This window comes from Pseudoalteromonas sp. P1-9, assembly GCF_001399975.1.
Classification (GTDB): domain Bacteria; phylum Pseudomonadota; class Gammaproteobacteria; order Enterobacterales; family Alteromonadaceae; genus Pseudoalteromonas.
In genome coordinates, this window is sequence record NZ_LKBD01000003.1 from 173015 (window position 1) to 230685 (window position 57671).

Below are 57671 nucleotides of genomic sequence, written 5' to 3' on the forward strand. Positions count from 1 at the left end.
TTAACAATTGCGGTTGCTAAGTATAAACCAACCCACTATGCCCTTGGTTGGTTTGTGATTAATGGCTTAATGATAACGATTAACTATTGGGTGTATTAAAAAGTTTCCTAACACAAGAATAACATTTTGAAATGGAAGCTAGATTCAGTCACCAGTTAATTTCACAAGGATCTAAGTGTGGTTGATCACTAAGCGCTATTGCTTGGTGGATAATATAGGTATTTGTTTCGACTTCACTGCTATTTTTTAAATATTCAAAATAGGCAAGAGCTTGTTGTTTATTTCGTAACACTAGTTGTGAAGCTTTGGCTCCTTGCTGAAGCTGCAAATTAAACTCTTGCGACTTTTCTTTTAAAAAACTAAGTGCATTTTCATCACCTAATTTTTCATAGATATTTCTTTGCAAACCGATGCCAATTGCAGCAGAAATAAGTGTACTTTGGCTTTGCTCAAGTTGTTTACCTAGATTAATACAGGCATCAATTAATTTAATGTCGTTTGACTGTGCATCCTGACAAATTTTATTAATTACTTGAAAACTAGGAAGGGGGAATGCTGAAGAAATAGGTATGGCAAGGATAGGAGAGTAATCAGTATTAATTCCTAATTGATTAAAGGTTTCTTCAACTAGGGTAAAGCTTTCTGACCAATATTCTGTGTAAGTTGGTGCATTAGCTGCATTTATGAGTGCATTAATTGTGTCTTCAGGTGAAGTTTCATTGTGAATTAGATTCGCGTACGCGAGCCAGCTCGCACCATTATGTCTGTCAGTATAAAGTGCGTTTGTAATAAGTTTTTCATCACATTTTTGATTTTTGCACGCAACTAACACGTGATAAGCAATTAGTTTGTTATTAGGGAAAGCTTGATGCAGGGAAAGTAACGGACCAGTTAATTTAGGGTTTCTAGCTAAAGAATAGAGCGCTTCAGTGGTTTTACTTTCTAATGTTACAGCATTGTCTTTAAGTAACTTGCTAAAATAATTTTCATCGAAGATATTAATCTCTGCTTTGTACTTTGTTGCAAAATACCAATATATATCGAAGTTGGGCTCTTTGTCACATGTAGCAATCTTATGATCTTTTGTATGAGATTCTTTTTTAGCTTCAGTGCGGGAATTTATTAATTCTTTCTTGGGGAATTGGGAAACATTCTGATCATTATTTTGAAAGAATCTATTTTCAGTGTTTTTTTTACTTTTTGACACTATCTGTATTGAAAATTCGGGTTGCGCTTCATTAGCGCCAAATAAAATATAAAAAATACATAAGGCGAAAACAGAAGCTATTGTGAATACAATTTTTTTCACTCTGATTCCTTTCATTATTATTTTCAGCAGGCATAAAAAGCCAGCAAATGCTGGCTTAGTTTATAACAGAATCAAATTGTTAAGCAATGCTTAAGCAGCTTTTACCTTTTTAACAGAGTGGGCTGCTTTGCCTGCCAGTAAGTCAGCAGGGTCAAAATCATCTACATTGATAACTTGTAAACGGCCAACTTCAGCAGCTTTTAATTGCTCAGCTTCATCACTTGTAATTGCACCAAGTTCAAGTCCCATCTCTGCCACTTTATCAAGGGCAAAGAATGGTAGCTTATCGCCTTTGGCGCGACATACTTTGTCGAAGATAGGTTCTACAGCCAGAATGTCTTTAAGTGTTTGTTCTTGACGACCAATTAAGTTTAGTGGCTCGTCAGTAACATAAATATTATGTGCTAAACGGTCGCGCGTTTCGCTTGGTGTTTGCAGTAAACGTGCTACTTTTTGCTCTAATTCGTCTGTTGGTTTACGAATTGGACGACCCCAAGGGAACAGTACTAGCTTTAAGAAACCACGAAGCGGTGCAAACGGCATGTTGTTGATAAGATCAGCAAGTGCGCGCTGGCAAAGGTATAAGTGATCTTGACAGCTCCACTGAACAAGTGCGAAGTCTTCTTTACGACGACCTTCATCGTTGTAACGTTTAAGTGTTGCTGACACTAGATATAGGTAGCTTAGTAAGTCACCTAAACGTGCTGAAATACGCTCTTTACGCTTCAGTGAACCACCAAATACCGCCATACAAATATCAGACATTAGCGCAAGCGATGCACTGTAACGTGTTGCAGTACGGTAAAATAATGCCGTTTCATCATCGTATGGTGTTTTAGTAAAGCGTGCGCCTGTTAGGGCAAGCCACGCAGTACGAGCAAAGTTCGAAATGGTAAAGCCAATGTGGCCCATAAGTGATTTATCAAACTGTGCAAGTGCTGCTTCTTTGTCTTCAATGTTACATGCTTCAAGCTCAGATAACACAAACGGATGACAACGAATAGCGCCTTGACCATAGATAATCATATTACGCGTTAGAATGTTCGCACCTTCTACAGTAATGGCAATTGGTGCACCTTGATAACCACGACCTAGGTAGTTATTTGGACCTAAACAAATGCCTTTACCGCCGTGAATATCCATAGCGTGTTTGGTTGAATCACGCATTTGCTCTGTTAGGTGATATTTTAAAATAGCAGAGATTACTGATGGTTTTTCACCTAAATCAACTGCACCTGTCGACATAGAAACCGCAGCATCTGAGCTGTAAGCATAACCACCAAGTTTTGCTAATGGCTCTTCGATACCCTCCATTTTACCAATTGGTAAACGGAACTGACGACGAATACGGCTGTAAGCACCACTTGCGATTGCTAGCGCCTTAATACCACCTGCTGAGTTTGAAGGCAGTGTAATTGCACGACCAACTGATAAACACTCAACCAGCATACGCCAGCCTTGACCAGCCATTTTGGCGCCACCGATGATGTAATCAATTGGTACAAATACCTCTTCGCCTTGCGTCGGACCATTTTGGAACGGTACGTTAAGTGGGAAGTGACGGCGACCAATTTTAACGCCAGCTGTATTTGTTGGAATAAGGGCACAAGTAATGCCTAAATCTTCTTTATCACCTAGTAATCCATCAGGGTCACGTAGTTTAAATGCAAGACCAAGCACAGTTGCAACTGGCGCTAGCGTAATATAACGCTTGTTCCACGTTAGGCGCATACCTAACACTTCTTCACCGTTCCATTCACCTTTACACACAATACCAAAATCAGGAATTGAGCTCGCGTCAGAACCTGCTTCTGGTGAAGTAAGTGCAAAACATGGAATTTCATCGCCTTTAGCAAGACCTGGTAAGTAGTGGTCTTTTTGTTCTTTAGTTCCATAGTGTTGTAATAGCTCACCTGGACCTAATGAATTAGGTACACCAACGATAGACGATAATAGCGTTGATTTAGAAGTTAGTTTTTGCAGCACACACGATTGTGCAAATGCAGAGAATTCTAGACCGCCATATTGCTTTTTGATGATCATGGCAAAGAATTTATTATCTTTTAGATATTGCCAAACATCTTGCGGTAGGTCGGTTAGTTCATGGGTTGCTTCCCAGTCATCTAACATGGCGCATACTTCTTCTACTGGGCCATCGATAAATGCCTGTTCTTCGGCAGTTAAACGCGGAACTGGGTACTGGTGCATTTTTTTCCAGTTTGGGTTACCGCAAAATAGGTCTGCTTCCCACCATGTTGTACCTGCATCAATCGCTGATTTTTCTGTGTCGCTCATGCTTGGCGTCACTTTTTTAAATGCTTTGAAAATAGGCTCAACAATGTATTGGCGACGAATACTTGTCACCGATAGTGGAATTGCAATTGCTAAGAAAATTAGCCAGCTGATCATAGCAAAAGCGCCCATAAATGAGCCAATCACCAATACCGCAGCGGCAACGGTTAAATGGGTATGCCAGTTTGCTCTGTGGTAGCTAGCAATCGCTAAGCAACCAAGCAAGCCGAGTACGAATAAAGCAGTCATAGTTATTATCCTTGTAAGAGGTCTGACCAGATTCTCTTTAAGATTAGCTTTTCAGTACAAGAGATTCAAGACAAATTATTGGTTTTTTGAGCGTACAAATGTGCACTCAAGCAGTCTATTAATTATAGCTAACCACATGAAATAGCTATGTCTTTCATAAAGTAATTGTTAGTATTTCGTCTGTAAACTTATCTATTTGTGTTTAAAAGGAATTAACATGCTTTCGGTCATCCATGACAAGATTAATTCATTTGCGTTCATTTCAATTAAATATGCGCTTAGCTTATTTATTGGTATCGCAAGTATTTTGCTAATAGTGGCTTTTGTTCTTGGCTATACTGATTTGCCATTAGGAAATTATATGCACGCAAATGGTTTGATGTCTTATGCGTTTGGTATGTTGTTTGGCGCGGTAATTTTAGCTGCTGCCATTTGGTTTCTCTCAAAAATATTAAAAATTAGCGAAGTTTCAGTATTTTGTTTGTTATCTATACCTGCATACTTTGTTCTACTTTCACTGCCAAGAGAAGCGTCAACAGTATTAATTGCTTTGGTCACGAGTTTGTTTACGTGGGCTGGTTTTCTATTTCTTGATAATAAAGCAATGCTTGAATACCGAGAGCTTGAAGATGAAACGATTTAGTTATTATGTATTTACGCTATTAGCAATAGCAATTATTGGGCTGTTTGTTATTAAACTACCAAACGGCGAAACTGTATTCTCTGTAAATGATCTACTGGATTCAGTAAAGCGTGTTAAAACAATTATTCCTAATGACATTGAATTGCCAAACATCAGCACTACGCAGGAAAAGCAGGTGAATGTGTATATGTGGGTTGATGAAAAAGGCGTTACACATTATTCAGATATGCCAATAGAAGGCGCTAAGCAAGCCGAATTACCTGAGCTTACGGTGCTACCTGCCGAAAAAGCTGAATGGCCAGAGGCACAGTTGCCAGGTAATCATACACGCAAACACAAAGATACCGATAAAAGTTATTTCGAGCGCGTAAATACGCTCAAAAGAGATGCTGAGCTTGCTAAAAAGCAACTTGAAATTCGCGCAAAACAACAACAAAAAGTACTCGATAATCTCTAATAGATAGCCTTTAGATTACTTTAACTCAGTTTAGATTATGGTTAGAATTAACTAAATTTATTATGGGGTTGTGCAATGTGTGAATTGCTCGGCATGTCAGCGAATGTGCCAACGGATATTTGTTTTAGCTTTTCAGGTTTATTAGAGCGTGGCGGTAATACAGGGCCGCATAAAGATGGTTGGGGCATTACTTTTTATGAAGGTAAAGGATGTCGTACTTTTAAAGACTCTGAACCAAGTTGCACGTCTGAGATTGCCAAATTAGTAAAAGCGTATCCAATTAAAAGCTGCTCGGTAATAAGTCATATCCGTCAGGGCAATCGCGGTCGTGTGTGCCTTGAAAATACGCACCCCTTTACGCGTGAGCTATGGGGCAGAGAGATCACCTATGCACACAATGGACAACTTTCGAATTATCAAGATTTAAAGCCCGATTTTTATAAGCCTGTGGGCAATACTGACAGTGAGTTGGCGTTTTGCTGGATTTTAGATGAAATTCGTAAAAAATACCCGAAAAAGCCAAGTGACATGAAGCCGGTTTTTCGTTATGCCGCAAAATTAGCAATTCAGCTGCAAGAAAAAGGCGTGTTTAACATGCTACTCAGTGATGGTGTATACGTATTAGCGGTGTGCTCAAACAATTTACATTGGATCACCCGTAAAGCACCGTTTGGCGAAGCGCGTTTAATCGATGCAGATATGATTGTTGATTTTAAAACAGAAACCACACCAAATGACATCGTGACGGTTATCGCAACCAGGCCACTTACCAATAATGAATCGTGGCACAAAATGAGCGGTGGTGAGTTTGTATTATTTAAGCTAGGCGTGCCAGTATAGTATCTATTGATAACTCATTTTGTCGATGAAAACACGTTATTCACTGCGTCGTTTTTCTATCGAAATAAATGAATTAAAAAAGCAGCGAATGTTCGCTGCTTTTTACGGTATTAAATTGATTTAAGTTATTTTATTACTTGGTAACTCTTTAGTTGCACATCAAACTGCTCAACGCCTTTTTCACCTTTCCACATACGTACCAACAGGTAATCCATGCTTGGCGCAAACCATGCTAAGGCTTGGCGTTTATCGCTGTTGTAAACGCGCTTGGCTTTGATTGTTTCGACATTACCATAAGGCAGTGTAATGGTCTCTGTGCCTAATATCTCAAACTTATAATGGCGAGCTTTCCCCTTTTTATCGACGATAGGGTAATCAAATACTTTTTTCCCTGCCATTAAATCCAAGCGCATTTTCGCTTGATAAGTCATTAAATCTTGCACGCCAGTTTCCCAGTTAATTTCAAGCGGGTACTTTGAGCGATTAGACATCACTTGTTTTTTGTCGTGATTGAAATTTAATGTGTACTTGCGATCAGGACCCGTTCCGGTACGTTCCATCACATAGCTTAGCGGCTTTATATCACCATTCGTGCAATGAAATTCGGCGTGTTCGGAGCGTTTATCATTGAAAATCATCCATTTGATATCGCTTTTATAACTTAGCTCACAGCCTTGCTCTGATACATTTAGGCGACGAAATGCACTGCCATGACGTTCACCTTGACGCAGAATATCGTATTCAGCTTGATATGAATGAAGTTGTGTTGGTGTTGCCGAAATAAATGGCGAGAAAAGGGCGCTGGTAAGAACCGCACCCATCAGAAATTTAGATTGTAGCGCCTTGCTTTGGAAGAACTTGGCCATCAAGAACTGCATTATCTGTTTCCATTGTTAGTCGTTTTTCACAGAACCACTGAACCACCAAAGGATAAATAATGTGCTCTTGTTGGTGAACACGTTGGGCTAACGTTTGCGCTGTATCGTCCGACTCAATAGCAACTTTGGCCTGCAAAACAACAGGACCGCCGTCTAACTCTTCGGTAACGAAGTGTACGCTAACTCCATGCTCTTTGTCTTTTGCGTCCAATGCTCTTTGGTGGGTATTCAGACCCTGGTACTTAGGCAACAAAGATGGATGAATGTTCAACATTCTTCCTAAATAATTTTGCACTAAGCTTGGAGTTAGGATACGCATAAAACCAGCTAATACAACTAGATCTGGACCAAAAGCGTCAATTTTATCCATTAACGCTGCATCATAGTCTTCACGGCTATCAAATGCTTTATGGTCAAGCACAAGCGTTTCGATGCCGGCATTTTCAGCGCGGGTAAGGCCATAAGCGTCTGGGCGGTTAGAAATAACCGCACAGATCTCACCATTAATTTGACCTGCTTTAACCGCATCAATAATGGCTTGAAGGTTAGAGCCGCTACCAGAAATTAAAACGACGATTTTGCTAGTCATTAGATAATTTCTACTTGCTCTTCGCCCGCGTTAGCAGCTTGGATTTCACCAATATGCCATGCATCTTCGCCTTGCGCTTTTAAGATTTCTAAGCTTTGCTCAAGTTTATCTGCAGGAACGACTAAAATCATACCAACGCCACAGTTAAATGTGCGGTACATTTCGTGTGTTTCAATGTTACCGTTTTCTTGTAACCAATTGAAAACAGCAGGCCACTGCCAGCTATCACCTTTAACAACTGCTTTTGCAGACTCAGGTAATACACGTGGAATGTTTTCCCAGAAACCACCGCCTGTGATGTGTGATAGCGCGTGAACGTCAACATCTTTTAGTAGTTCTAAAATTGATTTAACGTAAATGCGTGTAGGTTCCATTAGGTGCTCGCCTAATGTTTTGCCTTCAAACTCAGCGTTTGTATCAGCACCAGACACTTCAAGTACTTTACGGATTAATGAATAACCGTTTGAGTGTGGGCCGCTTGATGCAAGGGCAATTAGCTGGTCGCCTGCAGCTACTTTAGTGCCGTCGATAATTTTTGATTTCTCAACAACACCTGTGCAGAAACCTGCCATATCGTAGTCGTCACCTTCGTACATGCCAGGCATTTCAGCAGTTTCACCACCGATAAGAGCACAGCCAGAAAGCTCACAACCTTTACCAATGCCCGTTACTACGTCAGCAGCAACATCAACGTCTAGTTTACCAGTTGCGTAGTAATCTAAGAAAAATAGAGGCTCAGCACCTTGAACGATTAAATCGTTTACACACATAGCAACTAAGTCGATACCAACGGTATCGTGCTTTTTAAGGTCAATTGCTAAACGTAATTTAGTACCAACACCGTCGGTACCTGCAACAAGTACTGGTTCTTTGTAGCCAGTTGGTAGTTCACAAAGTGCGCCAAAACCACCAATGCCGCCCATCACTTCTGGACGACGAGTTTTTTTAACTACGCCTTTGATACGTTCAACTAATGCGTTACCAGCGTCGATATCTACGCCTGCATCTTTATAGCTTAAAGATTGTTTCTGTTCGCTCACGGAAATTCCTTAACGGTTGCATGTGGGTTGCATAAAAAATTGCGCGCATTTTACCTGATTTCACGCGTTGCTACCACATTTATTGCAACTGGATGAGGACATTTGTCCAAGAAGTTTAAAGAAGTGTAGGGTGTGGCTCTCAAGCAAACAAATAATCGCTTGCTTGAGAGTAACTTAGAGTGTGAGGGCGCTTAGGCTTCGGCAATTAAGATGGCACGAAGCGGAGCAGGGTAGCCCTCGATGGTTTTATTTACATCGTTTGGATCAAGGAAATCCGCGAGTGACTCTGTGGTCATCCAATCGGTTTTACGCTGTTCTTCAAGTGAGGTTTGGTCGTTGTCTACCACACGTATATTTTTAAAACCAACGCGCTCTAACCACAAGGTTAATGCTGCGGTACTTGGGATATACCAAACATTACGCATTTTTGCGTATCGGTCAGTTGGCATTAATACGCTATTTACATCACCTTCAACCACTAAGGTTTCAAGCACTAACTCACCACCAGGGCGTAACTGTGCTCTTAGTTGTGACAAGAAATCAATCGGTGAGCGACGGTGATATAACACACCCATCGAAAATACCATATCAAACGCTTTTAGTTCAGGTAATTGCTCTACGCCTAACGGTAAAAGATGCACATTAGGGTCTGGATTAAAGTGTTTAATCGCTTGGAATTGGCTTAAAAACAGATCTGATGGGTCAATACCCACAACAAACTCTGCACCTGCACCGCGCATACGCCATAGGTGATACCCCGAACCACACCCAATATCCAGTACTGTACGATTGGTTAAATCTGAGATATGCGGTAATAGACGATCCCATTTCCAGTCACTGCGCCATTCAGTATCAATATGCAAGCCATGAATGGTAAAGGGGCCTTTACGCCAAGGCATCATGCGCTTTAGCAAATGCTCAAGCTGTTTTGTATGTCCTTCGCTTAGCTCAGATGCGTCGCCAAACTCTACTTTATCTTGAATGTTAATGTGCTTGGTATTTGACTCAGGTAAATTTTTAAGAACTTTTTCCCATTTAGGCCAATCGCCATGTTGCGCTTCGCGTTGCCAGTGGCTGAGCTGCGCTGGCAGTGTTTCTAACCAAGGACTTAATGGTGATTTTGCAATTGCTGCGTAAAAGTCAGTAAACCAGTTATTCATTTCTAAACCTATTATTTAATTGCAATCATTGAGCAGAAGTTAAAACACTGATACCACACTTGGGTATGTTGAAAGCCGATCTCTGATAGGCGCTCAAAATGTGCATTGAGTGTTTCCGGGCGCATTACATTTTCAATTGCGCTGCGCTTTTGACTTATTTCAAGCTCTGAGTAACCGTTTGCACGTTTAAAATCGTGGTGAAGGTCAATCAGCAAATCATCCACTAAGGTATTTTCACCTTTCACTTTTTCACTCAGTAGTAACACGCCACCGGGTTTTAAGCCTTGGTAGATTTTTTCTAACAAGGCAAAACGCTGAGGCTGCGGAATAAACTGCAACGTAAAGTTGAGTGCCACCACAGATGCATTGCTTATTTCAATTTCGTTGATGTCGGCTAATTCAACAGTGACTGGTACATCAGAACGGAAGCCCTCAAGGTGAAGTTTACAGCGTTCAACCATTGCCGCAGAATTATCAACCGCGATAATTTGGCAGTTTTGCTTGTCGATATTACGGCGCATGCTCAGCGTTACCGCGCCAAGCGAGCTGCCTAAATCATATAAATTGGAATTGTTTTGCGCATATTGTCCCGCAAGCTTGCCCATTGTGCTTACAATGGTTGCGTAGCCAGGCACAGAGCGCTGGATCATATCTGGAAATACCTCAACAACGCGTTCATCAAAGGTAAAATCTTTAACCGCTTGTTGGTTTGCGTAAATATTGTCTTTACTCACTTGCGTGATCTCTCAAGCTTTTAATCGGCATATTTTACGTTTTTTCTTGTCATTAGTCAGTGCCTTCATACAATCATTAATTAAAATTTTGATGTTTTTAGTAAAATTTAGTTTTCTCTTTTGTTAATTAGGTGTAGTTTGCTGTCTATACTCAATATAGTTGCAGTTCTAGGGTCTGTTGACCTTTTAAGTTCGTTTTTGCAGCAGTTTGATTGGGTTTTATACAAGGCAGAGGCTGCGTAGTATAGTTGTTCTATGTAAGTCAGCCGATAACACAGTAGAAAACCCAATCAAGCGTTGCCGAACGGTTCTTTTGAGCGCACTTTTCTCATTGTTGCTCGATATTCGCTTAGATTGCTAGGCCACACATCGAGCGCCGCGATAAAAGCACGCTCAAAGAGAACAAAAATAGAACAGCAAAGATCAACAGACCCTAGGCAGAGTAAGAATGAGAAAAAATAATACAATCAGTACCGAAGATATTTTAGCGACCTTATGTAAATCCGTAACCGAAGTGCTGTCGGCGGCAACCAACAATAAAATCGCCTATTCTGCCATGGTGCAGAAAATAACACGCACCTGTATGCGTCCCGATATCGGCTGCTTTGTGCTGTTTGACGGTGGCTTTACTGGTCTTGTTGTGAAAAACTTCACGGCGCAAGCTGCGATGGAAATTTATGGCGACTATATGCGTAATATGGGTATGCCAGAAAGTGAGATTGCTAAGAGCCACTTATCAGACGACGTGTCAAATGTGCTTGGTGAACTTATGAACCAAGTTGTCGGTGATTTTACCAATAAGGTACGTGAGCAATTACATACATCCATTACGCAGAACCAGCCAAAAATGATGGCAATTAATAAGCAAGTTCAAATCTCTGTTGATACCACCATGGATAGACCGCAAGCACGCCGCGTCACGTTTACCACAGAAGATCAAAATATCTTTTACCTAGAACTCGCAATGGATAAAACCGAGTTTATCAAACTGCATGATTTTGATATTGCTGAAGCCGTTGATCCAGACGATATTATTGCCAACGAAAAAGCAAAGCCAACAAAAAAGAAGACAGAAGTAAAATCATCGGCAAACGATGATATTGATGACGACTTTATGGCAGACCTTGGGTTGTAACACCTTTTACCATTTTATTAAGGCCTCATTCGTGAGGCCTTTTTTGTATCTGCAGCTAAATCATTGTTCCTCATAACAAACTTAGTAAACAACTGTTAACAGGTGGTTGTTTATTGGTCATTTCTTTAATATTTTGTACCTAAAATAGATAAATTCAAAAGTAAGTTATGAAAATTAAAGTCGTGATTTTAATCCTAGTGTCTCTCGTTGTGGGTGCAGCCTATTTATACGGAATATCTGATGAGCACACGCAGCCTGCTCAGCAAGTTGAGTCTGTGGTTGTTGCCACAGAACAGCCTAGCGAATTAGTGCTCGCCGCTGGCACTTTAGGGGCAGGAAAAGACGTTACCACGGATGAAATAGAAATCACAGTTCAGCCAGCAAAGCCACAAGGCGCCGACATGCCTGAGCAAACAAAAAGTCATTACAGCAATATCATAAAATCGTCACCAGAAGCAAAACACTATTTAGCCGATGCTGGGCTTATTCCTTCTGATTTAAACGGTGAGCACTATGTTGAATTTGATCTCGACGCGTTACGGGCGCTTGAAGAGGGCAATACGTTTGATATGGCAATACCACAAACGGCTGAAGAATTTTCAGCGGAAGTCACTAAGGTAACGGTTTTCCCCAATGGGGATAAAAGTGTTCATGCCTTAGTGGTGGGTGGCGATGGGCGTTTTCATAATACCGTACTGACGGTTGGCAGTGACGCGCTTTATGGCCAATTTACGGTACCGTCAGGTAACTATGCATTTGAATCTAAAAATCAGCATGGTTGGATAGCCGCTAAACGTGATCTTTATAAAAATCATGTTGAGCATATGCCAAACCAAGGTGATAGCGATGACCACACGTCATCACATAATCATGACCCCATGTCGGTGGTCGATAATGGCAAATAAGCCAATCTAAAAGGGAAATCAAAATGAAGAAAATGGTAAAATCGGCTGCAGTAGCGGCAGCCTTACTTGCGTCTAACGCTTATGCAGCAACCATTGATATTGCAGTGTTATACACAGATGAAGCAGCACGTAAAACGGGCAACATTAACACTAAAATTAACCAGTTAATCTCGTTTTCAAATCAGGTGTATAGCCAAAATGGCAATAACATTACGCTACGCTTAGTAGGCTCTTCAAGTATTGGTAATGTAAGCGCACAGCCAACAGAAGGTATGCTACGTTCATTAACAAACAGTTCAAGCATTCAAAATTACCGTAACCAAACACGTGCAGATATGGTTGCATTACTGGGTACTAGTCAAGCCGTTGGTGATAATTCGGGTTTAATTTCATGCGGTATTGCGTGGGTTGGCCAAGGCAGCAACGGTCGCTTATACAATTCGTCAAGTGATCTAATGTATAGCATTACAGCGGTAGATTGTGGTGCTACGACCTTTGTTCATGAACTTGGCCACAATATGGGATTAGCGCACTCACGTAAGCAAGGTGATACGCGTGGTGGCGTGTATGTTGATGGCATGGGTCATGGTGTACAAAATGTATTTGCTTCAATTATGGCGTATCCTCATGTGTTTGGCAGTGCAACACAGTATGACTACTTTTCTAACCCAAATTGGAGCCTTGGTAGTTACCCGTATGGCGTAACAGGCCAATCATACGCGCACAAAACCGTAAATGCTGTGCGCGATCAAATCGCTAGCTTTAAATAATTTTTAAAGCACCCCTGTTAAGGAGAGTAAAAGTTCTCTCCTTTTTCACACAACACCATAAATAAGCGCAGATCCAATTCACATTCAAAATAGTTTGCTTGCATGTGGCAGCATAAGTTGTAAAAGCTTTTGTTATGGTCTTTTTCTTTAAAATGTGCGAGTTCATGAACGACTAACGCTTTTAATACTTCTAAAGGGGCATATTTTAATTGATTTGCCACCGCGATATGGTGCTGAGCTTTAAGTTTTTTACCGTGTGCGTGTCGTTTAAAGGTATGCGTACCAAGTGCATTGAGCACCAAGTCTTTTCGCTTTTCATACCTTACCGAGTTCAATTTTGCGGCATTTTTCAAAAACTGTTGTTTTAGCGTGTTGGTATATTCATAAAGCGTTTTTTCAGAATTATATTGATGGCCGCTTGGGTATTTTTTCTTAAAGTACTGAATTAACTTACCTGAGCTTATCAGGGTGTTAACCTGCGCTTTTATTGGCTCAGGGTAACCGTTAAAGTAGTTCATGTACGGTGAGGTGTTATCGATTGCTGACATACATACCTAAAATAAGTCGTTTTGTTTTGCTTCTGTTTGCGCAGGAAAAGGCGCTAACACATTATGGTTAAAGCCACCATCTTGGCAAAACTGGCGCGCAAGTTGGGCTGAGTCGTGGTTGTCGGCAGTATGAAAAAATACATACGGTGTTTTACCTTCACTTTGCCATTGTTTTATTTTTTTGACCCAAGGCGCATAAAAGGCATGATTATTTTTTAATGTTGAACAGCCAACAAAACGGATAATCGGCTTTTCTCCGGTTGCGATAACATTGACAGGCACGCGTGGTTTTTTATTTTGCGCATCGATAATCGCATCTGTATTTGCAGGCTCAGAAAAAAGTGCTCGGGTATCCATTATAATGCGGTCAACATTGTGACGCATGAGTAGCTGATTAAAACGCTTTTCATTGTCGTCTTTTTGGAAAAAGTCAAGGTGTCTTACTTCAATGGATAATGGAATGTGCTTCGGCCAAATTTGAATAAATTGCTCAATTCGCGGCATGTAAGCGGGCGAACATGATTTGGGCAACTGCAGCATTACAGAACCTATTTTTGGCAGTAATGGGTCAAATAAGGTGAGCCAATCTTTGAGGTCTTGATTTATGCCTTCTAGCGCCATTTGATGCGAAATACGTTTCGGTATTTTAAAGGTAAAGCGAAATTCATCAGCAGTGCTTTGATACCAGTTATTAATTGCTGTTGGCGTAGGGTCGGCGTAAAAGCTGGTATTGCCCTCCACAGTATTAAAAATTTGGGCATATTGCGAAAGCATTTCACTGTTTTTACAGTGGCGTGTGAACACACGACCTTTCCAGTGATTACTGGACCACTGTGGGCAACCTAAATACAGCATTTAGAAAATTATTTGATGAGCAATTTTTGTAGTTTATCAAAGACGGAATTTACTCTCTACACTCGCAATTTTAAAGCGCTTAAGTATAATTGGCGTTTATTTTTTAGTGATGACTAATTTCGAGCCGATTATGTGTTCGAAAAATTGATAAGTCTTTTACGGACAGGATAGATATGCGCTCTATATATTGCGGACAAGTAAATAAATCAAACGTAGAACAAACGGTCGAACTGTGTGGTTGGATCAATAAACGCCGTGACCTAGGTGGCTTAATCTTTATCGACTTACGCGACCGCGAAGGGTTAGTGCAAGTGGTATTTGATCCAGACGTTGAAGGCTTAATGGATACCGCTAACCAATTACGTAACGAGTTTTGTGTAAAAGTAACGGGTGTTGTACGTGCTCGCCCAGAAAGCCAAATCAACAAAGATATGGCGACAGGTGAAGTAGAAATTTTAGGTAAAGGGTTAGAGATCATTAACCGTTCTGAACCTCTACCACTTGATTTTAATCAGCAAAACTCTGAAGAAATGCGTTTGAAGTATCGCTATTTAGATCTTCGTCGTATCGAAATGAGTGAGCGCATTAAGTTACGTGCTAAAGCGTCATCATTTGTTCGTCGTTTCTTAGACGATAACGGTTTCTTAGATATTGAAACACCAGTACTTACTAAAGCGACTCCTGAAGGTGCTCGTGACTATTTAGTGCCAAGCCGCGTACACAACGGTAGTTTTTACGCATTGCCTCAGTCGCCACAGCTTTTCAAACAGTTATTAATGATGTCGGGTTTTGACCGTTACTATCAAATTGTTAAGTGTTTCCGCGATGAAGACTTACGTGCTGACCGTCAGCCTGAATTCACTCAAATCGATTTAGAAACGTCATTTATGAGCTCTGACGAAGTGCGCGCAATGACTGAAAATCTGATAAAAGATATGTGGCAAGAGCTACTAAACGTTGACCTTGGTACATTCCCAGCTATGTCGTACGCAGATGCAATGCGCCGTTTTGGTTCAGATAAGCCAGATCTACGTAACCCAATGGAATTAGTTGATGTTGCGGATTTAGTTAAAGACGTTGAGTTTAAAGTTTTCTCAGGTCCTGCTAACGATGAAAAAGGTCGCGTAGCGGTACTTACTGTACCAGGTGGTGCATCACTTTCACGTAAGCAAATTGATGAATACACTAAGTTCATCGGCATTTACGGCGCGAAAGGCTTAGCTTGGATGAAGGTGAACGACCTTGCAGCTGGCGTTGAAGGCGTACAATCACCAATTGCTAAATTCTTAAGCGAAGAGGTGATCAGCCAATTACTTGAGCGCACTAATGCGCAAACAGGCGACATCATTTTATTTGGTGCCGACAAGCGCAATGTTGTTAACGAAGCAATGGGCGCGCTTCGTTTGAAAATTGGTTTAGATCTTGAAATTACTGACCTAACAAAGTGGGCACCACTTTGGGTTGTTGATTTCCCAATGTTTGAAGAAGACGATGAAGGCACATTGCACGCGGTTCACCACCCATTTACTGCACCAAAAGACGTTTCTGCGGCTGAACTAGAAGCAAACCCAGCAGCAGCGATTTCAGACGCGTACGATATGGTACTTAATGGCTACGAAGTAGGTGGTGGTTCTGTTCGTATTCATAACAATGATATGCAACAAGCGGCATTCCGTATCTTAGGCATTGAAGCGCAAGAACAAGAAGACAAGTTTGGTTTCTTACTTGATGCACTTAAGTACGGTACACCACCACATGCAGGTTTAGCATTTGGTTTAGACCGTTTAGTCATGTTGCTATGTGGCACTGAAAATATCCGTGACGTAATTGCGTTCCCGAAAACAACGCAAGCATCATGTTTATTAACAAATGCACCAAGCGTTGCAAACCCAGATGCACTGGTTGAACTAGGTGTATCTGTGGTAGAGGCGGCTGACGAATAATCGTTACCAAATCTAAAAAAAGGCGCACGTTAACGTGCGCCTTTTTTGTTTGCTTGCAAAGGGAAACTAAACGGTGAAACGCGCGACATCTTGCTTCATATTTTGCGCATCGGTTTCAAGTGCATGACAATTTTGACTGTTTTCGCATGAATCAAAAAACAATTGCTCAGCCGAAACAGAGATATTTTCGGTTGCACTTTCTACTTCCTTCACTGTGTACATTTGTTCTTGTGTGGCACCTGCAATTTGAATAACGCGATCCCGAATGGCATCGAGCGATTGTTTATTGCGATCCATACTTTCTCTCGCAGTATCAAGAGAGTCGTTCATTTCACTGGTGAGACTTAAACTTTGTTCCATTGCCTGTTCAGAACGAACCACTAGATCTTGCAATGTTTTAATCATTTTTCCGATTTCTACTGTTGATTGCTGTGTGCGTTTGGCAAGCGTTCTCACTTCATCGGCAACAACGGCAAATCCTCGGCCTGTTTCGCCGGCACGTGCAGCTTCAATTGCGGCATTAAGTGCAAGCAAGTTGGTTTGCTCAGTGATATCACTTATCACGCTCGTTACCCCTTCAATTTCACGACTTGATAGGGTTAATTCACTCATAATCTCGCTGGTGGACTCTACTTGTGACTTTAACAATCCCATATTGGTGTGTGTTTGGCTCATTACATCAGTGCCTTCACGCATATCTTGTTCCGCTTGCTCTACACTTGCCTCTACGTCAACACTGCTTTGGGCAATGAGCTCAACGGCTTTAACCAGTTCTGACACCGCTTGTTTGACTGCGAGCGTATTATTTTTTTGATCTTCAATTGCGGTTTGCGAACGTAAACTTAACTCGGCAGAGTGGTGGGCGCCTTTTTCAACGGCTTCACCTTTATGCTTAATTTCACGTACTATTTCTGCTGTGGTATCAATAAACTCGTTAATGCTGTCGGTAAACTCTGACAATTCATCTTCACCGTCTAGTTCAATGTGTTGGGTTAAATCGCCATTGCCGTGGCTAATATCTGCCATTTTTTCATTGGCACTGTGTAGGCGATGAATAATGCGATAAGTTTGCCACAATAAAATAATTGAAATAACCACTGTGATAAGTCCAGACACCATTGCGCCTTGCTTTTTACTGACTTGCAATGTGTTGGAAATTTCAGCGTTAATGCCCGCTGTTAATTGGCTGAGCGTGGATTCTACTTGGTGAATGCTGCCTCGTAATGCACCGCGTAATCCTTCTTCTTCTGATAAACCTCGTTGTTTTAATGCATCAGCAAGGTTTGCTGCGGCATTTTCGAAGTTTGCAAGGGTGGCTGTGGCGCTTACGGTGTCATAAGTAGTGAGATAGGTTTTTACTGTGCTTAGTTTTTCTTGCGCTTGATTTTTGGCTGCAATATCCAGCGATGATTGAAAGTCGTTTTCAAGTAGTACGAGCCGCACCATAGAGCTTATTGCATTGGTGTCGCCAGTTGTTAGCACCGCTTCTTTTAATTGTGTTTCGGCTAAATTGAATGCCTGTCGCAATCCTTGATCTTTTGATAAGCCAATGCGCTTGTCGAGTGCCACTAAGGTAAGAAACTGAGTTTCGTATTGCTCGATTAAATCATGAGTATCGCTAAGTTGTAGCTTTAACGATGGAATGGTATCGAGCGCGTTGTGTAATGCATGAATGTTTTGCTTAATCAACACAATGCGCTGATTAAACTTATCAACATACTTTTCGTTTTTACGCAGTAAAAAGTCTTTTTCATGACGTCTGAGCATCAGCATGTTGTTGCTCAACTCTTTACTTAGCGCCAGTTCGCTTCCGAGTTCTGCCATTTGATTTGTTGAATACCAAATAAGACTCGCCATTACTGCCATCGCTAAAATAATTAGCGCCGATAGTGACAAAAATGATCGTTTGATAGACATGAACACTCCTTATTCATCAGTAGAATTGCTCGTAATTTAGTACGATATTTAACTATCAATAATGCTAGGATCAGTTTTTAATTCTTGCCACAAAAATGTCATATTAGCGGCTTTAAATCTTGCTCTAATAATTAAACCGAGCGAATAAATCGCTTTATCAAGGGAGAACGATGAGGTTGGTTTGGACACTCAAGCTTGCTGTGTACTCAGCAAAACTATCAGCTAGCACCCATAAAATACCAACGTTCAAATGGCGAATAAATTTGTTAACCCGCGTTCAGGTAACATAGGGTGTTGCCATCGCTCCATTGGAAATATGGGAAGTGAGTACATCACTGCGTATTATATTGTTCCGATACCAAAAGCTATGAGCGTGTGATTGTTATCATTTAATCTCGCCGTTTATCATTTAATACTTTACCAACAGTTACTTGAAGCACATTATGGCTGCGTTTTTAGTTTTCTCGAATGTAGGTTGTATGTATGCCACGTATTAAAACGCTAGATGTAATGAGAGGTTTTGCTGTGTTGGGTATTCTGTTTATGAATATTTACTATCATAGCGTTTTTGAATTAGGTTACGTGCCGCTTCAAGTCGCACCGCTTAGCGATAATGTGATTGAGGTGATAAATGCCTTTTTTATTGATGGTCGTTTTAGGGCCTTATTTTGTTTACTGTTCGGTGTAGGCTTAGCTATTTTGTATGATAAGCATGGTCAAGACGATGCCTTTACGCTATTGAAGTCGCGTTTAAATTGGCTTCTTATTTTTGGCTTTATCCATAGCGTGTTTATTTTTTCTGGCGATATTTTGGTTAACTACGCACTAGCGGGGTTGATAGTTTATCGCGAAATCGGCAGTAGCCAAGAAGTGCTCTTAAAAAAAGCAAAAACGTATTTTGCTATAGGCTTTTCATTAATATTGCTGTTTGCGTTAATCCCAAGCGAACCCATCTACCGCGATAGCGATGAGTACTTCGAAATTATTAACACCTGGCAATCAGGTTATGGCGAGCAATTAATTCAGCAAATTGTGTTTACCATTATTATGTTTGTGTTTAGCTGGGTGTGTTTTATTTGGATTACCGCAGGCATTGTATTGTTTGGTATTTATTTATATCGCGCCGATTTTTTCAATACGGGTTTATCAACAAAGCAATTGCTTGCATCTTTATTGGTGGTGATAACCATATCGAGTATCGACGCGCTGCTGCGTGTTAATTACGTTCACTTGGTTGAACTCACCATGTCCATTGCCACATTTTCAGGACTAGTGTGCGCGTTAATGTATTGCCATGTTTTTATTAAGTTAAATGAAAAGCTTACCGTATTAAACAGTATTTTTGCGCCTGCGGGACGTATGGCATTTACGCTTTATATTTTACAATCAATTGTCTTTGCGCTCTTCTTTCGCTATTTTTTACCTGAATTTGTGCATAGCGCAACGCGTTTAGACTATATCTACTTGTGTTTAATGTTCTCAGTTTTTCAGCTGGTATTTGCGTTTTTCTATTTAAAACTTTTTAAGTCAGGGCCAATAGAGTGGCTTTGGCGCAAAGCATATAGCGCAAAATAAGTTAAATTTTGTGCAACTGTGCGTAGTTTAAAAACTATTACTGGTAATCCATACAGTTATTGGTCATTATTAGTTATCACAAGAAAACATCGCAAAAGGTGTGCATTGGCAATAATACTTGGCATCGACCCTGGCTCTCGCTTTACGGGCTATGGTTTAATTAAACAGCAAGGTATGAAGTTTGAATACTTGGGTAGCGGCTTTATTAAAATGGGCGAAAAGCCAATGGCCGAGCGCCTTAAAATAATTTTTCAAGGTGTTACGCAGCTAATTGAACAATATCAGCCAGATAGCTTTGCGATTGAACAAGTATTTATGGCGCGAAATCCCGATTCTGCATTAAAACTTGGCCAAGCCCGTGGCGCTGCAATGGTGGCGGCTTCGCTTCAGTCACTTGAGGTATTTGAATATTCCGCAAGGCAAGTTAAGCAGGCAGTTGTTGGCACCGGTGGTGCTGATAAATCGCAAGTACAACATATGGTAAAGAGCTTTTTAAAATTGCCTGGTACACCACAAGCAGATGCCGCCGATGCGTTGGCAATCGCCATTTGCCATGGCCATTCACAACAACATTTAATCAAGCTTTCAGGGCAAGCGAGTAAAACAGTAAGAGGACGATTAAGACGATGATAGGGCGATTACGCGGAACATTAGTAGAAAAACAGCCACCGGAAATCTTAATTGAAGTGAGTGGTGTTGGCTATGAAGTGAATATGCCAATGACCTGCTTTTACAACTTGCCGAAAGAAGGTGAAGAAGCGGTTGTTTACACCCATTTTGTGGTGAGAGAAGATGCACAATTATTGTTTGGTTTTAACAATAAAACGGAACGTGCACTATTTCGTGAATTATTAAAAGCCAATGGTGTAGGGCCTAAGTTAGGTTTGGCAATTTTATCGGGCATGTCTGCCGAGCAATTTGTTGCCTGTGTACATAATGAAGATGCAACAAGCTTGGTTAAATTGCCGGGTGTTGGTAAAAAGACCGCTGAGCGTTTAGTGCTTGAAATGAAAGACAGGCTGAAAGATTGGGGTATGGATCTCTTTACTCCTTATACCGATGGTGCAATATTGGAAATGCAAGAAGATCCAACCGTTAAAGGGTGTGCACAAGATGATGCGATAGCAGCGTTAATGGCACTCGGTTATAAAGCAAATCAAGCAGAAAAAGCCGTTAAAGCAATTAAAGGCAGTGGCTTATCAAGCGAAGCGCTAATTAAAGAAGCGCTAAAGGCAATGATGTAAGATGATTGAAGCAGATAGATTAATAGAGCCCGAGAAAAAAGGAAATGAGGATGTTATTGATAGAGCGATACGTCCAAAGCTGTTGTCTGATTACCGTGGTCAACCCCATGTAAAGGAGCAGATGGAAATTTTTATTGAAGCGGCGCGCTCTCGTGAAGAAGCACTTGACCACTTGCTTATTTTTGGCCCACCGGGTTTGGGTAAAACTACGCTAGCGAATATTGTTGCTAACGAGCTGAACGTGAATATTAAAACAACGTCAGGCCCAGTACTTGAAAAAGCCGGCGATCTTGCGGCAATGCTAACCAATTTAGAAGAAAACGATGTGCTTTTCATTGATGAAATACACCGTTTAAGCCCGCATGTTGAAGAAATTCTTTATCCGGCAATGGAAGACTACCAGCTTGATATTATGATAGGTGAAGGGCCGGCTGCACGTTCTATTAAATTAGACTTACCACCGTTTACATTAGTGGGTGCAACAACCCGTGCAGGTTCTCTTACTTCGCCACTTAGAGATCGTTTTGGTATTGTTCAGCGTTTAGAGTTTTATTCAGTTGAAGATTTATCACACATCGTTAGTCGTTCTGCGGATTTCTTATCCCTTGAAATGGAAGACGAAGGGGCGGTTGAAGTGGCACGTCGTGCCCGTGGCACCCCGCGTATTGCCAACCGATTATTACGCCGTGTTCGGGATTATGCTGAAGTTAAAGCTGATGGTGTCGTTACAGCTGAAGTCGCAGGCAGCGCACTTGATATGGTAGATGTTGATAAAAGTGGTTTTGATTATATGGACCGCAAATATTTATTGTGTCTTATAGAGAAGTTTATGGGCGGCCCTGTTGGTCTTGACAATATTGCTGCGGCAATAGGAGAAGAGCGCGAAACAATCGAAGATGTTATTGAGCCCTATTTGATACAGCAAGGGTTTATTCAGCGTACGCCAAGAGGGCGTATTGCCCAAGAGTTTGCCTATAAACATTTTGGCTTTCCAATAAAAGACGCGTAATACAAATAACGCTAGTTTGAGTTAAATAATTAAAAAAGGTCGCTTAGCGGCCTTTTTTGTCATTTAACTTTTGCTTTTTATAAAGATAGTAAAAGCACGTAAATCTATAGTAGATATTCTAGTTTAGTAGGTCTAGCAATTACTTTTTGATAAGTAACAGGTAATGCTTCTAAAAGGGTCTTTCTCGTCAAGAGCTGCCTATTGCCAATCAATTAAAGATAGTAGTCAGCAAAAATATCGGTTAGAAGTCGATTCGTTATCTATATCGGAGCGTATTTACAGCAGGGGTAATAGGGGTCTTTCTAAATTTTAGGCAAAAAAAAGCCCGCTAGGGAGCGGGCAAACAACAAGTTGAAGGAAGTAATCCAGGGAACGCATTTAAAAAAATGCTACACAATGACAAATCAGTAATCACTGTGTATATGAAACTAGGGTTAGCACAGTATGTGTGCATGTCCTCGTGTTTACAGGTGCTATATTACGGATTAGCGTGCTTTTCATCAAACTAGAAAAATTATTTTTTGATATAAAAAAAACTAATGCGATGATGTTTTTTGTTGTGCATATAACCACCAGTTAATTAAATGTTAAAAATTACACCCTTGTATTTAAAGGGAAAATAATTAAAGTGCAAAATTCATTCTATAAGTTTTATTGTTTTGTTGATTTTTATATTTCAGGTTTTGAGTATTTATTCATATTTAGTGAATAAACGTTATGTTTTTGAATGTTTAGTGCGTTATAAAATCATCATTTAGTATCATAAAGTTAATTTGTGTGTTTTTTTTGTTCAGTTGACGTGATTCTTACTGCCTAGCCATTGTATGCAGGTATTAGTATGGTTAAACTAAATCTCATACTAACAAGGGAACTTTCCAAGCACTAAACGAACTAACCCTTGACTATCAATCATTTCAGGAGTGAGCAGTGGCCACCGAAATTTCAATTATTGACTTAATATTTAAAGCGAGCTTTTTGGTGCAACTTGTGATGTTGACTTTGGTATTAATGTCTATTTTTTCTTGGGCTATGATCATTCAACGTCGAAAAGCGCTAACAGCGGCAAAAACGAATGCTAAAAAGTTTGAAGACAAATTTTGGTCGGGTGTCGATTTAAGTAAACTGTATGCGGAACTGTCTGCCCGTAATGAGCTTGATGGCTTAGAGGCAATGTTCACTGCTGGTTTTAAAGAATACGCACGCCTTGCAAAAAACAATCATGCATCACCAGGTTCTATTTTAGATGGCACACACCGAGCAATGCGCGTAACGCTATCTCGTGAAGTGGAAAAATTAGAATCAAGCCTATCATTCCTTGCAACGGTCGGTTCAATTAGCCCATATATTGGTCTGTTTGGCACGGTTTGGGGGATTATGACCGCATTTATCGCACTTGGCTCAGTAAAACAGGCAACATTACAGATGGTTGCGCCTGGTATCGCAGAAGCGTTGATTGCAACTGCAATGGGTTTATTTGCTGCAATTCCTGCTGTTATCGCGTTTAACCGTTTTTCACACACAGTAGAAAAAGTAGAGTCGTCTTACGGCAACTTTATGGAAGAGTTTTCTAATATTCTTCATCGCCAAGCTGTGGCAAAAGTGGAAGCAAACTAATGTACCAACGTAAAAAACGTCGTCCGGTCGCCGAAATCAACGTAGTACCTTATATAGACGTTATGTTGGTTTTGCTTATTATTTTTATGGCGACAGCGGCTGTGATAACCCATGGTGTTAAAGTTGATTTACCACAGATGGAACAGTCGGAGCTTGTTGAAGCCACGGAAACCCCGCCAATTGTGGTATCAATCGATGCTGATGGTAATTACTATGCCAGCATTGGTATTGATCCAGAAGCGCCAATGGAAGCGGTTGATATTGCTGCCCAAGTTAAATTGGCGTTAGATAAAGACCCAAAAACCCCAGTAATGTTAAAAGGCGATGGTAAGGTAACTTATCAAGAAGTGTTACTACTAATGGATTTTCTTAAAAAAGCGGGCGTACCGTCAGTGGGATTGATGACGGAGTCTTTTGAGCAGTAATTATGAAAAACGACTTTAAATCTGCCCTGGTAAAATCATCAGCTTTGCATATTGGCATTATTGTCGCGCTTGTTATTGGCAACTGGTTAAAGCCATCAACGCCACAAGTAATGGAAGTCACCTTAAACGCTCCCGTTAAGCCAGAGCAAAAAGCCGTTGAGGCCGTGTCGGTTGATAATAAAGCCGTAGAAAAGCGCATTAACGAACTAAAAAAGCAAGAAGCAGACAAAAAAGCCGCTGAGGCAAAACGCATTCGCGACTTAGAACGTCGTGCCGCAAACGCTAAAAAGAAGCGTGAAGAAGAAGCAAGACGTATCGCAAAGCTTGAAAAAGAGCGCGTGCGTAAAGAAAGAGAAAAGAAAAAAGCGGAAGCTGCAGCGCGAGCAGCGAAGAAAAAGCAGCAAGCTGAACAGAAAAAAGCGGCAGAAGCGAAGAAAAAAGCCGAAGCGCTTGCGAAAAAACGCAAAGCTGAAGAAGAAAGACTGAAGAAAGCGGAAGCCAAACGTAAGGCCGATGCCGAAGCTGCGCGCCAAAAAGCATTAGCAGAAAAAATGATGCAAGAGCAACTTGCCGCGGAAGCTGCAGCGCGCAGTCGTGCTAAACAAGCACAAATATTAACAGAGGTTGAAAAATATCAAGCGTTAATCGTTAGTAAAATAAAGAATAATTTTTACGGTGACAAAACGACGATGAGCGGTAAAGAGTGTAAAGTTAATATGAAGTTAGCTTTTAATGGACTAGTTACTAGCGTTAACGTTTTAGGTGGCCATAAAGGTTTGTGTGATGCAACGGTACGAGCAATTAGAAAAGCTGAACAATTTGAATTTCCAAAAGACAAAGATGTTGTAGCGAAACTTCGCGATATTAACTTAACTTACAAACCCGAATTTTAAGAGGAAGTATGTTCAAAGTATTTAACAAAACTATTATCGGTGGTTTTCTATTATGCGTGAGTTTTCTATCTCACGCAGCTTTAGAAATTATAATTACTGAAGGAATCGATAGAGCACGTCCAATAGGGATAGTACCATTTAAGTATAACGGTACGGGTGTCGCGCCAACTGAAATCACTGATGTTATTACAGCAGATTTACGTCGAAGTGGGCAGTTTAGTCCAATTTCATCAACTAATATGCCGCAGCAGCCAACAACGGATTTAGAAGTAGATTACAGTGCATGGGTTTCTGAAGGTGTTGAAGCTATTTTAGTTGGTAGCATTACCGAACAAATGGGCGACCGTTATTTAGTGAGCTATCAACTAATTGATGTGATCCGCGGCCAAATCACAGGTGGCGATACAAAGATTTTAAGTAAAGGCCGCTTAGTTAATTCGGAAGATCATATTCTAGATGCACGTCAAACAGTGATTGGCAGTGATAGTTTCCGCCGTTACGGTCACCGTATTAGCGATGTGGTATACGAAGCACTTACCGGTGAGCGCGGTGCGTTTTTAACTAAAATTGCGTATGTAATTGTGCGTGAAAACGAAGATCGTCCATATCAATTAGTGATTGCAGATTACGACGGTTACAACGAGCAAACGCTATTACGTTCGAAAGAGCCGTTAATGTCGCCAACGTGGTCACCAGATGGCACAAAACTGGCGTACGTAACATTCGAAAATCGCCAGAGCCAGATTTATATTCAAGATATTTACACCGGCAAACGCGAGCGCTTAACAACCTTCAAAGGTATCAATGGTGCGCCACGATTTTCGCCGGACGGTAACAAGCTAGCAATGGTGCTGTCGAAAGACAAAAACGGTGCCACTGAAATCTACGTTATGGACTTGAAAAGTAAGAAAGCACGCCGCATTACAAGACACAGAAGTATCGACACTGAACCAAGCTGGCATCCAAACGGTAAAGAAATCATATTTACGTCGGAAAGGGCTGGTAATGCTCAGATTTATAGCGTAAATTTAGCAACTGGTAAGAAAAGAAGACTTACTTTTGACGGTGATATGAATTTAGCGGGTTCGATCACGCCTGATGGTAATAGCTTGGTGATGGTAAATCGTACCTTAGGTCGATACCATATTGCTAAAAAAGAATTAAAATCAGGTGACTTCAGTGTGTTAACACGTACTCGCTTAGATGAATCACCAAGCATTGCGCCAAATGGCTCAATGATTATCTATAGTACGTTACATAATAATAAACAGGTCCTTGCATTGGTATCAATGGATGGACGGTTTAAAGCTCGCCTACCGGTAGCGGAAGGTGAAGTTAAGGCACCCGCGTGGTCGCCATTTTTGTAAAGATTACAGGTTAGACTTTTAAAAAAGGAATCAACTCAATGCAACTTAACAAACTACTAAAAAGCCTACTCATTGCAGTGCCTGTAATGACGTTAGCTGCTTGTAGCTCATCTTCAACTGTTGAAGAAGATACATCTGCGAATCAAAGCAACCAAAGTCAAGAAGAAACAGTACAAGTTGAAACTGTTGCTAAAGAAAAGACGCCAGAAGAAATTCTTGCAGAAAAATATGAAGCGCTTCGTCAAGAGCAAATCATCTACTTTGGTTTTGATAAATCAACAGTTCGCAGTGATTACGTTGAGTTACTTCAAGCGCACGCTGATTTCTTAGTTAAGAACCCAAGTGTTAAAGTACTTGTAGAAGGTCACGCTGATGAGCGCGGTACTCCTGAGTACAATATCGCACTAGGTGAGCGTCGTGGTGAAGCTGTATCTAAATACCTACAAAGCCTAGGTGTTGCAGAAAGCCAAATCTCAGTAGTTAGCTACGGTGAAGAAAAGCCAATGGTTAAAACACGTACTGAAGATGCTTTCGCGAAAAACCGTCGCGCAGTTTTAGTATACTAATATAGAAGATAATATGATTAAGCCGAAAGTTATTTTGGCAACCATGTTTCTTAGCGGGAGCAGTCAGTTACTGGCTGCTCCCGCTCCTGTTTCTGAGGTAGGCGCAAGTTCAAGTATGTCATCGACAGCACTTGAAACGCGTTTGCAGACTTTAGAACGCATGGTTGCAAATCGAAATGTACAATTTCTTCAATTGCAGCAGCAATTGGAATCATTACAAGATGAAGTAAGTCAGCTACGCGGTGTTACCGAAGAGCAAGGCTACCAATTGGAAAAAGTGCTGCAACGTCAGCGTGAGCTGTATCAAGAAATTGAAACGCGTGTATCGAGTTATAGCGCACCGACACAAGTAGCAGACACAACTTCAGATGTTAGCTCTGGCACAATGAGCAACAACTTGTCTGAGAATGATGCTTACGATCGCGCTGTACAACTCATTATGCAAGATAAACGCTATGATGATGCGATCCCTGAGTTCAAAGCATTCTTAACAAACTACCCTGATTCAGTTTATGTGCCTAATGCGCACTATTGGTTAGGGCAATTGCTGACAATTAAAAATGACAGCAAAGGTGCACTTACGCACTTTGAAAGTTTAGTGAATGGTTTCCCTGACTCAAATAAGCGTTCAGATGCCATGCTTAAACTTGCCAACACCTATTTAAAAGAAGGTGAAACAGTACGTGCGAAAAAAATCTTAAATGATTTAGTGGCACAATACCCTGATTCAACCCCTGCGAAGTTGGCGGTTGAAAAATTAGCGAGTCTTAATTAAGACTCGCAACACCACTTATTTGTAAACGAAAAGTGAAAACATTATCACTTTTTAGGCTAATCTTAATTTGTTGGTATAAAATTAGCCAACTGAGTCATAAAACTTAAAAAAACCGTAATTTTAGGTTGCACTCATTTTTTAAATAAGTATTATAAGCGCCCGCAGCCGCTTGTTACGAAAGACAAAAACGCTGCGCAAAAAATCTGATTGGGTCATTAGCTCAGTTGGTAGAGCAGTGGACTTTTAATCCATTGGTCGATGGTTCGAGTCCATCATGACCCACCATTCAGATTTTTGCACTTCGAGTATTTCCCTTATGGGAATTGAGCGGGTCATTAGCTCAGTTGGTAGAGCAGTGGACTTTTAATCCATTGGTCGATGGTTCGAGTCCATCATGACCCACCATTCGAAATGCACTTGCTTAGAGCGGGTCATTAGCTCAGTTGGTAGAGCAGTGGACTTTTAATCCATTGGTCGATGGTTCGAGTCCATCATGACCCACCATTTTCTAAGCCTTCTCTTTGAGCGGGTCATTAGCTCAGTTGGTAGAGCAGTGGACTTTTAATCCATTGGTCGATGGTTCAAGTCCATCATGACCCACCATTCAAAGACCTTTCTATATGCAATACGCATTCTATGAGCGGGTCATTAGCTCAGTTGGTAGAGCAGTGGACTTTTAATCCATTGGTCGATGGTTCGAGTCCATCATGACCCACCATTCATATCTTATTTATATTTCTTAATTATATCCATCGCGCTATTTTATCAATCACAAAACTGTCATTCAGTTGCCATTTTCAGTATAATGCGCGCCAATTTCCTGTAGCAGTTCACGGTCGAGAATATGAGCTTAGCTGAACAAATTATGCCTGAGGATTATATTTTTCCTCCCAAGCCAGCCCCTTTATCAAACGATGAAAAGCAGGCGTATAAAGAACGTATTAAATCACTTCTAAAAGAGAAAGATGCAGTATTAGTGGCACACTATTATACCGATCCTGAAATTCAAGCCCTGGCTGAAGAAACAGGTGGTTGTGTCGCAGACTCGTTAGAAATGGCGCGTTTTGGTAGTAAACACCCAGCAAAAACTATTGTGGTTGCAGGTGTGCGCTTTATGGGCGAGACAGCCAAAATCTTAACGCCAGAAAAAACAGTGGTAATGCCAACGCTAGAAGCAACGTGTTCACTGGATGTTGGTTGCCCAATTGATGAGTTCTCAGCGTTTTGCGATCAGCACCCAGATCGCAAAGTGGTGGTGTATGCAAATACTTCAACGGCAGTTAAAGCACGCGCAGATTGGATTGTTACCTCAAGTTGTGCACTTGAAATTGTTGAGCACCTTGATGAGCAAGGCGACAAGATTATTTGGGGCCCTGATAAACACCTAGGCTCGTATATTCAAAAGCAAACTGGCGCAGATATGATCATGTGGAATGGCGCATGTATCGTTCACGATGAATTCAAAACTAAAGCGCTAAAAGACATGAAAGCCCTGCACCCTGATGCAGCAGTATTAGTGCACCCTGAGTCACCTGCTGAAATTGTTGATTTAGCTGATGCGGTAGGGTCAACTAGCCAGTTAATTAAAGCAGCGCAAGAGATGGACAACCAAAAGTTCATCGTGGCAACGGATCGCGGTATTTTTTATAAAATGCAGCAATTGTGCCCTGAAAAAGAATTCTTTGAAGCACCAACTCAAGGTGAAGGTGCAACATGTCGTAGCTGTGCACACTGTCCTTGGATGGCGATGAATGGCCTAAAAGCGATTGAAGAAGCATTACTTGATGCAAGCGGTAAAGAAGTGTTTGTTGATATGGAGCTTCGTGAAGGCGCGCTACGTTCGCTTAATCGCATGCTAGACTTTTCTGCCTCGTTAAAGTTGGCAACAACAAACAATACTTAATGTGTTGTAATTTTAGGCACTCATAATCAGTGTTCTAAAAAGTACTTGCTTACAATCAAGGCTTTGCATAAGATACGCCACACATTGCAAGGCAGTGTAATGCGGAGAGGTGGCTGAGTGGCTGAAGGCGCACGACTGGAACTCGTGTATAGGTTAACCCCTATCGAGGGTTCGAATCCCTCCCTCTCCGCCATAATGATTTAAAGAAAACGCTTGAGTGTATGCTCAGGCGTTTTTTTATGCCCGCATTATGTCAGGGGGGTGAGGCCCTCGACTAGGGTTCGACACATTATCGGGAATAATTTGAACCGCGAAGGCGCCGCGAAGCGGGTAAATACAGGGAGGTATTTAAGTTTATCCCTCCCTCTCCGCCATATTGATTTAAAGAAAACGCTTGGGTGTATGCTCAGGCGTTTTTTATGCCTGCAGTTTACCGAAAGGCTTTTTTAGAGCGTGTGCTATCAAGCTTTTAAGAAAATGAGTCACGCTAGTGAGTTTAGTTTTACATAGTGGGCTGAAGTGGTTTAGGTCAAAACAATATGATGAGATTTTATTTTGCGAAAAGGTAAAAAACGTTATTGGTTTAGTCAGCTTTTTTGTACAAAAGGTACGGTGTAAAGTTTGCTTTTTGTTATTAATCCCTTGCGAGCTAAACACAATAAAACGGCTAATAGTATCGGAACTAATTTTTCATTGGTAGCAGCAAGGTCATATGTCCGAATGGAATTAAAAATAAGTAGCGCTAATTCCATTTGGGAATTGATATTCTTTTGTTATTCCTAAATATAGCTAAAACACCGGACATTAGTCCTTTCATTTCAAAATGTTTCAAAAATGTTAAATTAATCGTAAATCACTGTAAATAAACACTATTTTGTAATTGATTTGTCACTTTATATGCCTAGCATACGATGTTCCTTAGTCGGGTAAAACAAAATCGGGAACAATACTAATGTTAAAGAAAACACTTTTGGCAAGCGCAATTGCCTTGGCAACAGCCAGTGCCAATGCGAATGTGATCATTTCGGAATACGTTGAAGGCGGCAGCTACAATAAAGCAGTTGAAGTTTATAATGCAGGCGATACCGCAGTTGATTTATCAACTTACGCACTAAACTTTTATTTCAATGGTAAGACGGAAATTGGCCGTACCATTACGCTTGCTGGTGAACTTGCACCTAACACTACTTATGTTGTTGCACACTCACGTGCAGCGGAAGCGTTAAAAGCAAAAGCGCAGCTTGATACTGATGGCAGTTGGTTTAACGGTGATGACGCGGTTACATTAACTAACAGCGACACTGTGGTTGATAGCTTAGGCCAAATTGGTGTCGATCCAGGCTCAGCTTGGGTAAGCGGCGATGTACGCACTCAAGACCGTTCGTTAGTTAGATTAGAATCTGTAAAATCTGGCCGTACAGATGCATTTGCAGCGTTTGATGGCGAACTTGAATGGATGGCATTGCCAAAAGATGATTTTTCAAATATAGGTAGTCACAATCAGCAAACAGAAGAGCCGGACCCAGTTGAATGCGGTGGTGATGCAACTCTTATTAGTGCTATTCAAGGTAATGGTGATGCGAGCTCGCTTGTTGGCGAAACAGTTGAAGTGCAAGCAGTTGTTACTGTAAGCCTGCAAGGTGACAATCAGTTAAAAGGCTTTTTCTTACAAGAAGAGTCATTTGATCAAGATAGTGACTTAACCACATCAGAAGGTATTTTTGTTTATTACAACAAAACTGAAGTAGCACAAGGTGATGTTGTAAAACTACGTGCAAAAGTAGAAGAAAAATATGGGCAAACTCAACTTGCTTATGTTGGTGATCTTAAAGTGTGTGGCACAGAAAGTTACAGCGCCACAGAAATAACACTACCAGCTGAAGGTGGCTTAGAAGCGTATGAAGGTATGCTTGTAAGTGTATCTAATGAACTAGTTGTAAATGACACTTATGGTCTTTCACGCTACGGCGAGCTAAAGCTTGGCACAGAACGTTTATTCCAAAGCACACAAGTTGCACTGCCTGGTGATGCTGCAAATGCAGTAGAGGCTGAAAACAAGCTTAAATCTATTACATTAGATGATGGTTCAAGCGCGCAAAACCCTGAGGTGATCCCATACCCAACGCCAGAACTTGACGCTTACAATACATTGCGTCTAGGCGATAAAGTAAATGGCCTTACTGGTGTGCTTGGCTATGGCTATAGCCAGTACCGTATTCACCCAACAACAACACCAAACTTTATAGCAGAAAATGAGCGTAGCGAAGCGCCAGACGTTGTTGAAAACAGTAATTTACGTATTGCGAGCTTTAACGTACTTAATTACTTCAATGGTGACGGCCAAGGCGGTGGTTTCCCAACGCCTCGTGGTGCAGATACAGCAGAAGAATTTGAACGTCAAAAAGCAAAAACAGTGAGTGCAATTTTAGCGCTAGATGCAGATGTGATTGGTTTACTTGAAATGGAAAACGATGGTTTTTCTGATTTAAGTGCAATTGCTGATTTAGTTGCGTCTTTAAATGCCGCTCAAGCAAACGATACCTATGCCTTTGTTAATTTAAACACGCAGCAGGTTGGTGGCGACGCAATTATGTCGGCGATTATTTATCGCAGTAACAAAGTGGCAGAAATAGGCACAGCTGCGTTCACTGAAGCAGTTCCGTTTGATTACGGAAACCGTCCACCAGTAATGCAAACCTTTACAGATAAGCTAACCCAAGAGAATTTTTCGGTAGTGGTTACTCACTTACGTTCTAAGGGTAGCTGTAGTAAAGCGGAAGGTTTAGATGCAGACCAAAAGGATGGTCAAGGTTGTTGGAACCAAACTCGCGTTAACGCAGTTAATAAACTGAATGAGTGGTTAGCGACTAATCCAACTACTGTAGCTGATGAAGATATGGTAATTCTTGGTGATATGAACGCGTATGGTGAAGAAGATCCAATCTATGCATTTGTTAACAATGGTTTTGTAAACATTAAAAAGCAACGCTTTGGTCATACACGTGATTACTCGTATGTATATCAAGGTCGCATTGGTAGTTTAGATCACGCATTTGCATCAAGCAGCATGTATGACAAAGTAGTTGGTATTCAAGATTGGCATATTAATGCTGACGAGCCAGTTTCACTAGACTACAACATGGAATACAAGTCAGATAAGCACCTAGCAAGTTTATATGCTGATCACGCTTATCGTGCATCTGATCACGACCCAATCGTAATTGACTTTGATACGCGCCCAGCACCAACGGTTATTGAAGGTACATTTGAAAACCTATCTGGTTGGTTCTGGTGGGATCACCGTACTATTGAACTGCCAGCGGGTTTTGATACGTTAGAAGTGTCAATTGAAGGCGATGGTGAAGCAGATTTATATGTGCGCCACGGTAAACAGCCTAACTTCTTTAAATATGATTGTCGTCCATATTTATGGGGCAGCAACGAAACATGTACGCTAGACAAACCTGAAGAGGGTAAGTGGTATTTCCGTCTGCGTGGTATTTTACCGTATGCAAATGTAACGCTGCGCTACAAAGCAACTAAGCAAAATTTCTAATTGTTACTCGTTGAACACAAGAGCGGCATTTGCTGCTCTTTTTTTTGCAATATGGTAGCGTGTACGCGATTTGATAATATCGGTTCCACTATGCTAAATGACACCATTCAACTGCAAATATGCCAAACTCTTGGCAAGCCAAATATTCACCAAGTAGACACTTTCAAAACAGTTTGGAGTGGCTTTGGTGCACTGCATCGTATTTCGTTTGCTAAAAATGATGAATCGGTAGTAGTAAAATCCATTTGCAAGCCAACTGAAATACACCACCCGAAGGGCTGGAATAGTGACTTTGCATCTGCTCGAAAGCTAAGTTCTTATCGCAATGAACAATATTTTTATCGCCACTACAGCAACAAACTAAATGTCGTTACGCCACAATTTTTAGGGTTACTGGAAGCTGATAATACACAGTATTTACTGCTCAGTGATTTAGCATCTGCGGGGTTTGAAGCCATAGCCGAAGATGATATCTCAGCGGTTAAAGGAATTCTTGATTGGTTGGCGTGTTTTCATGCGCAAAATCTTAATGTCAGTGACAATAAGCTATGGCAGCAAGGCGGTTATTGGCATCTTGCGACGCGTCCTGATGAATTAAACGCAATGTCGCATACGGCGTTAAAAGCGGCAGCGCCAGAGTTAGATAATCAATTGCGGAGCTGTCCTTATCAAACACTTGTTCATGGCGATGCTAAAATTGCTAACTTTATGATGTCGCAAAATACCGTTGCAGGGTATGACTTTCAGTATGTTGGCAAAGGTATTGGTATACAAGACGTAATGTTGTTACTCAGTAGTGCATTTAGCAGTGAGCAATTATATGCTGTTGAGCATGAGTTACTGAGTTATTATCAAACGGCGTTTTTAAAGTATTGCGACGTGTTTGCTAAGCCGGGCGGTACGCAAATTTTATCGTGCTGGTTGGCACTTTATAGCGTTGCGTGGGCGGACTTTGTGCGCTTTTTAGAGGGTTGGTCACCGAAACATTGGAAATTACATGAATATGCGTGGCATCACGCTAATAAGGCTTTAGCAAATATCTAGTAGTAATTAATCAAAGAGCTGGTAGCTATCGCTATTTCTGTATCTGATAAATGCGCTTCGCGTTAGCAAAACTGAGCTTTTGCCACAGAGCTTTATTTGGGCACAGGTCGTAATATTGTTGCCAAAGCGAGGCATAACTTGATGTCATTAAACAAATTGGAAAGTTACTGGCAAACATAACGCGGTTTTCGCCAAATTGCGTAACTAGTGTGGTCAACACCGTTTTTCTAAATGGATCGCTTAATGGCAAATCGATCATTTCAAACCCAGAATACTTTATCGCGATATTATCAAAGCGTGCCAGTTCTTTGATTGCCGTGTGCCAATCGTCAAACGACTCAGGTGTAACTAGACCTGCGTGATTTAACACAATATTTAATGTTGGGCATGCTTTTGCTAAATCACATAAGCGCTGTGTGATAGGGTGTTGGTGAAGTTCAAACTGCGCCTCAAAGATTAACTGATAGCTTTCAAGCAAGGCAAAATTGCTTACGACTTCAGGCTTTAATAATCGCTCGGCATCCGAACCTTCACTAATATCACGAATGCCAACAAACGTAGCATAGCGTGAAAAGTCCTGAATTTGCTCTTTAAAAGTATGTGGGTCTTGATCAATTTGCGCATAACTTATCGCACAATGTGCGCATTTGTATTTATGTTCTAAAAAGGCGATTTCGGCCGCGGGGTGAGCATTATTAAAACCCGCTTCAATATGCGCGTAGCCGTCAAGCTGAAAATGTGCTGGTAGTTTTAAATCGGCTGGTGTGAAATTGCGCTGAATTAAACTAATTTTTGGCCAAGGGGGCAGTGCATTTTTGAGCCAAAAATAATCACCTTCATCTAAATCAAAAAGATGAAGGTGAGGGTCGAATATGGCCTTATTGCGCTGTGTATCCACCGTCAATAACCTGCAAGCTACCGGTAATAAATGTCGCCTTATCACTGACTAAAAAGCCAATGTAATCTGCTACCTCAGTTGCCTGACCTAAACGGTTAAGCGGCTGTAATGCTTCTTCTTCAGCGTGTACTTCTGCCTTGTTGGCGCCGCTTTTATCGCAATAGCTATCGATAGCCGCATGATAAAGCGGTGTTTCAATGGTGCCTGGACAAACAGCGTTGGCACGAATGTTATATTCGGCATAGTCTAACGCGGTGGTACGTGCCATTGAGGCAAGTGCAGCTTTAGATAAGTTATATGCGAAGGAGTTTCGCTTACCAATAAGCGCTTGATCAGACGCTACTAGCACAATTGCGCCGCCGTTTTGTTTCATAAAAGGTAGCGCATGCTTAATTAGGCTAAACGCGCCTTTCACATTTAACGAAAATAGCACGTCTAGCATCTGCTCCGAAGTGTTTTCGATGTTAGCTGATAGGTGGCGACCTGCATTAGATACAACAACATCAATCGATTGATGTTGTTGCCCTATATTTGCAATCACTTTGGCAACCGCATCAACATTGCTCACATCGCAATCGATAAAATGCCCAACTTCTGAAGGGCTAATATCAAGGTTATATACGGTATAACCATCGTCGATTAATCGCGAAACGGTAGCAAGGCCAATACCTTTACTACCGCCAGTAACTATTGCTACTTTGCTCATAATTTAATGGCCGCAACCGCCAGCGCCATGCACATGGCCGTGCGATAACTCTTCGCTTGTTGCTTCGCGTACTGATACAACTTCGATATTAAAGGTTAAATCTTTACCAGCAAATGGGTGGTTTAAATCACAATCAGCGTTAAAGCGACCAACTTTAATGATGGTTACTTGGCGTTGACCTTGATCGGTATGCACAACCGCTGTCATGCCTGGCTTCCATACTTTAGCACCTTGCAAGTGCTTTAAAGGAATACGCTGAACTGCGTTATCGTGGCGTGGACCGTACGCGTCTTTAGCTTCAAGCTCAACGCTAAATTTCTCATCAGCCGCTTTGCCATCAAGCGCATTTTCTAAACCAGGCAACATGCCTTCATGGCCGTGAAGGTAAGCTAACGGAGAGCTATCTTTGCTTGATTCTAACTGAGTGTCACCTTCAAAAACGGTGTAATGAAATTCAACAACGGCGTCTTTTGCGATTTGCATAATAATCCTAAATTTAACAATTTTTCGCAGTATATATGAATTAAGATTAAGACGCGAAAATCAATTGTTTAATGTCGCAGTTTGGCTAATTGAAAAGTAGGGCAGTTGCTCGGTGATATCGCCAGATGTAAGTATACCTTGCGGCGTCACTTTAGCTTGCGTAATAACAATTTTTAATTCTTGCCCTGGTTTTATAATGCCTTTTTGCGGCAATGTATTCCAATCGCGCAGCTGCTTGATGGTAACATCAAATAAAGTCGCAATGTGCCAAAGGGAGTCGCTCGGTTTAACCTGGTAGGATACTTCTAATCTTTCGATTTCCGGTTTTGCCCGTTTGATGTACCGGCTAATGGCATATTCACGCACTAAACTCGGCATGCTTTTACTGCTGGCGGGTAAGATTAAACGCTGCCCAATATACAATACATCTGTTGTTAAACGATTAAGCGCTTTTAACTTTGAAATTGACGTGTTCGTGAGGTTTGCTAGCCGGTATAAAGAATCCCCTTTTTTAACTGTGTATCCTTTATCTTTACCATAGCGGCTAAACAACAATACTTGTTCTAGTGTGATGCCGAGCTTTTTTGGTAGCAGCAAGTGAAAGGGACCATTCGGTGCACTTTTATCGGCGATATAGGCGCGATTTAGTTTTAGTATTTCTGCGCTTGGCACTTGGAGTAGTTCGGCAATTACAATAATGGAAAAGGGCTGCTCTACATCGATGATACGAGTAGGGGATGTGTTTTCCACAGGTGGAAAAAACGACGGGTTGTTCGCAATTAGTTTATTAACTGCTAATAGCTTGGGTACATAATCTTTGGTTTCTTGCGGTAATGGCAAATGCCAAAAATCTACCGGTTTAGCGTTATGTTTATTTATACGTATTGCTTCTTTTACTTTACCCTCACCGCAGTTATAGGCTGCGATTGCTAACAACCAGTTTTTGTCAAAAGTCACATATAGTTCGTTTAAATAACTCAGCGCAGCATGGGTTGAAAGCGCCAAGTCAAAGCGGCCATCGTAATATCCGTTAATTGGCACATTATAATGCTGTGCAATCAGTGGCATAAGTTGCCAAATTCCCGCCGCGCCTTTTTGCGATTTAGTCATACGGAAATCACTTTCAACAATGGGCAGTAAGGCTAATTCTATCGGCATATTACGTTTTTTAAGCTCTGCAACTATGTAGGGTAAGTATGGCTTTGCACGCAATGAAATATTGCTGGCATAAAACGATTGTTGCGAATACCAGTGTAATTTATCGTCAATTCGCGGGTGTGATAGGTTTGCTAGCTGTCTATTTTCAGCAATAAGTTGCCAAATATTCGATTTGTTGCTCACGGCAGATACAGTTGGTGCTACTAATGCAAGTAACAGCGATAGCAATAGACCTTTTAACTCGGGTGAGCGATACATAACCAGCATGCCTTTTCAGGAAAACTTGGTTTAAGTGTAGACAAGAAAAAAGTATCAGAAATGACAAAAAAGCAAAAAATTGATAACTGTAAGATTTAAAAGAAGTTAAAAAAACTTGTTACAGAATAAGGGCTTGTCGCAAAAGTAAAGGGTAAGGCTATAAAAATCAAGGCCATAATTAAATAGCTTGATGCACGCATTGCGCTGATTTTTTTGAGCTGTAAAAGCGAAATGCCACTCACAATACCACCTGCTACCAAACAGCTTCCCCACAATTGAACTTGTAACACAGTTACCGAGTTTTGCGTATTTAAAAGCTGGCAAATAACCACGGCATCTACAATTAAAATGACAAAGAATACTAAACTAATAACGAGTAGTTTGATGCCAAATAGTTGAGATTTTTGCATGGTCAACGGTTTTTAGCGGTTAAAGGTGTGACATTAATATCGCAATAATAAAATAATTTCCAGAACAATCTGAGATATATTATTCGACTCCTGACAACAACTTAACAATCAGTTGGTTCATTTGCTTGGTATGTTGCGCGTCAGCACTGAGTAATTGGTGACAAAGATTTAAAGCGACCATCAGCAATACTTTATCATCGCTTTTGGTGTGTGCACGCTGTTTAAATTCGTTTAACTCATCGTTTAAACGGTTTGCAGCAGCAAGCAGCTCTTCTTCTTTGCCTTTTGGGCAAGCAATCATATGTTGCTTGCCAAGTAAGGTTATTGCGAGGCCTTGATTATCACCTTGCGCCATAAATTAATTTGCCGCTTGCGAGAGCTTAGTAACAAGTTCATTTAAAGAAGCTGCTTGTGAGCTGCTCGATTCTTCAAGCTCCATTAATTCAAGCTGTGATGTTTCAAGCTCGTCTTTTGCTTTGGCTAACGCAGTTTCAAGCGCTTGCTTTTCTTCTTTTAGGGTTTGGTTTTGGGAGATTAATTGGTCAACTAACGAATGTAGCGTAGAGTATAAATTGTCGCTCATAATGGCACGCCTTAAATAATAATGAATAAATGTGACAGTAATATGTAAATATGGGTATTGGATGGCGATAGCAAGGCTAAGTTCAAGGAAATTTAGCTAAAATCGTTTAACTGCGCAAAATCTACCCGTAAAACATGTATAAAAGAGTTATAATGCAGCAAATTTACGTTTAGGGCTGTATATGCTTAGCTATCGTCACTCTTTTCATGCAGGTAACCCTGCTGATGTTATTAAACATTTAGTATTAATTGAAACGCTTACTTATCTTACGCAAAAAGATAAGCCTCTTGAATATATTGATACCCACTCAGGTGTTGGCATTTATCGTTTAGCCAATGCAGACGCCCAAAAAACGCAAGAGTATTTAGATGGTATTGCTAAGTTATGGCAATACACAGGTGACAACCAAGCAATTGCAAATTATGTTGAGCGTGTAAAACAGTTTAATAAAGGGGAGCTTGAGTTCTACCCCGGTTCGCCACTTGTTGCTGACAGCTTGTTACGTGATACCGACAAACGCTGGTTATTCGAATTGCACCCGCAAGACAGCGAAAGCTTAAAAAACAATATGGCTGAGCTTAGCACGCGTCGCAAGAAAACCTATGTGCGAAAAGAAAACGGATTTACTGGACTATTAGGTTTACTACCACCGCAAGCAAAACGTGGTTGCGTATTAATTGATCCTCCTTACGAAATAAAGTCAGATTACGAGCAAGTTGTTAAAACTGTTAAAAAAGCCAACGAGAAATTTAACAGCGGCACCATTATGATTTGGTACCCTGTAGTAACACGAGAGCGCATTGAAAAAATGGAGCAGGGACTTATTGCATCGGGTATTCGCAATATTCAGTTATTTGAGCTTGCGACGAGCGCAGATAGCGATGAGTTAGGTATGACGGCCTCAGGCATGATTGTGATAAACCCGCCATGGACATTGAAAAAAACCATGGATGCATGTTTACCAGAACTCGTTTCCTTGTTGTCGGATGACGGTGGTTTTTACCGTAGTGAACAACTCGTTGAAGAATAAAAAAAGCCGCAAAATGCGGCTTTTTTTATGCATTAAGCAAGGCTTAATTAGTTAAAGTATACGGCACTAAACTGAGCAATTTTTTCTTTTTTCTCATTAAATAAGGTTAATGATTCACCCTTTATTTTGTATTCAAAGGTATCTTGCAATACTTGATGCATTGCACTTTCAAGGGTGTTCGCCGTACCTTGGCACATCATCATAGTACTGGCCATGCCTTTAAAGCGCAGTCCAAACTCTTTTGCTACATAGCCACCCATAAAGTTATTACAGCCAGCAAATCCACGTGCATTACCATCGGCTTTTAACTGTACAAAGACTTCTCGTGCACCTTCTGGTGTATTCACTTTAGCATCTTGTAACATGGTGGCTTTCCAATAAGTATTTGTCAGCGGTACATCTGGTTTAATTGTCGGGGCGATTTTAGTCAGTTTTAGTCGAAGCGGATCGCTGTTATTTGCAAACGGGTTATTTGATTGTGTTGTGGTATACAGTAACTCACCGTCTTTACGGATCTGTGCGCGTACGTTGTAGCGCATATTGTCTTTGATTAACGCTTCATCATAAGTCAATGCAACGCGATAAGGTGGCGCAGTATCGAGTGTGGTTAATTTACTACTGATCACGGTCGCGGCAACGTCCATCTTGGATACATCTTCAAGCGTTACTGTTAACTCGGCATTAGGCGGCAACATGCTGCGGTCTAAATAGAATACTTCGGTATTTAACGTGCGCATTGTTGATTGCTGAACTTCAGGGGTAGATTGACATGCGGTTAATGTAATTGTGCTGGTGGCAATAAGTGAACATAAAAACAAAGCTTTAGCAAAGCGATTCATAGTAGTTCCTTTATCTTGTTTAACGAAATTAAGTGGACTTACACAAGTGCGTGTTGAGCTTTGCTCTTTGCAAGTTCAACACCGCGTATTTTAAAGCGCTATTATTAACTTATGCTTAATGCTACATAGGTTAACCTATTTTAGTTAACCTGAATGTTAGTCCGGTACATTTAGCAAACTCAGCTTATTTTCAAGTTGTGTAACTAATTCATTTTCATTTATTTCAGGGTGATTTAGCCCGTATAGCAAGGTCATAAAATATAGATCAATGATCACATCAGCATGATGTGCACTTGCGTTGTTATCATGTATTAGTTGGTTTTTAAACTTTGCTAACTGAGGGGCCAGTTCGCTGTGTTGCCACATAATCGTGCCAAGTAACTCTCGACTAAACTCACGCTGAGATAAGTAAAACGGGTAGAGCGCTTTGGCGTAATGCGACATGCGATCAATTGCACTATGGCTTTTATCTTTTTTGCTGGCGTTTAACAGTACTTCATCTAATTGGTCTGAAAATCCCGCTTTTAAAATGTCGATTTTACTTTTGAAATGACAAAATACCGTGCCGTTTGCGACACCGGACGCCATCGCAATATCACGCGTGCTGGTGTTTTGGTATCCATTTTCTTTAAAAAGCAGCCATGCAGTTGTAAGAATAAGTTGTTTTGTTTGTTCTTTTTTTGACACGTTTTCCTCCAGTACATGCGCTATTACACCAGCTTTATAAATTAACGCAATAAAAATTGTTGTTGATTTTTGAGCGCGCTCAAAAATAAAATGAGCGTGCTCAATTATTTTTAGGAGTGAGTATGGAACACTTAAAACGATTACTTGGCTCGGTTATTTTTCTGCCGTTTATCTTTTGTTATAGCTATGTTGTTGGGCCGCTGCTTATGGCCGTTCTAGTGCCTGGTGGTGTAGTGCTGTTGCTACTTATTTTAGGCTTTAAAGATGGAAAAAAGGCGTTTAAAGATGCGTTTTTACAAAAGCAGTCCGTTAAAAAATAAGGTTAAGGCAATCCCATTTCCAAGTGTTATTACCAAAGGAAAAGGGGCGTGCTATCAAGATGCATTTATGTTTACTGCAAACAAGGCTGAATTAACTGCAAAGCAGGTTTATTTTGCAATTTTCGCTGAGCTGCCGCAGTGGGTAAAAGGCCTTTTGACACTGCGTAACAAAGTCGTCGCACTGTTTGGCTTTGCGGCAACAGATAATAATATGGGCAGTAGATTTACCTCGATGAAAATAGGTGAGAGCGCGGGGTTTTTGCGTTATCAATTGGTAAGCGATGAGCAAGTTGTCAGTACCAGTGAGGAGCCCAATATGGCTATTTGGCTAACGGTAAAACGGGTGTCGCAAAGTCAATTTATTGTTGCGACAGAGGTGGAATTAAGAACGTTAAAAGGGCGAGTGTATATGGCAATCATTAAGCCATTTCATCGATTTATTGCCCCATTTTGCATTCGTTACGCATTAAAAATGAATCGAATATAAAACATAAAAGCCAGCATGTGCTGGCTTTTATTTGTAATCTATTTAAGTAATTTAGCTTACGCTTTCGTTACTTAACCTCTTTACCTGCTGCTTGTAAATCAGCATGATAACTAGAGCGTACAAACGGACCACATGCTGCATGGCTGAAGCCAATTTCATCAGCATAGTCTTTTAATGCATCAAACTCGACAGGCGGCACGTAGCGCTTAACCGGTAAATGGTGCTTAGAAGGCTGTAGATACTGACCCACTGTAAGCATATCGACATTGTGTTCACGTAAATCGCGTAACACTTCTTCAATTTCGCTAATTTCTTCGCCTAGGCCAACCATTAAACCTGATTTTGTTTTAACGTTCGGGTGAGCTTCTTTAAAGCGACGCAGTAATTCAAGTGACCATTTGTAGTCAGCACCTGGACGCGCAAGCTTATAAAGGCGCGGCGCCGTTTCTAAGTTGTGGTTAAACACATCAGGTGGCGTTTCGGTTAGAATCTCTAGGGCTTTATCCATACGACCACGGAAATCAGGGACTAAAATTTCAATCGTAATCCCTGGATTGTGTTTGCGAATTTCGCGAATACAATCGGCAAAGTGCTGTGCACCACCGTCACGTAAGTCATCACGGTCAACAGACGTAATTACAACGTAACTTAGCTTCATATCTTTAATTGTTAAGGCAAGCTTTTCTGGCTCTTGTGCATCAGGTTTCAGCGGTCGACCGTGGGCAACATCACAGAACGGGCAACGACGGGTACAAATTGCACCTAAAATCATAAAGGTTGCTGTGCCGTGGTTAAAGCACTCAGACAAGTTTGGACAAGATGCTTCTTCACATACTGAGTGCAAACCATGCTTACGCATTGCGCTTTTAATGCCGTCAATACGCTCACTTGATTTAGGTAAACGAATTTTTAGCCATTCTGGCTTGCGCAGCATTTCTTCTTTTTCAGTTGGCATAACCTTGACGGGGATTAGTGCCATTTTTTCCGCATCACGAAGCTTTACGCCCGGTTGCATTTTTACAGGTTTACTCATTGATTAAAAACCTACTACTTGCTCATATTCAGTGGTACCTAATTTTTTAACTAGGTGCTTTACTAGCCCGCTTGACGCTTCTTCTAGCGTTTGTGGGCCATTAATTTGTTTGGTTTGTAGCATTTCCATTCCGGCATAACCACACGGGTTAATGCGTAAAAACGGTTCCATATCCATATCGATATTTAATGCAAGACCGTGAAAAGAACAGCCACGACGAACGCGAAGACCCAAAGAGGCTATTTTCTTTTCGTCGACATATACGCCCGGTGCATCGGCTTTGGCGTACGCCTTGATACCGAAATCATTTAGGGTATCGATCACCGTTTCTTCAAGCCAAGTAACCAATTCGCGCACACCAATTTTGAGACGACGTAAATTAAACAATACATACAGTACTTGTTGGCCTGGACCGTGATAAGTTACTTGGCCGCCACGATCAACTTTAACTACCGGAATATCACCGGTCATTAATAAGTGTTCTTCTTTGCCTGCTTGACCTTGGGTAAATACAGGGTTGTGTTCTACCAACCAAATCTCATCAGCGGCATTTTCGTCGCGCGTATCGGTATAATGCTGCATTGCTTGCCATACCGGCTCGTAATCTTGGCGATTAAGCTGTCGAACGATCAATTTAGGCATATTAATAGGCCTTACAGTACGTAACGTACGTCTGCGATTGAGCCAAGCTCAGTGTAAATTGTTTCGATATGTTCTTTGCTGGTGACTGTTGCAACTAAACTTACAGACTCATAATTACCTTTGCTGCTTGCTTTGGTTTTAGGTGCGTAGTCGCCAGGCGCTAACTTTTGCATCACAGTTAATACTTGCGAGGTTAAGTCAACATTTGCAAGGCCCATTACTTTAAAAGTAAAAGGACAAGGGAACTCTAAAAACTCGTCAAATTTAGTATTTTTAACCGGATTAACCACATTTCACCTCAGTAATTATAGGGTTATTACGACCATTTAGCTGGCCCTAAGAAAATGCCCGCTAGTCTATCATAAATTCAAAAAAACGCTTATTAATAATGTTTATCTGTCTTTGCCAATTTACAAATAAAAAAAGCGCCAAATGGCGCTTTTTTTATTAATTAACAGATTAGTTGTTAATTTGTAGACGAATGTAATCGTAGATTTTGCTAAAGAAGCTACCTTCGTTAATTTCTTCTAACGTTACTAATGGATATTGTGCAATATCTTCACCGTCTAGCTGTAAGAACAAAGTACCTACTTTTACACCTTTTTCAATTGGTGCTTCAAGTGTTTGGTCTAGCTCGAAATTCGCTTTTAGGTTTTTCATTTGACCACGAGGAATGGTGATCGGTGTATCTTCTAAAATACCTAGCGATACCGTTTCTTTGTGACCCATCCAAATACGCTGCTCGGCAAAGCTGTCACCGGCTTTATACGGTGTCACTGTTTCAAAGAAGCGGAAACCGTAGTTAAGTAATTTGCGGCTTTCTGTTGCACGTGAACGCTCGCTCTTGGTACCCATAACAACTGATACTAGACGCATATTACCTTTTTTAGCTGAGGTTACAAGGCTGTAGCCAGCTTCACTGGTGTGGCCTGTTTTAATACCATCAACGTTTAGGTTTTCATCCCACAACAGTGAGTTACGGTTATACTGCTTAATGCCGTTATACGTGAACGACTTCTCTGAGTATAGCGAGTACTCAGCTGGTACGTCACGAATGAGTGCAACACCTAAGGTTGCCATATCACGTGGCGTAGTATAGTGCTCTGTAGTATCTAACCCGTGGCTATTGATAAAGTGCGTATTACTCATACCTAATTTTTGTGCATGGGCATTCATTAAATCAGCAAATGCTGGTTCGCTGCCGGCAATGTGCTCAGCCATTGCTACACACGCATCATTACCTGATTGCACAATAATGCCGCGGTTTAGGTCTTCTACCGATACTTGTTTACCTACTTCGATAAACATTTTTGATGAGTCAGGGAAGTTTTTCGCCCACGCTCTTTCACTGATGGTAACTTGATCATCAAGCGAAATATTACCGCTTTCTACCTCAAGACCAATCACATAGCTGGTCATCATTTTGGTTAAACTTGCCGGTGCTAGCTTAGTATCAGCTTCACCTTCGGCAATGACTTTACCTGTTGTAAAGTCAACTAAAAAATAGCCCTTGGCATTGATTTGAGGAGGCGCGGGGATGATTTGTGCTTGCAGTGAAAAGCACGACGCTGCTGCAATGGCAGCAATAACTGTTTTTTTAATTCGATTCATTGGCTCTTTGGGTCAATTGTATTAGTTTTGGGTATTTTGCGTTAATTATCCTAAAGCAATCAGTCACTGTAAAGCATGAATGCGTTTTCATGGCTATTTGCCTTAATTTTATCGAGTAATTCTTTCGCAACTTGCGCATTGTCGATTGGACCAAGGCGCAAGCGATAAATTCCATCTTTTTTCACAATTTTACTGTCTACCTGATGTTCTGCCGTTAACGTTTTAGCAAGCACACTTAAGTGCTCGATACTTTGCGCAGCGGCAATTTGAATATAGGCTTTGTGATGATTAGTTTCCGGTACTAGGGCTTCTATTTTTACTTTCGCGGTACCTTTGCGATGGTAGCCTAGTTTATATGCGGCGGCGTACGATAAATCGATAATACGATCATCGTGAAATGGCCCGCGGTCGTTAACGCGTACCACTGCAGTATTGCCATTTTCTAAATTGGTAACGCGCACAAAACTGGGTAACGGTAAGGTTTTATGTGCTGCGGTCATGGCGAACATATCGTAAGGCTCACCATTAGATGTGGCGTAGCCATGGAATTTTCGCCCATACCAAGAGGCAACGCCAGTTTGGCTGAAGCCTACTTCACTGTGCAATGGCTGATAGCGTTTGCCGCGTACTTCATAAGGTCTGCTTGCAGAAATGCTCTTTTTTTCAGATGTCACCGCAACATCTTGCATTTCTTCTGGCAATGGCGCGCGCAGTGGCGCTGCGTCATGACGCATACTGTAGCGACCAGACGGCGCACATGCGGTTATAAAAATTAGTATTGTTAAAAGTAGTAGGTGTTTCATTGTGTTATTTCACCAAAATGCGCTTATGGGTTGCAATAGACATAATAATACCGAACCCCGCAAGCAGGGTTACCATGGACGTACCGCCATAGCTGATAAGGGGAAGGGGAACCCCTACTACAGGTAATAACCCTGAAACCATACCAATGTTTACAAAAACATAAACAAAGAAGGTCAGGGTAATACTCGCTGCTAATAATTTGCCAAATGCATCTTGTGCACTGACGGCAATAAACAAGCCGCGAGCGATAATAAATAAGTACAAGCTAAGTAAAATTGTGACACCAATTAGGCCAAATTCTTCACTTAGCACGGAAAAAATAAAATCGGTGTGGCGCTCGGGCAAAAATTCTAATTGAGACTGCGTGCCATGCGTCCAGCCTTTGCCTTCAACACCGCCAGAGCCAATCGCAATTTTAGACTGAATAATGTGATATCCCGCACCAAGTGGGTCGCTCTCTGGGTCAAGCATGGTTAGCACTCGCGTTTTTTGGTATTCGTGCATGCCATAATGCCAAAAACCATAAATTGCCGCCGGTGCAATGGCTAACGCACCTAAAATAAGGCGCCAATGAAGACCTGCAAAAAACAACACAAATAGGCCAGAACTTGCAATCAGAATTGATGTGCCTAAATCGGGTTGTTTCATGATTAAACGTGTTGGAATTGCAACAATTAATAAGCCAATTGCTAAATGGCGATATTTCGGTGGTAAGTGATAACGACTAATATACCAAGCAACCATAATCGGCATGGCGAGTTTCATAATCTCAGAGGGTTGAAAGCGAATACCCACATTGAGCCAGCGCTGTGCGCCTTTACTTGATACACCAAAAAACATGACGGCAACCAGCAGGGCTACACCAACCACGTAGATGGGTAATGCCCAGCGCCGCATATTTGTGGGTGATACTTGGGCCAGGGCGAACAACACAAATAAGCCAAGTCCAATACGGGTTGCTTGACGAAATACTAAATCAATATTCTGACCGCCGGCACTGTAAACTACCACTAAACTGCCGCCCATTAAGGCTAAAATTGCCACAAGTAATGGCCAGTCTAAGTGTAATCTATCCCAAATCGTTTTATTGTGATTGAGCGCCTTCACGGTTTACCTACCAAAGATTCTGGTTTATTCGAAAAGTAATAGTCCATTAATGTACGCGCGATAGGTGCCCCAACCGATGCCCCGCCACCGGTATTTTCAACGGCAACTGCTATTACAATTTCAGGTTTTTCATAAGGGGCAAAACCAATGTACATTGCGTTATCGCGGTGGCGTTCGTCGAGTTTCTCTGCGTCGTAGCGCTCACCTTGGGCGATACTTTTCACCTGTGCTGTACCGGTTTTTCCACCTGCCGTGTATTGTGCGCCAATAAAGGCTTTGTGCGCCGTGCCCGTTTTTTTATGTACTGTGTTGTACATCGCACGTAGTGCAATATTCCAATTTTCGTCATTTTTAAGTTGTACGGGTGGCTTTTCATCACGGGCAATAATTTGTACTTGGTCGCTCAATTTAGTTGCTGACACTAAATGCGGCTGATAGCGCAGGCCCTTGTTCACCATGATGGCCATGGAGTTGGCTATTTGCATTGGGGTGGCGGTCCAATAGCCCTGACCAATTGAAATATTGGGTGTGTCACCTGGGTACCAAGGTAATTTGTAAGTGACTTCTTTCCATTCACGCGACGGCAAGTTGGCTGTTTTTTCTTCGTGAATATCAATGCCTGTGCGCTGACCAAAACCAAATTGATACATAAACTCGCTAATTTTATCGATGCCTAAGCGGTAGCCCACTTCATAAAAGTAGGTATCGCAACTTTCTTCAATTGCTTTATATACATCGACTTTGCCGTGCCCCCAAGGTTTCCAGTCACGCCAACGGTGATCCGCTTTCGGTAATTTAAAAAAGCCAGGGTCGTACAATTCGGTTGTTTCAGTAACAACGTCTTCATCAAGAGCCAACATTGCAAGGTGTGGTTTAATTGTTGATGCGGGTGGATAAACCCCTTTGGTTACACGGTTAACAAGAGGTCTATCGGGGTTGAGCAGTGCTTTGTAATCTTTGCTACTAATGCCGTGAACAAATAAATTAGGATCGTAACTTGGGTTTGAATAAAAGGCTAAAATACCGCCGTCACGGGCATCCATTACCACAACCGCACCACGCATGCCATCAAGCGCTGCTTGTGCTATTTGCTGTAAGCCAATATCCAGCGTCAGAATGAGATCTTTGCCAGGTTCAGGGTCCGTGGATTTTAGGGTGCGTAAAATTCGCCCGCGGTTATTTATTTCAACCTCTTCGCTACCAACGGTGCCATGTAACGTTTCTTCGTAGTATTTTTCGATGCCTAACTTACCGATATCACGGGTCGCCCGATAGTTTACGTCGCGGCCTTCCATTTCGAGCTCAAAGTGCTCGGTTTTATTCATTTTGGCAACATACCCAATGGCATGGGTTAGGGCATCGCCATAAGGGTAATGACGCGCCAAGCGTGCTTCAACGCTAAAGCCTGGGTATTTGTGTTGGTTTACAGAAAACAACGCAACTTGCTCTGGGGTTAAGCGTGACTTTAAAATTTGGCTTTTAAAACGACGTTTGCGTTTACTGTTTTTAAGAAATTCTTGTTGCTGCTCTTGGCTAATATCAAAAAGAGCAGAGACTTCAGTTAAACTTTTTTCTAGGTCGTCAGATTCTTCTGGGATTACTTCAAGGTTATAAACAGGGCGGTTTTCCGCGAGTAGTACACCGTTACGGTCGTATATCAGGCCACGGTTTGGCGCAATTGGAATGACTTTAATGCGATTTTCGTTGGAGCGAGTTTGGTAAATTTGGTGTTGATTAATTTGTAAATTAAACACGTTAACAAATAAGATGCCAATAACAATCATGACAAACACAAACGCCACAAACGCGCGGCGGGCGACTAAATTAGCCTCCGCTGAGTGATCCCTGATAGTAGCGCGTTGTTTTAGCATCTAATTGTTTTTGTTCTTATTCTCGGTGATAAGGGTGATTGTTATTCAAACTCCATGCACGATACAAGCTTTCTGCGACGATTATTCTTACCAGTGGGTGCGGCAAGGTCAAATTAGATAAAGACCATTTTTGCTCAGATGCGGCAATACATTCAGGTGCTAAACCTTCAGGGCCACCAATTAGTAAGCTGATATCGCGTCCATCAAGTTGCCATTTACTCATTTCCTTGGCAAGTTGATGGGTATCGAGTGCTTTACCTGTGACCTCTAAAGTAACGATTTTGTTCCCTTTAGGAATTGCGGCTAAGGTCTTTTCACCTTCTTGCTGTAAAATACGCTTAATATCGGCATTTTTACCGCGTTTACCAGCGGGAATTTCAATAAGCTCTAAGCTCATATCGCGCGGAAACCGGCGCTGATACTCTTGAAAGCCGGTTTCTACCCACGCTGGCATTTTCGTACCAACAGCAATTAGCTGAATACGCACAGAATTAGCTCCAAAGTTTTTCTAACTGGTAGAATTCACGTGCACTTTCTTGCATTACATGAAGTACTACATCACCTAAATCAAGTAAAACCCATTCGCCTTCTTGTTGGCCTTCGGTACCGATGATTTCAATACCTTGTGCTTTTGCTTCAAGTGCAACGTTGTTGGCAATTGACTGAACATGGCGTTTTGAAGTGCCTGAGCACACAACCATATAGTCGGTAATTGATGATTTATCTGTCAAATCTAACGTGGTGATATCAACGGCTTTGATGTCGTCTGCTTTGTCGATTACAAAGTCTAATAACTCGCGAGGATCCAAAAGTATTTCCTAGTAATTGGTTTATTTGGCTTAATTGTTAAATTTTAACACGTGCAGAGGGTTTATTGGTAGAGACGATGCTGTTTTATATAGTCACAAACCGCTTCTGGCAGGAATTCATTTTTGTATTGGGCAAGATTTGTACGCAGTGCCGAGGATGAAATGGCTACTTGTTGGTGCTGTGCAAGAAAGATATGACCGGCAAGCGGTAAGTCTTCTATCGCATCGTTAATATTGCCACTAATAAACGGCGCAACTTCAGGGTTTGGTTGAAATGTTTCGCCTGGTCGTTGAAAGACTAAAAAATTGCTATTGCTGATACAGTCTTGCCATTTATGCCATTTATGTAAGGTGTTGAGTGAATCCATTCCGATAATAAAAAATAAAGGCACTTCCGGTAATTCTAGTCTGAAGCTAATTAGGCTTTCTAGCGCATAACTTGGTGTTTCACGGTTTATTTCGCGCAAATCAATGGCAAAGTTAGCCTCATCTTTAATTGCCAGGTTAATCATATTAATGCGGTGCGCGCTTGTTATGCCCGACGTGGCTTTATGTACAGGTTGCTTGCACGGCATAAACAGTACTTTGCTTGGCGTTAGTATTTGATCCGCTTGTTTCGCTAATGCAAGGTGTCCGGTGTGTATTGGGTCAAATGTGCCACCTAAAATAACAATCATAGGTTGGCGTATTGTTCTACTTTTGCGTTAAACGGTGCAGAAAAGGGCAGTGGGCCAACAAACATAAGGGCAATGTGCAATAAGTGTTGGTAGGCATCAATATGTTGATGTTGCTTATAAGCCAAATCAAATTCGGCCAGTACATCACCGAGCGCATTCAGTTCAACGTGTGTTAAACGCCTTAATGCTTGTTCTGTAATGGCTTGCTTATTTTTCCACACCTTAAATTGGCTGAAAATTGCATTGAAGGATTCGCCGTTTGCAATCGCTTGATGCATTGCTTGTAAGCTTTCAAACTCGCGTACCAGTGCCCATAAAATAATGGTTGGTTCGACGTTTTCTTGTTTTAGCTTAAGCATTACTTTGCTGATCTGAACACTGTCGCCTTTTAATAGGGCGTCGCTTAAATCAAATACGTCTAAACGAGATTGATTGAGCAGCGTAGGTGCTAAGGTTTGGGTGTTAATTTCACCGGATATATTGAGTAAAGAGAGCTTTTCAAGTTCTTGGGATATTGCGAACAAGTTATCTTGGTTGTAGTCAACCAATAAGGTTTTAGCATCGGCAGATAATTGCAAATTCAAACTTTGACACCGTTGTTCAAGCCACGCAAACAGCTGCTTTCCTTGAAGCGGGTAACACGGCACAAATAACCCGTGTTTATCTAATGCTTTAAACCATGCGCCACGCTGAATGTCGTTACCCACTTTTTCGCCCTTGATAACGAGAATGCAATCGGGGTTTGGGTTTTGCGCAAGCGTTTGTAATAACTTGCTGGCTGCAGCATTGGGCTTGCTGTCACCCAGTTCTAATTCGATAATTTTTCGATTAGCAAAGAGAGACAAGCTTGCATATTCTTGCACAATTTCTTGCCCGTCAAACTGGGGAGAAGCGGCAAAGCGAATGATTTCATCAAATCCTTGTGCTTTTGCAATTGATTTAACTTGGCTCGCAGCTTGGTTCAATAAATATGCTTCTTCACCAAAAAGTAAGTAAAAGGGCGCTAAGCCTTGTTTTAACTGAGTAACTAATTGGTTCGGATAAATACGCATTAATATTGGCCTAACTGACGAATAATCAAGTTACTTGCTTGTTGGCGCAATTCTGACAGGATCAATTCCATTTCTCGCGATTTTGCTAGCGCATTATCAGGGTCATCTTGATAATTACGGGTAAGCTCAAAGCTATTGGTAATTGGCTTTTGCTTGTCACGAATAAGTTGGTAGCTGACAGTGTAAATAAGTTCATGCTCGGCTACTTGGCCGTTTGGGAATAAACTTAGTGTACGACGGTTAAGCGAGTCTTTTAGTAGCTTTAGCTCAGCGGTAGCGTGCTTTGAATCAGTATTAATATTGCTCAGTGCTAAACTATTTTGTAGTTCAGTAAAAAGCTGAGAGTCAGGGTTTGTCGCCGTGACCACTAAGTTTTGCAGATCGTCAGGTAATACTGATGCGGTACGCAATTTAAAACCGCAGCCAACTAAAAGCACAAAACACAGCAATAATGCTGTGTTTTGTAAAAAGCGTGGTGCAAACATTAGTTTGCAACCACGTTTAGCAATTTACCTTTAATAAAGATAACCTTGCGAATAGTTAAACCGTCTGTGAATTTAGTCACATTAGGCTCTGCAAACGCTGCTTTTTCCACAGCGTCTTGGTCTGCGTCCGCGGCAACGGTAATTTTACCGCGTACTTTACCGTTAACCTGCACAACAACCAGTTTTTCGTCTTCAACCATCGCTGATTGATCGACCACAGGCCATGGTGCATCAACGACTTCGCCTTGCTTGCCAAGGTTTAGCCATAATTCATGACAAACGTGCGGCGTGATTGGTGAAAGCATCACGATTAATGCTTCAAGTGCTTCATAACCAATCGCGATATCATTGCTATCGTTTAATGGCGCTTTAACAAGTTTGTTAAGTAGTTCCATTACCGCAGCAATAGCGGTATTAAATGTTTGACGACGATCTAAGTCATCAGACACTTTCGCAATCGCTTTATGTAATTCACGACGAAGCACTTTTTGCTCGTTTGAAAGCGAAGCGCTATCAAGCGTTGTGCGCTCATTTGCCATTACTTCAGTGGCGTATTTCCAAACACGTTTAATAAAGCGATGCGCACCTTCAACACCTGAATCAGACCATTCTAAGGTTTGCTCTGGTGGTGCGGTAAACATCATAAATAAACGCACTGTATCGGCGCCGTATTGGTTGATAACCGTTTGTGGGTCAATACCGTTATTTTTCGATTTAGACATTTTGCTCATACCAGCAGATTCAACTGGTTGGCCGTCGTCTTTGTGCCACGCTTTTACAACGCGACCTTTGTCGTCTTTTTCGCTTTCAACGTCGCTTGGTGCAATCCAAACGTCGCCGCCTTTCTCGTCTTTACGGAAGAAGGTTTCCGCTAATACCATGCCCTGACATAATAAACGCTCAAACGGTTCGTCTGAATTTACTAGGCCAAAGTCACGTAATAGTTTGTGGAAGAAACGCGCATAAAGTAAATGCAGAATAGCGTGCTCAATACCACCGATGTATTGGTTTACAGGAAGCCAGTAATTAGCTGCACCTGGCTCTAACATGCCTTCATCGTAACGTGGGCTACAGTAGCGTGCGTAGTACCAAGATGACTCCATAAACGTATCGAAGGTATCAGTTTCGTGGAAAACCTGCTCGCCATTAACGGTTGCTTTTGCCCATTCAGGATCAGCTTTGATTGGCGATGTAACACCATTCATTACCACATCTTCAGGTAGGCGTACCGGTAACATGTCTTCTGTTGCTGCAAGCTCAGAACCATCTTCTTTATTTAACATCGGGATTGGTGAACCCCAGTAACGCTGACGGCTTACACCCCAGTCACGTAGACGGAAGTTAACTTTGCGCTTACCTGCATTGATACCTTCAAGTTTATCGGCAATGGCATTAAATGCTGCGTCAAACTCAAGGCCATCAAATTCGCCAGAGTTAATTAACACGCCTTTCTCAGTGAATGCTTCATTGGCGATATCTGCTGTTAGTTCAGAACCTTCAACAGGTGCAATAACTTGTTTGATTTCAAGACCGTAGGCAGTAGCAAATTCAAAGTCACGTTGGTCGTGACCAGGTACTGCCATTACTGCACCCGAACCGTAGTCCATTAGTACAAAGTTAGCAGCCCATACAGGTACTTCTTCGCCCGTTAATGGGTGAATTGCTTTAAAGCCAGTGTCGATGCCTTTTTTCTCCATTGTTGCCATATCAGCTTCAGCAACTTTGGTGTTTTTACATTCTTCAACGAATGCAGCAACCGCCGGATTATTTTTAGCCGCTTCTTGTGCAATTGGGTGACCGGCTGCAACGCCCACATAGGTTACGCCCATAAAGGTATCTGGACGTGTTGTGTACACAGTGAATGTTTCACCGTTATCAGCACGTTTAAAGTCGATTTCTAACCCTTCAGAGCGACCAATCCAGTTGCGCTGCATGGTTTTAACTTGCTCAGGCCAGTGCTCAAGTTTGTCTAAGTCGTCAAGTAGCTCTTGTGCGTAGTCAGTAATTTTAATAAACCACTGCGGGATTTCTTTTTGCTCTACAACTGCACCTGAACGCCAACCGCGACCGTCAATAACTTGCTCATTAGCAAGTACGGTTTGGTCTACTGGGTCCCAGTTAACCGTTGACATTTTTTTGTATACAAGGCCTTTTTCGTACAGTTTTGTGAAGAACCATTGTTCCCACTTGTAGTACTCAGGATGACAGGTTGCGATTTCACGATCCCAGTCGTAACCAAAACCAAGTTGCTTTAACTGGTTGCGCATGTAGTCAATGTTTTCGTAAGTCCATTTTGCAGGTGCCGTGTTGTTTTTAATTGCGGCGTTTTCAGCAGGTAGACCAAATGCATCCCAACCCATAGGTTGCATTACGTTTTTGCCTTGCAAGCGTTGGAAACGTGATACTACATCACCAATGGTGTAGTTACGTACGTGACCCATGTGCAGGCGACCACTTGGGTAAGGGAACATTGAGAGACAGTAAAACTTTTCTTTACCTTCTTGCTCAGTTACTTTAAATGTTTGATTTTCATCCCAATATTTTTGAACTTTCTGTTCTATATCCTGCGGGCTGTATTGCTCTTGCATTCTAATTTCCAAACTACTTGCAAAATAAATAAAAATTGGCGCCTAGCATAGCGTAAATCGCGGCGCTAATACAGCCTTAGCAGTGCATTAAAAGTAAGTTTTTTATGTCTTTAATCGCACCTTAAAAGCCGTTTGATTTTGTTACTTGCTTGTTGTTTTAATAAGCAGTTAACTGTTTGATACAAGATATTTTTTATATCGCTACTATACTTATAGAAACAGCAAAAGGAGGAATAGAATGAAAGACAGTTACGACAATTATTTAAAGCGCTTTCAACAGTGGTTACAGGATGTAAACGATCACGAGCTTAAAAGCTTACAAAAAGCCTTCTATGACTTTCAAAAAGAGCTGGCAGCCCTTGGCAAATATTCAAAAGAGCAAATAGAAGATTACAGTTATTACGTAAAACGTGATATTGAGGAGTTTAATCGCCTCAGAAAAGAACACAAAGAAAACGACTTCGCAAATGAAGAGTTTAATGAAGAATGGTGGTTAGCGCTGTCACATTTAGTTGATAAAACCCAATTAGAATGGTCATTACTCCTCGATGATTTTGAGCACAATGGTATTTATAAACAAGGCGAGTGGGTATCGTTTGGTGAGTTTCAATGTAAAGCCTGTGGTGAAGTGAAGCACATTACACATCCAAGCCAATTAAGTGCGTGTATTGAGTGTGATGCCATTGAGTTTCATCGTATCGCCAGCGCGCCATAAATATTTTAACTTTCTGATGTTATTTTTTAAGGACTTAAGTAGACTCACACAAAAGCTATAGCGAGCAAGCGCTAATAAGGACGGTAGTATTATGAAAATTGGCGAACAGAATAAACTTGGTGTTGATGTACTTGCACCGCAAATAGAATTGCACGCAATAGAAACTTGCATGGCGCAAGCATATCCTGATGAATACACAATTATTGGACAAAAGCGTGCACAAAGTGCCATTGATTTTGCGCTAGGAATGGAGCTGCCAGGTTACAATATTTACGTGATGGGTGAACCGGCACTAGGTCGTTTTACCATGGTGCAAGAAAAACTAGTAGCGCAAAGTCGCACCAAGCAAACCCCACCTGATTGGCTTTACTTAAACAACTTTGACGAACACCGTCAGCCAAGTGCGATTTTTATGGCTGCAGGCGAAGGTAAGCTATTTAGTGATGATATAGATTCGTTTATTGACGAAATTCTAGATACCTTTCCAGCCGCATTTGATAACCCTAATTATCAACGTCAAAAGAAAGCAATTGATAGTAGTTTCAACGAGAAATACGATGAAGCGCTCGAGATCGTAGAAAAAATTGCTAACCAACATAATGTGGCGTTATTTGAAGAGTCGGGTGTAATTAGTTTTGCCCCGGTAATTGATGGTAAGCAGTTAGATGACGCTGAATTTTCAAGCCTTGATGACGAGCAAAAGCAGTACTTTTACGATGTAATATCTCGCTTAGAGAACGCACTTAATGAAGCGCTAATTGAATTGCCAAGATGGAAACGTGAATCATCGGAAAAGCTACGCGAACTAAAGCAAAAAACGGTAGAAACCGCAATAAAACCACTGCTAAAAGATTTAGAGCATAAATACACCAGCCATTTAGGCATTGTGAAGTATTTAAAAGACCTTAAAGCTGAGTTAATAGACGCAGTATTAGAGTGGCTGGCAGAAGAGAGCGACGAAAACAATAAAGAAGACTTAGATAAGCGCGCAATGCTAACCGAATACATTGCGCCAAACATTTTAGTGAGCCACAAAGAAGAGGGTGCCCCTGTTGTCTATGAACCAAATCCAACGTTTGGCAATATTTTTGGCAAGGTAGAATACACCTCGCAATCGGGTTCCATTGTTACCAGTTTTCGTTCGATTCAATCGGGCGCGCTGCACCGTGCAAACGGTGGTTACTTAGTGATGGATGCGGAAAAACTGATGGCTAATAGCCAAGTTTGGGACGCACTAAAATTAAGTTTAAAGAGTAAACAAATTAAAACAGATCTTGCCGCACAAGATTCGAGTGTCGGTGCAAGCTTCACGTTAAAACCGCAGCTTATTCCCCTTGATGTAAAAATAATTTTACTTGGTTCACGTGATTTGTACTACGTAATGCAAGAGTATGATGATGAGTTTAACGAACTTTTTCGTGTGCTCGCCGATTTTGATTACCATATTCCGGCAACCGATAAATATCAGTTCCAACTGATCAGTCGGGTGCAAAAATACGCGACAGAAACATTAAAAATGTCACTTTCAGCCCATGCGTTTGCAGCGCTTTTGCGCTTTAGTCACCGCCAAGCTGAACATCAACGCAAGCTTTCCGCACGCTTTGCCGATGTGATTGAATTAACCAACGAAGCTGCGTTTTTTGCACGGCAAGATGGTGAAACCACAATTGAAGCGGCGCATATAGACGAAGCGCTTGCTGGTAAACAATATCGTACAGGCCAAATAAGCGAATCCTTTATGACTGAGATTAAAGAAGGTCATGTGCTTATACAGACTGAAGGTACGCAAGTGGGCTGTGTTAATGGCTTAACTGTTCTGCATATCGGAGATACTAGCTTTGGTACGCCAGCGCGAATTACCGCGACAGTCTACGCAGGTAGTGATGGCATTGTTGATATTGAGCGTGAAGCTGACCTTGGTAAATCAATTCACAGTAAAGGCGTAATGTTACTTACGGGGTATTTAGGTAATAAATACGCGCAAGATTTTGCACTTACGTTGAGCGCTAATATTGCCATAGAACAAAGTTATGGTTCGATTGATGGTGATAGTGCATCACTTGCTGAGTTGTGCGCATTGGTTTCAGCCATCACGCGTTTACCGATTAATCAAGGTATTGCGCTTACAGGCTCAATTAACCAGCACGGTGAAGTGCAGGCAATTGGCGGCGTGAATGAAAAAA

Annotated in this window: 58 protein-coding genes and 6 tRNA genes (2 of these 64 running past the window's edge); 32 read left to right on the forward strand and 32 right to left on the reverse strand. The window is 41.4% G+C overall.

Annotated elements, in window-relative coordinates; translation table 11 throughout:
• A protein-coding gene (locus tag AN214_RS03335; RefSeq protein ID WP_054978413.1) for a DUF6136 family protein crosses the window boundary here: on the forward strand, positions 1-99 show its end. 978 nt of this gene lie to the left of the window's left edge; 99 of the gene's 1077 nt are visible here — the last part of the coding sequence; its start codon lies beyond the left edge, outside the window; it ends in the stop codon at positions 97-99.
• Positions 100-148: 49 nt separating this feature from the next.
• On the opposite strand, the gene AN214_RS03340 is transcribed toward AN214_RS03335, so the two are convergent.
• Positions 149-1309: a hypothetical protein gene (locus AN214_RS03340; RefSeq protein ID WP_054978414.1), complete on the reverse strand. Its 1161-nt coding sequence runs from the start codon at positions 1307-1309 to the stop codon at positions 149-151.
• A gap of 90 nt (positions 1310-1399) precedes the next feature.
• A complete protein-coding gene (gene fadE, locus AN214_RS03345) occupies positions 1400-3850 on the reverse strand; it encodes an acyl-CoA dehydrogenase FadE (RefSeq protein ID WP_054978415.1) in 2451 nt (816 codons plus the stop codon).
• A 217-nt stretch (positions 3851-4067) separates the two neighbouring features.
• Here fadE and AN214_RS03350 point away from each other — a divergent pair, with 217 nt between their 5' ends.
• The 3 genes from AN214_RS03350 to AN214_RS03360 all read left to right on the forward strand — a co-directional run bounded on the left by AN214_RS03350 (position 4068) and on the right by AN214_RS03360 (position 5790).
• Positions 4068-4493 (forward strand): hypothetical protein, encoded by a 426-nt coding sequence (locus tag AN214_RS03350; protein ID WP_054978416.1) that lies wholly within the window; start codon positions 4068-4070, stop codon positions 4491-4493.
• Positions 4480-4950, forward strand: a complete 471-nt coding sequence (locus AN214_RS03355) for a DUF4124 domain-containing protein (RefSeq protein WP_054978417.1) — start codon at positions 4480-4482, stop codon at positions 4948-4950. Before AN214_RS03350 ends, AN214_RS03355 begins: the two co-directional genes overlap by 14 nt.
• 75 nt (positions 4951-5025) lie before the next feature.
• The gene (locus tag AN214_RS03360) at positions 5026-5790 is read left to right on the forward strand and encodes a class II glutamine amidotransferase (RefSeq protein ID WP_054978418.1); all 765 of its coding nucleotides are present in this window, start codon (positions 5026-5028) and stop codon (positions 5788-5790) included.
• 125 nt (positions 5791-5915) lie between these two features.
• Here AN214_RS03360 and AN214_RS03365 read toward each other — a convergent pair whose 3' ends face one another.
• From AN214_RS03365 to cmoA, 5 genes are all read right to left on the reverse strand, one after another.
• Entirely contained in the window at positions 5916-6668 is a 753-nt protein-coding gene (locus AN214_RS03365) for a DUF3108 domain-containing protein (RefSeq protein WP_235576702.1), read from the reverse strand.
• A complete protein-coding gene (gene purN, locus AN214_RS03370; RefSeq protein ID WP_054978420.1) occupies positions 6619-7257 on the reverse strand; it encodes a phosphoribosylglycinamide formyltransferase in 639 nt (212 codons plus the stop codon). The genes AN214_RS03365 and purN overlap by 50 nt, the downstream gene beginning before the upstream one ends.
• A complete protein-coding gene (purM, locus tag AN214_RS03375; RefSeq protein WP_054978421.1) occupies positions 7257-8297 on the reverse strand; it encodes a phosphoribosylformylglycinamidine cyclo-ligase in 1041 nt (346 codons plus the stop codon). The genes purN and purM overlap by 1 nt, the downstream gene beginning before the upstream one ends.
• Before the next feature lie 191 nt (positions 8298-8488).
• Positions 8489-9457 carry a tRNA 5-methoxyuridine(34)/uridine 5-oxyacetic acid(34) synthase CmoB gene (cmoB, locus tag AN214_RS03380; RefSeq protein ID WP_054978422.1) on the reverse strand — a complete coding sequence of 323 codons (969 nt, stop codon included), beginning with the start codon at positions 9455-9457 and terminating at the stop codon, positions 8489-8491.
• Positions 9458-9468: 11 nt separating this feature from the next.
• Positions 9469-10191 carry a carboxy-S-adenosyl-L-methionine synthase CmoA gene (gene cmoA / locus AN214_RS03385; protein WP_054978423.1) on the reverse strand — a complete coding sequence of 241 codons (723 nt, stop codon included), beginning with the start codon at positions 10189-10191 and terminating at the stop codon, positions 9469-9471.
• A 448-nt stretch (positions 10192-10639) separates the two neighbouring features.
• On the opposite strand from cmoA, the gene AN214_RS03390 reads away from it, so the two are divergent.
• The 3 genes from AN214_RS03390 to AN214_RS03400 all read left to right on the forward strand — a co-directional run bounded on the left by AN214_RS03390 (position 10640) and on the right by AN214_RS03400 (position 13001).
• Positions 10640-11326, forward strand: coding sequence for a DUF3334 family protein (locus tag AN214_RS03390; RefSeq protein WP_054978424.1), 687 nt, complete (start codon positions 10640-10642; stop codon positions 11324-11326).
• 167 nt (positions 11327-11493) lie between these two features.
• On the forward strand, positions 11494-12231 hold the full coding sequence (locus AN214_RS03395) for a hypothetical protein (RefSeq protein WP_054978425.1): 738 nt from the start codon (positions 11494-11496) through the stop codon (positions 12229-12231).
• A 23-nt stretch (positions 12232-12254) separates the two neighbouring features.
• On the forward strand, positions 12255-13001 hold the full coding sequence (locus AN214_RS03400) for a zinc-dependent metalloprotease family protein (RefSeq protein ID WP_054978426.1): 747 nt from the start codon (positions 12255-12257) through the stop codon (positions 12999-13001).
• Positions 13002-13018: 17 nt separating this feature from the next.
• Here the strand turns inward: AN214_RS03400 and AN214_RS03405 are convergent, their stop codons facing one another.
• Both AN214_RS03405 and AN214_RS03410 read right to left on the reverse strand, forming a co-directional pair.
• Positions 13019-13549, reverse strand: a complete 531-nt coding sequence (locus tag AN214_RS03405; RefSeq protein ID WP_082428472.1) for a M48 family metallopeptidase — start codon at positions 13547-13549, stop codon at positions 13019-13021.
• A 6-nt stretch (positions 13550-13555) separates the two neighbouring features.
• Positions 13556-14404 carry a DUF72 domain-containing protein gene (locus tag AN214_RS03410; protein WP_082428473.1) on the reverse strand — a complete coding sequence of 283 codons (849 nt, stop codon included), beginning with the start codon at positions 14402-14404 and terminating at the stop codon, positions 13556-13558.
• 173 nt (positions 14405-14577) lie between these two features.
• Here AN214_RS03410 and aspS point away from each other — a divergent pair, with 173 nt between their 5' ends.
• Positions 14578-16347 (forward strand): aspartate--tRNA ligase, encoded by a 1770-nt coding sequence (gene aspS / locus AN214_RS03415; protein WP_054978427.1) that lies wholly within the window; start codon positions 14578-14580, stop codon positions 16345-16347.
• A gap of 66 nt (positions 16348-16413) precedes the next feature.
• Here the strand turns inward: aspS and AN214_RS03420 are convergent, their stop codons facing one another.
• The gene (locus AN214_RS03420; protein WP_054978428.1) at positions 16414-18264 is read right to left on the reverse strand and encodes a methyl-accepting chemotaxis protein; all 1851 of its coding nucleotides are present in this window, start codon (positions 18262-18264) and stop codon (positions 16414-16416) included.
• A gap of 483 nt (positions 18265-18747) precedes the next feature.
• Between AN214_RS03420 and AN214_RS03425 the strand changes: the two genes are divergently transcribed.
• The 19 genes from AN214_RS03425 to AN214_RS03515 all read left to right on the forward strand — a co-directional run bounded on the left by AN214_RS03425 (position 18748) and on the right by AN214_RS03515 (position 34235).
• Positions 18748-19839, forward strand: coding sequence for a DUF418 domain-containing protein (locus AN214_RS03425; protein WP_054978429.1), 1092 nt, complete (start codon positions 18748-18750; stop codon positions 19837-19839).
• Positions 19840-19944: 105 nt separating this feature from the next.
• Positions 19945-20469 (forward strand): crossover junction endodeoxyribonuclease RuvC, encoded by a 525-nt coding sequence (gene ruvC, locus AN214_RS03430; RefSeq protein ID WP_054978470.1) that lies wholly within the window; start codon positions 19945-19947, stop codon positions 20467-20469.
• Positions 20466-21083 (forward strand): Holliday junction branch migration protein RuvA, encoded by a 618-nt coding sequence (ruvA, locus tag AN214_RS03435; protein ID WP_010560442.1) that lies wholly within the window; start codon positions 20466-20468, stop codon positions 21081-21083. Before ruvC ends, ruvA begins: the two co-directional genes overlap by 4 nt.
• Position 21084: 1 nt before the next feature.
• Positions 21085-22092, forward strand: a complete 1008-nt coding sequence (gene ruvB / locus AN214_RS03440; protein ID WP_010560441.1) for a Holliday junction branch migration DNA helicase RuvB — start codon at positions 21085-21087, stop codon at positions 22090-22092.
• Positions 22093-23019: 927 nt separating this feature from the next.
• Positions 23020-23706: a protein TolQ gene (gene tolQ, locus AN214_RS03445; protein ID WP_054978430.1), complete on the forward strand. Its 687-nt coding sequence runs from the start codon at positions 23020-23022 to the stop codon at positions 23704-23706.
• Entirely contained in the window at positions 23706-24131 is a 426-nt protein-coding gene (gene tolR / locus AN214_RS03450; RefSeq protein ID WP_010560439.1) for a protein TolR, read from the forward strand. The genes tolQ and tolR overlap by 1 nt, the downstream gene beginning before the upstream one ends.
• A 2-nt stretch (positions 24132-24133) precedes the next feature.
• Positions 24134-25024, forward strand: coding sequence for a cell envelope integrity protein TolA (gene tolA, locus AN214_RS03455; RefSeq protein WP_054978431.1), 891 nt, complete (start codon positions 24134-24136; stop codon positions 25022-25024).
• Positions 25025-25032: 8 nt separating this feature from the next.
• Positions 25033-26391 carry a Tol-Pal system beta propeller repeat protein TolB gene (tolB, locus tag AN214_RS03460; protein ID WP_054978432.1) on the forward strand — a complete coding sequence of 453 codons (1359 nt, stop codon included), beginning with the start codon at positions 25033-25035 and terminating at the stop codon, positions 26389-26391.
• Between the two features lie 38 nt (positions 26392-26429).
• Positions 26430-26957: a peptidoglycan-associated lipoprotein Pal gene (gene pal, locus AN214_RS03465; protein ID WP_054978433.1), complete on the forward strand. Its 528-nt coding sequence runs from the start codon at positions 26430-26432 to the stop codon at positions 26955-26957.
• 16 nt (positions 26958-26973) lie between these two features.
• Positions 26974-27732 (forward strand): tol-pal system protein YbgF, encoded by a 759-nt coding sequence (ybgF, locus tag AN214_RS03470; protein ID WP_054978471.1) that lies wholly within the window; start codon positions 26974-26976, stop codon positions 27730-27732.
• A 209-nt stretch (positions 27733-27941) separates the two neighbouring features.
• Positions 27942-28017 (forward strand) — tRNA-Lys (locus tag AN214_RS03475).
• A 44-nt stretch (positions 28018-28061) separates the two neighbouring features.
• Positions 28062-28137 (forward strand) — tRNA-Lys (locus tag AN214_RS03480).
• A gap of 23 nt (positions 28138-28160) precedes the next feature.
• Positions 28161-28236 (forward strand) — tRNA-Lys (locus AN214_RS03485).
• Between the two features lie 23 nt (positions 28237-28259).
• Positions 28260-28335, forward strand: a tRNA-Lys gene (locus AN214_RS03490).
• Positions 28336-28374: 39 nt separating this feature from the next.
• A tRNA-Lys gene (locus tag AN214_RS03495) sits at positions 28375-28450 on the forward strand.
• Positions 28451-28576: 126 nt separating this feature from the next.
• On the forward strand, positions 28577-29635 hold the full coding sequence (gene nadA / locus AN214_RS03500; RefSeq protein ID WP_010560434.1) for a quinolinate synthase NadA: 1059 nt from the start codon (positions 28577-28579) through the stop codon (positions 29633-29635).
• A 103-nt stretch (positions 29636-29738) separates the two neighbouring features.
• Positions 29739-29828 (forward strand) — tRNA-Ser (locus AN214_RS03505).
• A 759-nt stretch (positions 29829-30587) separates the two neighbouring features.
• On the forward strand, positions 30588-33191 hold the full coding sequence (locus AN214_RS03510) for an ExeM/NucH family extracellular endonuclease (protein WP_054978434.1): 2604 nt from the start codon (positions 30588-30590) through the stop codon (positions 33189-33191).
• A gap of 90 nt (positions 33192-33281) precedes the next feature.
• Entirely contained in the window at positions 33282-34235 is a 954-nt protein-coding gene (locus tag AN214_RS03515) for a phosphotransferase (protein ID WP_161805657.1), read from the forward strand.
• A 31-nt stretch (positions 34236-34266) separates the two neighbouring features.
• On the opposite strand, the gene AN214_RS03520 is transcribed toward AN214_RS03515, so the two are convergent.
• The 7 genes from AN214_RS03520 to AN214_RS03550 all read right to left on the reverse strand — a co-directional run bounded on the left by AN214_RS03520 (position 34267) and on the right by AN214_RS03550 (position 38731).
• On the reverse strand, positions 34267-35133 hold the full coding sequence (locus AN214_RS03520) for an amidohydrolase (protein WP_054978436.1): 867 nt from the start codon (positions 35131-35133) through the stop codon (positions 34267-34269).
• Positions 35114-35839, reverse strand: coding sequence for an SDR family NAD(P)-dependent oxidoreductase (locus tag AN214_RS03525; protein ID WP_054978437.1), 726 nt, complete (start codon positions 35837-35839; stop codon positions 35114-35116). Before AN214_RS03525 ends, AN214_RS03520 begins: the two co-directional genes overlap by 20 nt.
• A 3-nt stretch (positions 35840-35842) precedes the next feature.
• On the reverse strand, positions 35843-36322 hold the full coding sequence (locus tag AN214_RS03530; protein ID WP_054978438.1) for a peptidylprolyl isomerase: 480 nt from the start codon (positions 36320-36322) through the stop codon (positions 35843-35845).
• Between the two features lie 60 nt (positions 36323-36382).
• Positions 36383-37738 (reverse strand): LysM peptidoglycan-binding domain-containing protein, encoded by a 1356-nt coding sequence (locus tag AN214_RS03535; RefSeq protein ID WP_054978439.1) that lies wholly within the window; start codon positions 37736-37738, stop codon positions 36383-36385.
• A 95-nt stretch (positions 37739-37833) separates the two neighbouring features.
• Positions 37834-38148, reverse strand: coding sequence for a hypothetical protein (locus AN214_RS03540; protein ID WP_054978440.1), 315 nt, complete (start codon positions 38146-38148; stop codon positions 37834-37836).
• Positions 38149-38227: 79 nt separating this feature from the next.
• Positions 38228-38503, reverse strand: a complete 276-nt coding sequence (locus AN214_RS03545; RefSeq protein ID WP_054978441.1) for a cell division protein ZapA — start codon at positions 38501-38503, stop codon at positions 38228-38230.
• Positions 38504-38506: 3 nt separating this feature from the next.
• Positions 38507-38731 carry a hypothetical protein gene (locus AN214_RS03550; RefSeq protein WP_054978442.1) on the reverse strand — a complete coding sequence of 75 codons (225 nt, stop codon included), beginning with the start codon at positions 38729-38731 and terminating at the stop codon, positions 38507-38509.
• Positions 38732-38912: 181 nt separating this feature from the next.
• Between AN214_RS03550 and AN214_RS03555 the strand changes: the two genes are divergently transcribed.
• Entirely contained in the window at positions 38913-39761 is an 849-nt protein-coding gene (locus AN214_RS03555) for a 23S rRNA (adenine(2030)-N(6))-methyltransferase RlmJ (RefSeq protein ID WP_054978443.1), read from the forward strand.
• Positions 39762-39808: 47 nt separating this feature from the next.
• Here the strand turns inward: AN214_RS03555 and AN214_RS03560 are convergent, their stop codons facing one another.
• Both AN214_RS03560 and AN214_RS03565 read right to left on the reverse strand, forming a co-directional pair.
• Positions 39809-40600, reverse strand: coding sequence for an META domain-containing protein (locus AN214_RS03560; RefSeq protein ID WP_054978444.1), 792 nt, complete (start codon positions 40598-40600; stop codon positions 39809-39811).
• A gap of 156 nt (positions 40601-40756) precedes the next feature.
• On the reverse strand, positions 40757-41287 hold the full coding sequence (locus tag AN214_RS03565) for a TetR/AcrR family transcriptional regulator (protein WP_054978445.1): 531 nt from the start codon (positions 41285-41287) through the stop codon (positions 40757-40759).
• Positions 41288-41409: 122 nt separating this feature from the next.
• On the opposite strand from AN214_RS03565, the gene AN214_RS03570 reads away from it, so the two are divergent.
• A complete protein-coding gene (locus AN214_RS03570) occupies positions 41410-41607 on the forward strand; it encodes a hypothetical protein (protein WP_054978446.1) in 198 nt (65 codons plus the stop codon).
• On the forward strand, positions 41573-42094 hold the full coding sequence (locus AN214_RS03575; protein WP_054978447.1) for a DUF2867 domain-containing protein: 522 nt from the start codon (positions 41573-41575) through the stop codon (positions 42092-42094). The genes AN214_RS03570 and AN214_RS03575 overlap by 35 nt, the downstream gene beginning before the upstream one ends.
• 67 nt (positions 42095-42161) lie before the next feature.
• Here the strand turns inward: AN214_RS03575 and lipA are convergent, their stop codons facing one another.
• From lipA to leuS, 13 genes are all read right to left on the reverse strand, one after another.
• The gene (gene lipA / locus AN214_RS03580; protein WP_054978448.1) at positions 42162-43127 is read right to left on the reverse strand and encodes a lipoyl synthase; all 966 of its coding nucleotides are present in this window, start codon (positions 43125-43127) and stop codon (positions 42162-42164) included.
• Between the two features lie 3 nt (positions 43128-43130).
• The gene (lipB, locus tag AN214_RS03585; protein ID WP_054978449.1) at positions 43131-43769 is read right to left on the reverse strand and encodes a lipoyl(octanoyl) transferase LipB; all 639 of its coding nucleotides are present in this window, start codon (positions 43767-43769) and stop codon (positions 43131-43133) included.
• Between the two features lie 11 nt (positions 43770-43780).
• Complete coding sequence (ybeD, locus tag AN214_RS03590) at positions 43781-44059, reverse strand: DUF493 family protein YbeD (protein WP_010560415.1); 279 nt, start codon at positions 44057-44059, stop codon at positions 43781-43783.
• A 169-nt stretch (positions 44060-44228) separates the two neighbouring features.
• On the reverse strand, positions 44229-45380 hold the full coding sequence (locus AN214_RS03595) for a serine hydrolase (protein WP_054978450.1): 1152 nt from the start codon (positions 45378-45380) through the stop codon (positions 44229-44231).
• Between the two features lie 59 nt (positions 45381-45439).
• Complete coding sequence (locus AN214_RS03600; protein ID WP_054978451.1) at positions 45440-46183, reverse strand: septal ring lytic transglycosylase RlpA family protein; 744 nt, start codon at positions 46181-46183, stop codon at positions 45440-45442.
• A gap of 4 nt (positions 46184-46187) precedes the next feature.
• Positions 46188-47291: a rod shape-determining protein RodA gene (gene rodA / locus AN214_RS03605; protein ID WP_054978452.1), complete on the reverse strand. Its 1104-nt coding sequence runs from the start codon at positions 47289-47291 to the stop codon at positions 46188-46190.
• Positions 47288-49162, reverse strand: a complete 1875-nt coding sequence (gene mrdA, locus AN214_RS03610; protein ID WP_054978453.1) for a penicillin-binding protein 2 — start codon at positions 49160-49162, stop codon at positions 47288-47290. The genes rodA and mrdA overlap by 4 nt, the downstream gene beginning before the upstream one ends.
• Before the next feature lie 16 nt (positions 49163-49178).
• Positions 49179-49649, reverse strand: coding sequence for a 23S rRNA (pseudouridine(1915)-N(3))-methyltransferase RlmH (gene rlmH, locus AN214_RS03615; protein WP_010560410.1), 471 nt, complete (start codon positions 49647-49649; stop codon positions 49179-49181).
• 4 nt (positions 49650-49653) lie between these two features.
• Entirely contained in the window at positions 49654-49971 is a 318-nt protein-coding gene (rsfS, locus tag AN214_RS03620) for a ribosome silencing factor (RefSeq protein WP_054978454.1), read from the reverse strand.
• Positions 49972-50033: 62 nt separating this feature from the next.
• Positions 50034-50648: a nicotinate-nucleotide adenylyltransferase gene (gene nadD / locus AN214_RS03625; protein WP_054978455.1), complete on the reverse strand. Its 615-nt coding sequence runs from the start codon at positions 50646-50648 to the stop codon at positions 50034-50036.
• Positions 50645-51700, reverse strand: a complete 1056-nt coding sequence (holA, locus tag AN214_RS03630) for a DNA polymerase III subunit delta (protein ID WP_082428478.1) — start codon at positions 51698-51700, stop codon at positions 50645-50647. Before holA ends, nadD begins: the two co-directional genes overlap by 4 nt.
• Positions 51700-52185 (reverse strand): LPS assembly lipoprotein LptE, encoded by a 486-nt coding sequence (gene lptE, locus AN214_RS03635; RefSeq protein WP_054978456.1) that lies wholly within the window; start codon positions 52183-52185, stop codon positions 51700-51702. Before lptE ends, holA begins: the two co-directional genes overlap by 1 nt.
• Entirely contained in the window at positions 52185-54773 is a 2589-nt protein-coding gene (gene leuS, locus AN214_RS03640) for a leucine--tRNA ligase (RefSeq protein ID WP_054978457.1), read from the reverse strand. Before leuS ends, lptE begins: the two co-directional genes overlap by 1 nt.
• Positions 54774-55011: 238 nt before the next feature.
• On the opposite strand from leuS, the gene AN214_RS03645 reads away from it, so the two are divergent.
• Entirely contained in the window at positions 55012-55488 is a 477-nt protein-coding gene (locus AN214_RS03645; RefSeq protein WP_054978458.1) for a zinc ribbon-containing protein, read from the forward strand.
• Positions 55489-55579: 91 nt separating this feature from the next.
• Positions 55580-57671 carry the 5' portion of a Lon protease family protein gene (locus AN214_RS03650; RefSeq protein ID WP_054978459.1) on the forward strand. 299 nt of this gene lie beyond the right edge of the window, so 2092 of the gene's 2391 nt are visible here — the first part of the coding sequence; the start codon lies at positions 55580-55582; its stop codon lies off the right edge, out of view.

Bases quoted from the DNA above. Each gene is read 5' to 3' on its own strand.
- nadA (WP_010560434.1), top strand. From the start codon at position 28,577: ATGAGCTTAGCTGAACAAATTATGCCTGAGGATTATATTTTTCCTCCC.
- tolR (WP_010560439.1), top strand. From the start codon at position 23,706: ATGTACCAACGTAAAAAACGTCGTCCGGTCGCCGAAATCAACGTAGTA.
- AN214_RS03425 (WP_054978429.1), top strand. From the start codon at position 18,748: ATGCCACGTATTAAAACGCTAGATGTAATGAGAGGTTTTGCTGTGTTG.
- cmoB (WP_054978422.1), bottom strand. From the start codon at position 9,457: ATGAATAACTGGTTTACTGACTTTTACGCAGCAATTGCAAAATCACCA.
- AN214_RS03540 (WP_054978440.1), bottom strand. From the start codon at position 38,148: ATGCAAAAATCTCAACTATTTGGCATCAAACTACTCGTTATTAGTTTA.
- lipB (WP_054978449.1), bottom strand. From the start codon at position 43,769: ATGCCTAAATTGATCGTTCGACAGCTTAATCGCCAAGATTACGAGCCG.
- mrdA (WP_054978453.1), bottom strand. From the start codon at position 49,162: ATGCTAAAACAACGCGCTACTATCAGGGATCACTCAGCGGAGGCTAAT.
- AN214_RS03595 (WP_054978450.1), bottom strand. From the start codon at position 45,380: ATGAATCGAATTAAAAAAACAGTTATTGCTGCCATTGCAGCAGCGTCG.
- AN214_RS03560 (WP_054978444.1), bottom strand. From the start codon at position 40,600: ATGAATCGCTTTGCTAAAGCTTTGTTTTTATGTTCACTTATTGCCACC.
- AN214_RS03400 (WP_054978426.1), top strand. From the start codon at position 12,255: ATGAAGAAAATGGTAAAATCGGCTGCAGTAGCGGCAGCCTTACTTGCG.
- lptE (WP_054978456.1), bottom strand. From the start codon at position 52,185: ATGTTTGCACCACGCTTTTTACAAAACACAGCATTATTGCTGTGTTTT.
- AN214_RS03550 (WP_054978442.1), bottom strand. From the start codon at position 38,731: ATGAGCGACAATTTATACTCTACGCTACATTCGTTAGTTGACCAATTA.
- AN214_RS03395 (WP_054978425.1), top strand. From the start codon at position 11,494: ATGAAAATTAAAGTCGTGATTTTAATCCTAGTGTCTCTCGTTGTGGGT.
- AN214_RS03355 (WP_054978417.1), top strand. From the start codon at position 4,480: ATGAAACGATTTAGTTATTATGTATTTACGCTATTAGCAATAGCAATT.
- AN214_RS03570 (WP_054978446.1), top strand. From the start codon at position 41,410: ATGGAACACTTAAAACGATTACTTGGCTCGGTTATTTTTCTGCCGTTT.
- AN214_RS03405 (WP_082428472.1), bottom strand. From the start codon at position 13,549: ATGTCAGCAATCGATAACACCTCACCGTACATGAACTACTTTAACGGT.
- fadE (WP_054978415.1), bottom strand. From the start codon at position 3,850: ATGACTGCTTTATTCGTACTCGGCTTGCTTGGTTGCTTAGCGATTGCT.
- AN214_RS03645 (WP_054978458.1), top strand. From the start codon at position 55,012: ATGAAAGACAGTTACGACAATTATTTAAAGCGCTTTCAACAGTGGTTA.
- tolA (WP_054978431.1), top strand. From the start codon at position 24,134: ATGAAAAACGACTTTAAATCTGCCCTGGTAAAATCATCAGCTTTGCAT.
- AN214_RS03515 (WP_161805657.1), top strand. From the start codon at position 33,282: ATGCTAAATGACACCATTCAACTGCAAATATGCCAAACTCTTGGCAAG.
- purN (WP_054978420.1), bottom strand. From the start codon at position 7,257: ATGACTAGCAAAATCGTCGTTTTAATTTCTGGTAGCGGCTCTAACCTT.
- AN214_RS03510 (WP_054978434.1), top strand. From the start codon at position 30,588: ATGTTAAAGAAAACACTTTTGGCAAGCGCAATTGCCTTGGCAACAGCC.
- AN214_RS03545 (WP_054978441.1), bottom strand. From the start codon at position 38,503: ATGGCGCAAGGTGATAATCAAGGCCTCGCAATAACCTTACTTGGCAAG.
- AN214_RS03555 (WP_054978443.1), top strand. From the start codon at position 38,913: ATGCTTAGCTATCGTCACTCTTTTCATGCAGGTAACCCTGCTGATGTT.
- ruvB (WP_010560441.1), top strand. From the start codon at position 21,085: ATGATTGAAGCAGATAGATTAATAGAGCCCGAGAAAAAAGGAAATGAG.
- leuS (WP_054978457.1), bottom strand. From the start codon at position 54,773: ATGCAAGAGCAATACAGCCCGCAGGATATAGAACAGAAAGTTCAAAAA.
- AN214_RS03420 (WP_054978428.1), bottom strand. From the start codon at position 18,264: ATGTCTATCAAACGATCATTTTTGTCACTATCGGCGCTAATTATTTTA.
- nadD (WP_054978455.1), bottom strand. From the start codon at position 50,648: ATGATTGTTATTTTAGGTGGCACATTTGACCCAATACACACCGGACAC.
- AN214_RS03525 (WP_054978437.1), bottom strand. From the start codon at position 35,839: ATGAGCAAAGTAGCAATAGTTACTGGCGGTAGTAAAGGTATTGGCCTT.
- AN214_RS03600 (WP_054978451.1), bottom strand. From the start codon at position 46,183: ATGAAACACCTACTACTTTTAACAATACTAATTTTTATAACCGCATGT.
- pal (WP_054978433.1), top strand. From the start codon at position 26,430: ATGCAACTTAACAAACTACTAAAAAGCCTACTCATTGCAGTGCCTGTA.
- AN214_RS03360 (WP_054978418.1), top strand. From the start codon at position 5,026: ATGTGTGAATTGCTCGGCATGTCAGCGAATGTGCCAACGGATATTTGT.
- holA (WP_082428478.1), bottom strand. From the start codon at position 51,700: ATGCGTATTTATCCGAACCAATTAGTTACTCAGTTAAAACAAGGCTTA.
- aspS (WP_054978427.1), top strand. From the start codon at position 14,578: ATGCGCTCTATATATTGCGGACAAGTAAATAAATCAAACGTAGAACAA.
- AN214_RS03575 (WP_054978447.1), top strand. From the start codon at position 41,573: ATGCGTTTTTACAAAAGCAGTCCGTTAAAAAATAAGGTTAAGGCAATC.
- AN214_RS03410 (WP_082428473.1), bottom strand. From the start codon at position 14,404: ATGCTGTATTTAGGTTGCCCACAGTGGTCCAGTAATCACTGGAAAGGT.
- AN214_RS03350 (WP_054978416.1), top strand. From the start codon at position 4,068: ATGCTTTCGGTCATCCATGACAAGATTAATTCATTTGCGTTCATTTCA.
- ruvA (WP_010560442.1), top strand. From the start codon at position 20,466: ATGATAGGGCGATTACGCGGAACATTAGTAGAAAAACAGCCACCGGAA.
- AN214_RS03535 (WP_054978439.1), bottom strand. From the start codon at position 37,738: ATGTATCGCTCACCCGAGTTAAAAGGTCTATTGCTATCGCTGTTACTT.
- AN214_RS03365 (WP_235576702.1), bottom strand. From the start codon at position 6,668: ATGCAGTTCTTGATGGCCAAGTTCTTCCAAAGCAAGGCGCTACAATCT.
- tolB (WP_054978432.1), top strand. From the start codon at position 25,033: ATGTTCAAAGTATTTAACAAAACTATTATCGGTGGTTTTCTATTATGC.
- AN214_RS03530 (WP_054978438.1), bottom strand. From the start codon at position 36,322: ATGCAAATCGCAAAAGACGCCGTTGTTGAATTTCATTACACCGTTTTT.
- AN214_RS03390 (WP_054978424.1), top strand. From the start codon at position 10,640: ATGAGAAAAAATAATACAATCAGTACCGAAGATATTTTAGCGACCTTA.
- lipA (WP_054978448.1), bottom strand. From the start codon at position 43,127: ATGAGTAAACCTGTAAAAATGCAACCGGGCGTAAAGCTTCGTGATGCG.